Source organism: Bradyrhizobium sp., assembly GCF_047605465.1.
Lineage (GTDB): Bacteria > Pseudomonadota > Alphaproteobacteria > Rhizobiales > Xanthobacteraceae > Bradyrhizobium.
In genome coordinates this window covers 110770-159837 of record NZ_JASGFS010000009.1, presented here as the reverse complement: position 1 = coordinate 159837, position 49068 = coordinate 110770, and the positions used below count along the sequence as shown (strand labels likewise).

Here is a 49068-nt window from a genome sequence, read left to right as displayed (position 1 = left end):
GGGTCCTCGTCGCGGAAGCAGGGCGCGATCTGGAAATAGCGGTCGAAGCCCGACATCATCAGGAGCTGCTTGTACTGCTGCGGCGCCTGCGGCAGCGCGTAGAACTTGCCGGGATGAATGCGCGAGGGCACCAGGAAGTCGCGCGCGCCTTCCGGCGAGGAGGCGGTCAGGATCGGCGTGTTGAATTCGAAGAAGCCCTGCCCCTCCATGCGCCGACGCATCGACTTGATGATTTCGACGCGCGTCATGATGTTCTGGTGCAGCTTCTCGCGGCGCAGGTCGAGGAAGCGGTACTTCAGGCGGATGTCTTCCGGGTATTCCTGATCGCCGAACACCGGTAGCGGAAGGTCGCCGGCCGGGCCCAGCACCTCGATCTCGCTGACATAGATCTCGATCTTGCCGGTCGGCAGATCGTCGTTGTCGGTGCCTTCGGGGCGGCGGCGGGCCTTGCCGTCCATCCGCACCACGAATTCCGAACGCAGCTTCTCGGCCTGCGAGAACGCCGGCGAGTCCGGGTCGACCACGCACTGGGTCAGGCCGTAATGGTCGCGCAGGTCGATGAACAGCACGCCGCCATGGTCGCGAACGCGATGGACCCAGCCTGAAAGGCGGACCGTCTCGCCGATGTTGCTCTCGCGGAGCGCGCCGCATGTATGTGACCGGTAGCGATGCATGGTCGTCCCAAAATCAATGTCGGAGGATCGAATCGGACGGCCCAGACGGCCGGTCCGAAGTTGCGGCAGGGTTTACCCGACGAGGCCGGGGGCGGCAACCAAGGGAACGGCCTGTTTTGGGCCGGATGCCCCCCATTTTTGGCCGATCGGGCCTTGAGCCTTTGCCAACAGGCGTTCCCCGCCTATCTTTACGGCCATGACCGTCCATTTCCCGTTCCAGAACACCTATTCGGCGCTGCCGGACAACTTCTTTGCCCGGGTTGCGCCGACCCCCGTCACCGCTCCCCGGCTGATCAAGCTGAACCGGCCGCTGGCGATCCAGCTCGGGCTCGACCCTGACCTGCTGGAGACGCCGGAAGGCGCCGAGATCCTGGCGGGCAAGACGGTTCCGGCGGGAGCCGACCCGATCGCCATGGCGTATGCCGGCCACCAGTTCGGGCATTTCGTGCCCCAGCTTGGCGACGGCCGGGCGATCTTGCTTGGAGAGGTGATCGACAGGGACGGCATCCGCCGCGACATCCAGCTCAAGGGAAGCGGCCCCACCCCGTTCTCCCGCCGTGGCGACGGCCGCGCCGCGCTCGGGCCGGTGCTGCGCGAATACATCGTGAGCGAGGCCATGCATGCGCTGGGCATCCCGACCACCCGTTCGCTCGCCGCCGTCATCACCGGAGAGCACGTCATCCGCGAGACCGCCTTGCCCGGCGCGGTGCTGACGCGGGTCGCCTCGAGCCACATCCGTGTCGGCACCTTCCAATACTTCGCCGCCCGCCGCGACACCGATGCGATCCGCCGGCTCGCCGATCACGTCATCACCCGCCATTACCCCGATCTGCTGCAGGCGGAGCGGCCCTACCACGCCCTGCTCGCCGGCGTCGTCGCGCGCCAGGCCGGGCTCGTCGCGCGCTGGCTGCTGGTCGGCTTCATCCACGGCGTGATGAACACGGACAACAGCTCGATCTCCGGCGAGACCATCGACTACGGCCCCTGCGCCTTCATGGACGCCTACAATCCCGCACAGGTGTTTTCCTCGATCGACGAGATGGGCCGCTACGCCTATGCAAACCAGCCGCGCATCGCGCTGTGGAATCTGACCCGGCTCGCCGAATGCCTGCTGCCGCTGTTCTCGGACGACCAGGAGAAAGCGGTCGCGGAGGCGCAGGATATTCTCGGCGCCTTCCCCGAAACCTTCAGCACCGCCTACCAGGCAGGCCTGCGCCGGAAAGTCGGCCTGTTCACGGAGCGCGACGGCGACGAAGCGCTGATCCAGGATCTCCTGGATGCCATGGCCAAGAACGAGGCGGATTTCACCCTGACGTTCCGCAAGCTCGGTGATGCCGCTGCCGATGAGGCCGGCGTCGCCGACGTCCGCGCGCAGTTCATGGATCCCTCGGCCTTCGACGACTGGGCCAAGCGCTGGCGCGAGCGCCGGGCGCTGGAGCCGCAGAGCGCGGCCGATCGGCAAGCGGCGATGCACGCCGTCAACCCCGCCTTCATTCCGCGCAACCACCGCGTCGAGGCCGTGATCCAGGCCGCCATCAACGACGACGACTACGCGCCGTTCGAGGAATTGGTGAAGGTTCTGGCGAAGCCCCATGAGGATCAGCCGGAATACGCGGCCTATGCCGAGCCGCCGCTGCCGGACCAGCGGGTGCTGCGGACGTTCTGCGGGACGTAAGGCGCGCGTGTCTTCGCACGCGGTCCTTCCGCCGGGCGTCCTTGCCGGATGCCTGGCGAAGCTGTTCTGATTTTCCGATACTGGCATCATGCTGGTGTTTTGCCCGACGTGTCAACGGCTGCCGAACGACGCCCGGGCGCAGTCTGGTCAGGCGTCGGGCTACTGTGCATGGGGTTGTTTTCGATGTTTTTGGGTGCAGCCCTGCGCCTTCGCCGACGCTTCCTGTGGAATTCGGAGCGCGCGGAACCGCTGTCATCAAACTGAAACACACGCGCTCTAACCGCCTGTCAGGGCCGCCTTGCCGGAGGCGTCCATGCTCCAACGCACTGACAGGCGCGCCATGCCCTTCAAGTTCATTCATCTCACCGACACGCATCTGGCGAACCGGGGGCTGAAGCTCTACGGCCTCGACCCGCGCGCCCGGCTCGACGCCGCCGTTGCCGACATCAACAAGCACCAGTCCGACGCCGCCTTCGCGGTCGTGACCGGCGACCTCACCCATTGGGGCGAGCCAGACTCCTACGTCAATTTCGCCGAGGCGATGGCGGCGCTGAAGATCCCCTACATCGCCATGGTCGGCAATCACGATCGCCGCGTCGCCTGCCTCGACGGCCTGAAGGCCGCGCCGCGCGATCCCAACGGCTTCGTGCAGGGCACGCGCACCACCGAGCACGGCCTGTTCGTCTTCCTCGACACACTGGACGAGACTACCCATGCCGGCGAGATGTGCGCCAAGCGGCTCGACTGGCTCGCCAGCACGCTCGCCGCCGCGCCGGCCGACATGCCGTTCGTCGTCTTCATGCATCATCCGCCCTTCCCGGTCGGCGTGCACGCGATGGACGAGATCGCGCTGGCGCAGAGCGCAGAGTTTGCCGAGGTGATCGCGCCTTATCGTTCGCGCATCCGCCACCTCTTCTTCGGACATGTGCACCGGCCGATCTTCGGCAGCTACGGCAACATCCCCTTCTCCACGCTGCGCGGCACCAATCACCAGGTCTGGTTCGAACTCGACGCGAGCGCGCCGCACCTGGCGAGCCACGAGCCGCCGGCCTATGGCGTGGTGCTGATCGACGGAGAAAACCTCGTCGTGCACAGCCACGACTTCCTCGACACCAGTCTGCGCTTCCCCTTCGCCGCACCGGCGGGGATGGGCGACCGCGACTATGCGCTCAACTTCCCGGCGCGGTGAGATGAGCCTCGCCGAGCGCGCGGCTCTCCCGGTCGCGACTTCGGCGGCCCCGCGCCTGCATCTGCTGAAACGCCTTTCCACCGGCTTCAAGGCATCGCTGCCGGCTTACCTGCTCTTGTTGCCGTCGCTCGTTTTCCTCGCGCTGTTCACCTATGGCGCGATGGGGCGCGTCTTCATCGACGCGCTCTATCAGCGCGCGACGCCCAAGGCGCCGCTTCGCTTCGTCGGCCTGAACAACATCAGCGCGGTGCTGGCCGATCCCGCCTTCAGTGGCGCCGTCGTCAACAATCTCGTCTACGCCGTCGGCACGGCAGTCCCGAGCATCGGACTTGCGCTGCTGTTCGCGCTGGCGCTGGCGCGCACCAACATCGTCACCAGCGCGCTCCGCGCCGCACTGTTCCTGCCGGTGCTGATCCCGATGGTCGCGGCGTCCGCGCTGTTCCTGTTCATCTTCCTGCCCAATGTCGGGTTGCTCGACCACTACATCGGCCGCCTGCTTCCGGTGCTGCCGAACTGGCTCGGCGACCCCGACATCGCGCTCTACGCGATCATGATCATCACGATCTGGAAGAACGCCGGCTACTACATGCTGTTCTTCCTCGCCGGGCTGCAGGCGGTGCCCGAGGACGTCATGGAGGCCGCGCATCTCGACGGCGCCGGACCGTTCCACCGCCTGCGTTACATCATCCTGCCGGAGCTCAAGCCCACCTTCCTGTTCGTCACCGTCATCGCCACGCTCAACGCGGTGACGCAGGTCGACCACGTCTTCGTCATGACCAAGGGCGGGCCGTCGAACGCGACCAACCTCGTGCTGTTCTATGTCTACCAGCAGGCTGTGGAGCACTACGACATCGGCAAGGCCTCGGCGGCGACGCTGTTGACCCTGGCGGCGTTGATGGCGCTCACCGCGCTCTCCTTCCGCACGCTCGCCAACCGCGAGGGCGGCCCATGAGGCTGTTCAAGGGCCTGTTCGCGGATGCCCCGCTCGCGACCCGCAACGAGATCACGCCGAAGCTCGGCTTCGCGCTGACGGTGCTGCTCGCGGTCGTCTGGCTCATCCCGTTCCTGTGGATGGGCGTCGCCACGCTGCGCCCTGCGTCCGACGGCATCAACCTGATGGCCGAGCTGATACCGAGCCTGAAGCCGACGCTCGACAATGTCAGGGATGCCTGGGAGATCGGGGATTTCCCGCGCTACTTCCTCAACACCACCATCATCTGCGCCGGCATCCTGCTGGTGCAGTTCGTCACGATCACGCTGGCGGGCTTTGCCTTTGCGCGCCTCGCCTTCGCCGGAAAGACACTGATCTTCTACCTGTTCCTGATGCAGCTGATGCTGGTGCCGGTGCTGCTGATCGTGCCCAATCTCAGCCTGATCGCTCAGCTCGGCCTCTACGACACGCTCGCCGGCGTGATGATGCCGTTCTTCGCTTCGGCCTTCGGCACCTTCCTGATGCGGCAGGCCTTCGAGGCGATCCCGGCCGAACTCGAGGACGCCGCGCTGATCGACGGAGCCGGCCTGTTCCAGCGCATCCGTCACATCTACGTGCCGCTGTCGCTGCCGAGCTTTTCCGCCTTCGCCATCATCTCGGTGACCAGCCACTGGAACGACTTCCTGTGGCCGCTGATGGTGATCAATTCGCCGGACAAGCGGCCGCTCACGGTCGGGCTCTCGGTGTTCACCGCGACGGCCGAAGGCACGCAGGCCTGGGGCACCATCGCCGCGGGCACGCTGATGGTGATCGCGCCGCTGCTCGTCACGTTCCTCATCTTCCAGAAGCGCTTCATCAGCTCTTTCGTCACCTCAGGCATCAAATAGGAGATTATCCGATGCTGTTTTCCCGCAGGCTCGTGCTCGGCCTTGCCGTCACGGGCATCCTGGCAGGCGCCCTCGCCTTTCCGGCCAAGGCCGAAGGACCGACCGAGATCGACCTGTTCTTTCCCGTCCCGGTCGACGGCAAGCTCGCCCGCGACATGGGCACGATGATCAAGGAGTTCAACGAGGGTCACCCGAACATCAAGGCGACCGCCGTCTACACCGGCTCCTACGACGACACGCTGATCAAGACGCGCGCCGCGATCAAGGCCGGCAAGCCGCCGTCCGCCGTGATCATGTCGGCCAACTTCCTGCTCGACATGCAGATCGAGAACGAGCTCACCAATCTCGATCCCTTGATCGCCGCCGACGGCACCACCAAGGATCAGTTTCTGGGCCAGTTCTTCCCGGCGCTGCAGGGCAATGCCGTGATCAACCGCTCGGTCTACGGCGTGCCCTTCCACAATTCGACGCCGCTGCTCTACATCAACGCCGATCAGGCCAAGGAAGCCGGCCTCGATCCGGACAAGCCGCCGCAGACCTGGGCCGAGCTCACCGACTGGGCCAAGAAGCTCACCAAGCGCGAAGGCGACAAGGTGACCCGCTGGGGCATCGCGATCCCCTGCGCCTACGACTATTGCGGCTGGATGATGGAAACGCTCACCATGACCAATGGCGGGCGCTACTACAACGAGGAGTTCGGCGGCGAGGTCTATTACGACACGCCCTCGATGCTGGGCGCGCTGACCTGGTGGAACGATCTCGTCAACAAGCACAAGGTCCACGCCCCGGGCGCCACCGCCGGCCCGGCCGTCAGCACCTCCTTCATCTCCGGCAATGCCGCGATGATGATGCTGTCCACGGGCTCGCTGACCTATGTGCGCGACAACGCCAAGTTCAACTACAAGGTCGCCTTCATCCCGCGCAACGTCCGCAACGCCGTGCCGATCGGCGGCGCCTCGCTGATCGTTCCGGCGGGTGTGGACGCCGACAAGCAGAAGGCCGCCTGGACTTTGATCAAGTGGATGACCTCGCCGGAGAAGAGCGCCTGGTGGAGCCGCGCCACCGGCTACTTCGCTCCGAACATGGCCGCCTACAAGACGCCTGACATGGTCGACTTCCTGAACAAGAACCCGGACGCCAAGACCGCTGTCGAGCAGCTCGACGTCGCAAAGCCCTGGTTCGCGACCTACAAGACCGTGCCGGTGCGCAAGACGCTGGAGGACGAGGTGATGCTGGTCCTGAACGGCAAGAAGCAGCCGAAGGACGCGCTTGTTGCCGCGCAGAAGGCCGCCGACGAACTGCTCAAGCCGTACAACGCCGAGACCTCGCTGAAGCTGCCTTAAGGTCGCTTCACCGGGTGGATCAACTGGAAGCTGGTCCGCCCAGCCTATTTTTGAACGACAGCGGCGGGTGGTCCCTCACCCGCCGCTTTGCTTTTTGCAGCGCCTGCCCCCGTTAACTCGCTGTCCACCATCTCGACCTTGCCGGCCGCCGGTAACCACGAGAATTAACAGGGCGTCAATTTCACCCAGACAAGTTTCGCAATGTTTCTGGGGAGTTTTCGCCGTGGATCTGCTGGTTTTCGAGTTCCTGGGGCTGGCCTTGGTCGCCATGTGCGTAGCCGTGGTGGCGCTGCCCTGCGCGCGCAAACCCTCGCAGCGGATCCGTTACGAATAGGATTTCGGACCGGTTCAGGCGATTCCAGCCCAAATGCAAGGCTCGAATTCGCTGAGAGCCCCTTGACATCACAGCACTTTCGGCAGAACGGCTGATGTACGTGTCATGGGCTCTTCATGGATTTGATTACCACCACCGCTGACCTCGCGGCTGCCTGCAGCCGGCTGGCCAAGCATCCCGTCATAACCGTCGATACCGAGTTTCTGCGCGAGACCACCTACTACCCGCTGCTATGCGTGGTGCAGATGGCAAGCGCCGAGGAAGCCATTGTCATCGACGCCCTGGCCGAGGGCATCGACCTCAAGCCGTTCTTCGAGCTGATGGCCAACGAGGCCGTGCTGAAGGTGTTCCACGCCGCGCGCCAGGACATCGAGATCATCTGGCACCAGGCCAACATCATCCCGCATCCGGTGTTCGACACCCAGGTTGCAGCCATGGTGCTCGGCTACGGCGACAGCATCGCCTACGACCAGCTGGTCGAGAAGGTCACCGGCCATCGGCCGGACAAGACCCACCGCTTCACCGACTGGTCGCGCCGGCCGCTGACCAAGGAGCAGATGCATTACGCCGTGTCCGACGTCACGCATCTGCGCGACGTGTTCGCGGCGCTGGATGCCGACCTCAAGAAGCGGCGCCGCAGCGAATGGGTCTCCATCGAGATGGAGGTCCTGACCTCGCCCAAGACCTACGACTTCCATCCCGAACGCGCCTGGGAGCGGCTGAAGACGCGCGTGCGCAAGCCGAAGGACCTCGCAGTGCTCATGGAGGTCGCCGCATGGCGCGAGCAGGAAGCGCAGAGCCGCGACGTCCCGCGCGGCCGCGTGCTGCGCGACGAGGCCATCAGCGACATCGCGACCCACGCGCCGAACACGCTGGAGAAGCTCGCCCATCTGCGCTCGGTGCCGAAGGGCTTCGAGAAATCCAAATGGGGCGCGGACATCGTCGCCGCCGTCGAGCGCGGACTGGCGCGCGATTTCGCGACCCTGCCGAAGCTGGAAAAGCCGCGTAACAACTCCAATGGCGCGGCGATCGTCGAGCTATTGAAGGTGCTGCTGCGGATGACCGCCGAACGCCATGCGGTGGCGAGCAAGGTGATCGCGACAGTCGACGATCTCGAGGAAATCGCGGCCGACGACGAGGCCGACGTCCCCGCCCTGCGCGGCTGGCGCCGCGAGCTGTTCGGCGATGCCGCGCTGAAACTCAAGCACGGCGAACTCGCGCTCGCGATCGAGAAAGGCCGCGTGATCGGGGTGAAGCGAGCGGAATAGTTCGCGCTCACGCCCGGGGCGCCGTCCCGGCGAAGGCCGGGATTCACGCCCCCCGGGGGAGAAGTCCGGCGACGACTTTGCGCCGGGCGCTCCGACCACCACAAATCGATAGATCATGCGGTAAGAGTCCCGGCCTTGGCCGGGACGACACCGAGGTACGCGGATTGCTCCGCCTGCAATGACCTCCGCTTAGGCCGGCGTCAGCTTCGCGACGTCCGCCTTCATGTCGTCCAGCACGCCCGATATCGCGGCGAGCAGCTCGTCGATCTGGGCCTTGTTGACGATCAGCGGCGGGCAGATGGCGATGGCATCGAGCATGTTGCGCGAGATCACGCCGCGTTCCTGAAGCATGCGGCTGGCGATGCCACCGACCGCCCCGGGCGTGCTGGCCGCCGTCTTGCGCTGCTTGTCGAGCACCAGTTCGATGGCGGCGATCATGCCGACGCCGCGGACCTCGCCCACCAGCGGATGCCCCGAAAGCTCGCGCAGCTTGCCCTGCAAATAGCCGCCAAGTTCGGCGGCATGCGCAACCAGGCCGCGCTCCTCGATGATCTTGAGGTTCTCCAGCGCGACGGCCGAACCGACCGGATGTCCGCCCGCGGTGAAGCCGTGGCCGAGCACGCCGATCTTGTTGCTCTCATCGGCGATCGGCTCGAACATGCGATCATTCATGATGATTGCCGACAGCGGGAAATAGCTCGAAGTGATCTGCTTGGAGACGACGATCGCGTCCGGCTTGATGCCGTAGGTCTCGCAGCCGAACATCTTGCCGGTGCGGCCGAAGCCGCAGATCACTTCGTCGGCGATGAACAGGATGTCGTACTTGTTCAGAACCTTCTGGATCTTGTCCCAATAGGTCGCCGGCGGCACGACGACGCCGCCCGCCCCCATCACCGGCTCCCCGAAGAAGGCCGCGATGGTGTCGGGTCCCTCCTTCTGGATCAGCGCGTCGAGCTCCTCGGCCCGCCGTGTCGCGAATGCCTCCTCGCTCTCGCCCGGCGCGCCGTCCTTGTAGAAGTGCGGTGACCCCGTGTGCAGGATGTTCGGCAGCGGCAGGTCGAACGAGCGATGATTGTTCGGCAGTCCTGTGAGGCTCGCCGACGCGATCGTGACGCCGTGATAGGCGCGCAGGCGGCTGATCACCTTCTTGCGCTGCGGCTGGCCCAGCGCGTTGGAGCGATAGGCGATCAGCTTCAGGACGGTGTCGTTCGCCTCCGAGCCGGAATTGGTGAAGAAGACCTTGCTCATCGGCACCGGCGCGAGCGCGACCAGCTTCTCGGCAAGGTCGATCGAGGGGCCATGCGATTTCGCGGAGAAGGTATGGTAGAACGGCAAGGCCTGCATCTGCTTGTAGGCAGCCTCGACCAACCGCTTCTCGTTGAAGCCGAGCCCGACGCTCCACAAGCCCGCCATGGCCTCGAAATAGCGCTTGCCCGACGCATCGAAGACGTAAGGCCCATCGCCGCGCTCGATCACCAGCGGTCCCGCCTGCTGATGCGCACGCGCGTTGGTATAGGCATGAAGCTGATAGGCCACATCCCGGGCTTCTTGCGAATTCGGCAGCATGGACATTTCGGGGATCCTCAAGTCGTGACGTCGCCGGGCCAGCCAGCATCGTCAATGGGCTATTGCGGCAACGCAGAACAAGCAACGCCATTTCGTCTGCGGAAGTATCGCGGCAGCGTTGCGCATAGCGGGTACAGTACACGGATCAGGCGGCGCCGTCGCCATCCTCGCCTGCGGCGGCTTCGGCCGCCTCCCTCACCTCGACGAGCGCCATCGACAGCAGATAGACGGTCGTGGGCAGGCCGACCCGGCGCGCCTTCTCGACGGCGTGCGACAGGTCCGCCGCCAGCTGCTTCAGCTCTTCCCCCCGAGACACTGCCTGGTCCACCTATGCCGTCGGCCGCGTAAGCCTACACCGCGATGGCACCGCTGGTCTTCGCCAGTTCGGCGCTGGACTGGATCGTAGCAAAATTGCCGATGACATTCATCACCGCATATTTGTATGCGGCAGCATCGCCCGTGCCCGGTTGCCGGCAGGCGACGGCGTCGCCAATCACCTGATACCGGTGACTGCGATGAAATCCCTCGACGACCGTGGCCAGGATGGTCTCGTCCAGGGAAAAGCCCAGCAGAACGCACTGCACGTTGCGGATGTTGGACATGTAGTCGACGAACCGCGCCGAGCTGTATGCCGAGGGCAGCGGGTGCTCGAAGGTCATCTCTCCCGGCTGCGGCCTCGCCTCCGCGATCCAATCGGTCAGCCTGGATGCCGGGTTGAACCATGCCGCCTGCGCGATGCGCTTCAAATGCATCACCGGCCATTGCTTGTTACGCCAGAGCGTCAGGATCTCGAGGCAACGCAGGGTGGCGGCGTCGCCATCGAGAATGACGTGGCGACGCCCGGGGGTCAGATATTCGACCTGGAGATCCGCGCAGACCAGGATTGGCGGATCGTCATGGACAGAGACCGGCATTGTCTTGCGCGTGGCTGCACCAATTTCAGCGACCGGCGAGCGCGAGGTCCCGCAGCGGAGACGTCACCGCCCGCCCCGACGAAGCGTCGAGCACGCCCGGCCGGTCCCAGTCGCCCTCGGGACGGATGATCACATAGGGATCGCTGTCCAGCGTGATCGCGTCCGGGCCCGGCTCGATCTCCAGCACCATCTCCGTGTACGAGAAATCGGAGAAGGTGACCTTGCGGTTGTGGCCGAGCGGTTTGGCGCCGAAATGAGCCCAGAAATCGACCAGACGGTCCTGCGCCTGGCCGTAAATCTTGCGGAACCCCTTGCGCTTCACATAGTCGACACTCGCCTGCACGAGCTTGAACGACACGCGCGAGCGCCGATATTGATGACGCACCGCAAGGCGCTCCACTTTGGCGAAGTCGCCGAAGAAACGCACCCGCAGACAGCCCGCAGGCTCGTTGCCGACGTAGCCGATGAAATGGGCCGCGACCATGTCGTTGCCGTCGAACTCCTCGTCGAACGGGCAGTCCTGTTCGGCGAGATAGACCGCGGAGCGAATGGCGGTGACGAGCATGAGATCGTTCGGATCACGCGCGAGCCTGATGGTGATCGCGCGGGAGTCCGGCTTGGCGAGAGGAATTCTAGTGCCGTGCATCTACAAAACTCCTTGCTTGGATGATCGAGCCCGGCATGCGCATCGGCGTCCTATTCCAGGGCCGCTCGTAACACCAGAGATCGGGTTGGAAGCTCGGGACGGGCCTGAAGCCCGTCGCCTTCATGATGTCGCGTCCCGCCGAGGTCGACGGCTGCGCATAACAGTCGGCGCTGCGAAACCGCTGCTGGCGCAGATGCGCCGCAGCCTTGCCGAGACCGGCGATGCCGCGGCCCGTCGCCGCAATCGCCCAGATGTAGATGGCGGAAACCTCTTCGCCGGCGGATGCGAGATGGCGCGTGTCGGGCGCGGTCAGGCACAAATCGTCGAGCAGCAGCGCATCATGTCCGCGATCGTTGAGGAAGAGGAAGGCCATGCCGCCGACCAGATTGCCCTTCCGGCTGAAGGTCAGGATGCTCTGGGGATCGAAGGTGAAGTATCTTGCGAGATCCGATGCTCCGATCTGCACGCCAGGCACCAGCCGGTGCGCCATGTCGGAAAGCGCGGCAATTTGCGAAAATTGCGCACAACAGACATCGACGTCCGGACTCAACGGCAGCGCGTCGAAATCGTGCCTTGCGGCAAACGAGCCCCTTTCCATACTCATGTCGCCCCTTTATCGTCCGAGGCGTTAGTGCCCCGCTATGACGATGAGCTTAGCGGTTGGGGATCAGGAGTATGCAGCAAGTATTGCACCGGGGTGCTGCGATGATGCAGCACCGTGAAGAAGCCCTGGATGCATCCTGGGACGATTTGAAGCTCTTTTTAGCGTGCGCAAAATATAAAAGTTTCCGCAACGCCGCCGAGGAGCTCGGGCTTACGTCCACCACGCTGATGCGCCGGATCGACCGGCTTGAAGAGAGCATCGGCTGCAAGTTGTTTCTGCGCGATCAAAGCGGCCTCACGCTCAGCGATGAAGGCACCGCGATGATCGCCGATGTCGCGCACATGGAGCGTCACGCCTTCAACGTGTTCAGGCGTGCCTCGCGCTCGTCGAACGACACCGCCGGCACCGTGCGCGTCGCGGTGACGGAAGGCCCCGGCAATTTCTGGATCCTGCCGCGGCTGATCGATTTTCAGAAGACCTACCGCAAGATCACCGTCGATCTGCGCTGCGCGATGGAGCAAGCCGACGTCGCGCGGCTGGAGTCCGACATCGCGATCCAGCTCGAGCCGCCGACCAATCCCGATCTCATCGTCGCCAAGCTCGGCCGGCTGCACATCTATCCCTTCGTCTCCAAGGAGTACGAGAACCTCTACGGCGTGCCGGCGACGCTTGCCGAGTTGAAGAACCATCGCATCGTCAAGCAGACCGCGCCGCAGGTCGACGACACCGCCTATGCACGTATCCTCGGGCTCACGTCGCTCGAAGGCATCGTCGGGATCAAGACCAACTCTTCGGTCGGGGCGCTCTACGCCGTGGAGCGCGGTGCCGGCATCGGCTTCCTGCCGACGGTATCCATCGCGCTCGGTGCGCCGCTCATCGCCGTCGATCTCGGCGTGAGTCATCACGCCGATCTCTGGCTCACCTATCACAAGGAATTCCGCAGCTCCGAGCGGCACAAGATCGTCGTCGACTGGCTGAAGAAGATCTTCGATCCCAGGACCTATCCCTGCTTCCGCGACGAGTTCATCCATCCGAACGCGCTGGTGCCGATGATGACCTCCGCGCGCGAGGGGTTCGGCCTGACGGGATATGTCGCGGCCACCCCGACGTGAGCGCGGCACACCCCGCCTCTCACCATCTGTATTCGAAGCCGAGCGTGCCCTGATGAGACCGCAACTCGTTGCGGAATTTGCCGTCGTAATTGACGTAGAGCCGCGCGCTGTTGGTCAGGCTGAGTGAGGCCGAAGCGCCGGCATCCATGCCGTAGCGGCTCTCGCCGATGCCCGGCACGACGATGCTCTCGGAGCCGAGGCTGACCTGTACCGATCCCAGGTTCTGATAGAAATTGTCGACGAACTTGCCGTAGGCCGACAAGTCCAGGATCTTCTGGTCGAAGATGAAGTAGCGTCCGATCTCCGCCCCGATCAAGCCGCGCGCCCGCGCGATCGCCGTCGAGCCGACGTTCAACGGATCAAGTCCGCCGGACTCCTGGAACGACGCGCTGGTGGCGCGTACATATTCGAGTGCGCCTTTGGGCACGACCCGCATCTGATCCTTGGTCCAGTAGTAACTGATCTCGGTCAATGCGCCGTCGATGGACGCGCGATAACCGGCGGTCGCAAGGCCAAGGCCGGTGTCGCGGCTGGACCGGACGTTTCCGAAGCCGTGCACGACCGCGAAGGCCCAGGTCCATGGGCCCTTGTCGACGGAGCCGTTGAAGCCGAGCTGGGTCAGGTCGAGCTTCGCCGACTGAAGAGCAAGCGGCACGTCGATGTCGGTGTGGCTTTGGTCGACGGAGAACCCGACATTCACACCCGGCGCGAGGCGCGCTCCGAAACCGGCGACGCCCCCGTACGTCTTGCGGCTGTCCCCGGCGAAGTCGCCTTGCGCATCGGTCCGGACCGAGACGCCATAACCCTCGAACCAGGTGCGGTAGCGCGGATCCTCCGCATTCTCCGATCCACCGCCGCCGCCGGGATTGGTGCGGAATGTACGGTTGATACCCCCCGACGCCTGGTTACCGAGGCGCTCCAGAAATCCCGAGCCGAGATTGAGCGCAGTGTTGCCGGCCGACTGATCGTAATTGGTCGACGTGACTGACGGCGTTGGCGGCGTCGGTGGCGGAGCCACGGGCGGTGCGATCTGCGCGAAGCCGGGGGTTGCGAATATCGCCATCACGACACAAACAGGGGCCGTCGCGGTCATCAACCGGCGAAGCCGCTCCTGCCCGATCGTCTGCGACGTTCTCGAGAGCTGCAATGCGCAGCACATGGCGACAAATCCCCAAACGAACGGAGGCGCGCAAAAATGCAACACGCGCTGCGGCGAGTGAGACGATTTGTGCCGAACTGCAACGCAGGGTCAATCGGTTGCCCACCTCGTTCGAGGGGTATTGCGCCTCATTGTGCTTCCTCGGCCACAGGTTGGAAATTGCAGCCCGGCATGCCTCGTCCGATCTTGAAATTCGGCTGCGCCTTGCTAGCGCGCGGTTTTCATGTTGCAATATTAGGCACAATCGGAATTGGCCGTTCGCTGTGCGTTTCGCGACATTGAGACTCGAGCAGACTTCCGGAAGCCCGTTTGTGGCGTGGCACGCGAAAAGCGGCCGCGTCCTTTTTGTATCCAGTGGAGGAGACTAGCGATGCCGCAAAAGGGCACCGTCAAATGGTTCAACCCGACCAAGGGCTATGGGTTCATCAAGCCGAACGGCGGCGACAAGGACGTGTTCGTCCATATCTCGGCCGTCGAGCGGGCCGGACTCTCCACCCTCAATGAAAACCAGGTGGTTGAATACGACCTCGTGGAGAACCGCGGCAAATCATCCGCGGAAAACCTCAAGGTCTCCTGATCTTTCTCGGCCTGCCGCGCGAGAGAACATGACATTGCCCCCGGCTTTGCCGGGGGGCTGGTTTGCGCGGGGCCAAAGCAGATGCGCGGCGGCGGTTCAGTGTACCGCCGGCGAAATCAGGAAATTCTCGGACGGTCCGCTTCCGGCCGTCCTGCAGACGTCCCCCTCGATCCGGACTTTGCCGGTCGCGAGCAGGCGTAGCGCTTCCGGATAGATGCGGTGCTCGATTTCGTGAATCCGCTCCGAGAGCGTGTCACCCGTGTCGTTGTCGCTGACGGGCACTGCGCCCTGCATCACGATCGGGCCGGCATCGGTCTCGGGGATCACGAAGTGCACCGTCGCGCCGGACAGCTTGACTCCGGCGCGCAGGGCCTGGCCGTGCGGGTCGAGGCCCGGGAAGGACGGCAGGAGTGACGGATGAATGTTGAGCATCCGCCCGTACCAGGCCTTGGCGAACTCTGCGGTGAACAGGCGCATGAAGCCGCCGAGGCAGATCAGCTCGATGCCGTGCTGGTCGAGGGCCCCCTGCAGCACCGCCTCGAAACCGGCGCGGTCCTTGCCGAACGGCTTGCTCTCGATCACGAGCGTCTTCACGCCGCCCGCCTTGGCACGTTCCAGTCCGGGCGCGTCCGCCTTGTTCGAGATGACGAGTGAAATCTCGGCCGGAAAGTCCGGCGCTGACGCGGCCTTGATCAGAGCGGCCATGTTGGAGCCGCGGCCGGAGATGAGGATGGCGACGCGGCGCTTCATCACAGCGTCAGGTCGAGGTGGCCGTTATAGACGACGCGATGCTCGCCCTCGGCCGGGATCACGGTGCCGAGTTGCGCCACGGTCTCGCCGGCATCGGTGAAGACCTGCACGACCTGATCGACCTTGTCGGGCTCGACGATCGCGATCATGCCGATGCCGCAGTTGAAGGTCCGGAGCATCTCGAGCTCGGCGATGCCGGCCTGCGCCGCCAGCCATTTGAACACCGGCAATACCGGCAGGCGCGCCAGATCGATGCCGACACCAAGATGCTGCGGCAGCACACGCGGAATGTTGTCGGTGAAGCCGCCACCGGTGATGTGGGCGAGCCCCTTCACGGCACCGGTTTCGCGGATCGCGCGCAGGCAGGATTTGACGTAGAGCCGTGTCGGCGTCAGCAGCGCGCCGCCGAGCGTCATGACCGGCGCGAACGGGGCCTGCGCTTCGAAGCCAAGGCCGGATTGCTCGACGATCTTGCGCACCAGCGAGAAGCCGTTGGAGTGCACGCCCGAGGATGCAAGGCCGATCACGGCATCGCCCGCGGCGATGTCCTTGCGCGGCAGCAGCGTTCCCCGTTCGGCGGCGCCCACGGCGAAGCCGCCGAGATCGTAATCGCCGTCCTTGTAGAGGCCGGGCATCTCGGCGGTCTCTCCGCCGATCAGGGCGCAGCCGGACTCGCGGCATCCTTCGGCGACACCCGCGACGATCGCGGCCGTGGCCTCCGGGTCGAGCTTGCCGCAGGCAAAATAGTCCAGGAAGAACAGCGGCTCGGCGCCCTGCACCACGAGGTCGTTGACGCTCATGGCGACAAGGTCGATGCCGATCCCGCCATGCAGGCCGGTCTCGATCGCGATCTTGACCTTGGTTCCGACGCCATCGGTGGCGGCAACCAGGACGGGATCCTTGAATCCGGCCGCCTTGAGGTCGAACAGGCCGCCAAAGCCGCCGATCTCGGCATCGGCGCCGGGACGCGCGGTGGCGCGCACCATCGGCTTGATCAGGTCGACCAAGCGGTTGCCCGCGTCGATGTCGACGCCTGAATCGGCGTAAGTAAGGCCGTTTTTGCGGTCGGTCATGCCCGATTTCCAGTGGGTTTGCGGCTGGTTACGTCGAATTCCGGGGACGCGCAATGGCTCGCATGGCGTCCGGGCCTGTACTATGTAGATATCAACCGGTTCAGCCTCCAAAGGGCCGGATTCGAGGTCAAACCGGGGCCGGGAAGCGCCGCGTGAGTATTCCGAACATCATTACCCTGGGCCGCATCATGCTGGTCCCGATCATTGTCTGGGCCATCGTGTCGAGCCAAATGGAAGTGGCATTCGCCGTGTTCCTCATTGCCGGCATCAGCGACGCCGTCGACGGTTTCCTCGCCAAGCGCTTCAACATGACGAGCGAACTCGGCGCCCTGCTCGACCCGCTCGCCGACAAGGCGCTCCTCGTCTCGATCTACATCTCGCTGGGCATCTGGGGCGACATCCCCCGCTGGATCGTGATCCTGGTGGTGTCCCGCGACATCATGATCGTCGGCGCGGTCATCGTGTCCTGGCTGTTCGACCGGCCGGTCGAGATGAAGCCGTCGAAAGTGTCCAAGCTCAACACGGCGGCCCAGGTGTCTTACGCGGCCCTGGTGCTGGCGGCGCTTGCCTTCGGCTTCAGGCCGGCCCCCTATGATATGATCCTGATGGGCTTCGTCACGATCTTCACGCTGTCCTCGGTGTCGCTTTATCTCGTCGAGTGGCTGCGGCACATGAGCACGATCGAGGCCAAATGAGCCGGGATACGGCCCCGCAAAAGGCCAACTTCCGCTCGATACGTCCAACCTTCGTCATCAAGGCCGGCACGCCGGCATGGAGCAAAGCAAGCGTGGCAGGCCGCGTTCACCCCCGACAATTGGCGTTTTCGCTTCCGCATGCGGAGAGCCTGAGCCGGGACAATTTCCTCGAGGGCCCCGCCAACGCCGCCGGCCTCGCCTTGATCGACAGCTGGCCGGAATGGCCGAACCGGATCATGTGGCTCGCCGGCCCCGAAGGCTCCGGCAAGAGCCACCTCGCCGCCATCTGGGCCGACGAAGCCGGAGCCCGGTCGACCACCGCCAATGCGCTGACGGCAGCTGCCGTTCCCGGCGCGCTCGCCACCGGCGCGCTGGTGGTCGAGGATCTCAAGGCGAAGGAGTTCGACGAACGCGCGCTCTTTCACCTGATGAATCTCGCCCGCGAAGACGAGGGCTACATCCTCTTCACCGGACGCGAGGTCCCGGCCGCGCTGGATATCGAGCTTCGCGACCTGCGCTCGCGCCTGCGCGCCGTGCCGGTGGTCAGCCTGCTGCCGCCCGACGACCAGCTCTTCCGTGGTCTGATCGTCAAGTTCTGCACCGACCGTCAGCTCAACATCGACGAGAGCGTGGTCAGCTACCTCGCCACCCGCCTGGAACGATCCTCGGCCGCCGCCCGGCACGCCGTCGACCTGCTCGACAGCGAAGCCCTGCGGCTCGGCCGGCCCGTGACCCGGGCCCTGGCCGCCGAGTTGTTACGCGACACCTGACCTGCCCGGCCCCCTCAAGGCCGCTTGACGCGACGCGGCGGCGGAACATCAATGTCATCGAAACGTCATCGCACTAACACATGCTCTCGCCGGTTTTGCGCATAAGTCGCAAGGTGAGGCGAACTGGATGGATCGACTTCTGATGGAATCAGCGCAAGCCGTTGAAACTAAAGATAAAGACTCGGAAGCTGAAGGTCTGCCGGCGATCGCCTCCAGCCCCGAGCGATTCATCAACCGCGAGCTCTCCTGGCTGCATTTCAACCGCCGCGTCCTGGAGGAGTCGGTCAATCCCAACCACCCCGTGCTGGAGCGGGTGCGATTCCTGTCGATTTCGGCAAATAACCTTGATGAGTTCTTCATGGTCCGCGTGGCCGGCATCAAGGCCCAGGTACGCGAGGGGATTGCCGAACGCAGCCCCGATGGCCTGACGCCGTCGGAACAGCTGGCGCTCATCAACCGCACCGTCTCCCAGCTGGCGTCCGACCAGCAAGCGATCTGGGGCGAACTGCGCGGCACGCTGGCCGACGTCGGCATCGTGCTGGTCGACGGCAAGGACGTCACCAAGGCGGAACGGACCTGGATCGAGGATTACTTCCTCAACAACGTCTTCCCGCTGCTGACGCCGCTCGCGATCGACCCGGCGCACCCGTTCCCGTTCATCCCGAGCCTCGGCTTCACGATCGCGCTGCAGCTCACGCGCGCCGCCGACGGCAAGCAGATGAACGCGCTGATCCGCATGCCCGGCAAGATCGATCGCTTCATCCGTCTGCCGAACGAAGGCAAGGTGCGGCTGATCTCGCTTGAGCAGGCGACCGGGCTGTTCATCAACCGCCTGTTCCCCGGCTACAATCTCCACGGCCAGGGCGCCTTCCGCATCATCCGCGACTCCGAGCTCGAAATCGAGGAAGAGGCCGAAGACCTCGTCCGCCTGTTCGAGACCGCGCTGAAGCGCCGGCGCCGCGGCTCCGTGATCCGCCTCGAGATCGATGCCAAGATGCCCGAAGAGCTGCGCAGCTTCGTGCAGCACGCGCTGTCGGCCGCCGACGACGAGGTGTTCCTGGTCGACGGCGTGCTCGCCATGAACGAGCTGTCGCAGCTGACCCGGCTCGACCGGCCCGACCTCGAATTCACGCCTTACGTGCCGCGGCACCCCGAGCGCGTGCGCGAGCATGGCGGCGACATCTTCGCCGCGATCCGGCAGAAGGATCTCGTCGTCCATCACCCCTACGAGTCCTTCGACGTCGTGGTGCAGTTCCTGCAGCAGGCCACGCGCGATCCCGACGTCGTCGCGATCAAGCAGACGCTCTACCGCACCTCCAACAACTCGCCGATCGTGCGCGCACTCGCGGAAGCCGCCGAAGCCGGCAAGTCCGTCACCGCGCTGATCGAGCTGAAGGCGCGCTTCGACGAGGAAGCCAACATCCGCTGGGCGCGCGACCTCGAGCGCGCCGGCGTGCAGGTCGTCTACGGCTTCCTCGAATTGAAGACGCACGCGAAGCTGTCGATGGTGGTGCGCCGCGAGGGCGGCAGTCTCACCACCTATGTCCACACCGGCACCGGCAACTATCACCCGGTCACAGCGCGCATCTACACCGACCTCTCCTACTTCACCTCGGACCCGACCATCGGCCGCGACGCCGCGCGCGTGTTCAACTTCATCACCGGTTATGCGGCACCGAGCGATTTGGAGAAGATGGCGGTTTCGCCGCTGACCCTGCGCAAGCGCATCATCGAGCACATCCAGGGCGAAACCGCGCATGCGCGGCACGGCCGCCCCGGCGCGGTCTGGATGAAGATGAACGCGCTGGTCGATCCCGACATCATCGATGCGCTCTACGAGGCCTCGCAGGCCGGCGTCCAGGTCGAGCTCGTGGTGCGCGGCATCTGCTGCCTGCGGCCGGGCATTCCGGGCCTGTCGGAGAACATCCGCGTCAAGTCGATCATCGGGCGCTTCCTGGAACACGGCCGAATCTACTGCTTCGGCATGGGTCAGGGACTGCCGAGCACCAAAGCGGCTGTGTATATCTCGTCCGCCGACATGATGCCGCGCAATCTCGACCGCCGCGTCGAGGTGCTGTGCCCGCTGCAAAATCCCACGGTGCATCAGCAGGTTCTCGAACAGATCATGGTCGCGAACCTGAAGGACAACGAGCAGAGCTGGCAATTGTTGCCGGACGGGTCCTCAACGCGTATGAAGGCCGCGAAGGGCGAGGAGCCTTTCAACGTCCACAACTACTTCATGACAAATCCGAGTCTGTCTGGCCGTGGAAAGTCGCTCAAGGAATCCTCACCGCGCCGTCTCACGCGCCGGAATGAACGTCATCAATCCTGATCGGGGATCGCCGAGGTGACGCGTCCGCGCAAGCGCGGCGCGAGCGTCGCTGTCATCGACATCGGTTCCAACTCGGTCCGTCTCGTCGTCTACGAGGGGCTGGCGCGCAGCCTCATTCCGATCTTCAACGAGAAGACGCTGTGCGGCCTGGGGCGCGAGGTGCAGAGCACCGGCCTGCTCGCGCCCGACGCCGTCGACAAGGCGCTGACCTCGCTGAAGCGGTTCCGCGCGCTGTGCCGCGTGATGCAGGTCGGACGCGTCTTCGCGATCGCGACCGCCGCGTGCCGCGACGCCTCCAACGGTCCCGACTTCATCGCGAAGGCCGAGCGCATCTGCGCCGTGAAGATCGAGATTCTGTCGGGACAGCGCGAGGCGCGGCTGTCCGCGCTCGGCGTGATCTCGGGCATCCATCATCCGGACGGGATCGTCGGCGACCTCGGCGGCGGCTCGCTCGAACTGATCGACGTGCGCAAGAACAGCGTGCGCAGCGGCGTGACGCTGCCGCTCGGTGGCCTGGCGCTGCAGGACCTCGCGCACAAATCGCTCAAGCGCGCCGACCGCATCGTGCGCGAAGAGCTCGACGGGGTGCCGCAGCTCACCGCAGGTCCCGGCCGCACCTTCTACGCGGTCGGCGGCACCTGGCGCGCGCTCGCGCGCATCCACATCATCCAGAGCGGCTATCCGCTGCAGGTGATGCATGGCTATTCGATTCCGGCCGCCGAGGCTCTCGACTTCGTGCGCCGCCTGCGCCGGCTCGCGGCGACCGACATGCTGGCCGACATCGAGGTCGTCGCCGACGCGCGCCGCCCTCTCCTCACCTATGCCGCGCTCGTGCTCGAGCATATCATCCGCGTAGCGCGGCCGAAGACCATCGTGTTCTCGACCTTCGGCGTGCGCGAAGGCCTGCTGCATGAGAAGCTTCCGGAGTCCGAACGCGCCAAGGATGGACTGATCTGCGCCGCCGAGGAGCTCAACCAGCTCTTGTCGCGCTCGGCACGGCACGCCCGCGAGCTGATCGCATGGACCGACCGCCTCGCCCGCGTGGTCAAGCTGCGCGAGACCGAGGAGGATCGTCGCCTGCGCCACACCGCCTGCCTGCTGTCCGATATCGGCTGGCGCGTGCATCCCGACCATCGCGGCGAGCAGACGCTGAGCCTCGTCGTCAACGGCAATTTCGGCGCGATCACCCACACCGAACGCGCCTTCGTCGGCCTGTCCGTATTCTATCGCTATGCCGGCCTCAGCGAGGAAAACCAGCCGCCGGTGACCATGCAGGAGCTGCTGACGCCGGCGCAGCTCGAACGAGCCCGCCTGCTCGGCGCGGCGTTCCGCGTCGCGCATCTGATCTCGGCGGCCCGGCCGGGCGTGCTGCCCGCTACGCATTTCCGCAGCCAGGGACGAAAGCTGATGCTGGTGTTCGAGCATCGGCTCGTCGATCTCGTCGCCGACCGCGTCGGCAGCCGGTTCCGCCAGCTCGCACGCCTGATCGGCCGCTCCGGTTCGATCGTGAGGCGCTGACCTGCCCCGCGCCACAGTGCGCGGAGCTCCGCCCGGTGCGAGCAGCCGAAGCGTATTCTCGATTCTGACGAGAGCTTATTCCGCCGAGGCCTTGGCGTGATGCTCGGACGCCTCGAGCGCGGCCTGGCTGAGGCTGCGCCGGCGCCAGATCGAGCCGACGACCAACACGACGATGACACCGAGCGCGGCGCAGAGATACTCGCCGCCTCCGCCGCCATGGGCGAATTGCGGAGGAATGCGCAAATTCGCGAGCATCGAATCCAGTGAGGCGCCGAAGGGGCCGTCGAACAGCGCGTGCAGCTTCGGCTCGACGCCGGGATCGGTCGCGATCACCTCGCCGGCGATCCAGCCGAGCAACGCCGCGCCCGCCCAGACCAGGATCGGCAAGCGCGAGAGCAGCGCCATGATCAGCGCCGCACCGGCGACGATCAGGGGAACGCTGATGGCAAGGCCGAGCACCAGAAGCGGCACGCTGCCATTGGCAGCCGCAGCCACCGCGATGACGTTGTCGAGGCTCATCACGATGTCCGCGACGACGACGATCTGAACCGCCTGCCACAGGTGGGAAGCCGACGCGACGCCGTCCTCGTCTTCCTGCTCCGGCACCAGCAGCTTGGCCGCGATCACGATCAGCGCGAGACCGCCGACCAGCTTGAGGTACGGCAGCTCCATCAGGCTGGCGACGATGCCGGTGAAGATGATCCGCAGCAGCACGGCCGCGCCGGCGCCGAGAATCATACCCCACAGCCGGTGCCGCGGCTTCAGGCCACGACAGGCGAGCGCGATCACCAGCGCGTTGTCGCCGGAGAGCAGGATATTGATCCAGATGATCTTGCCGACTGCGATCCAGAACGTGGGCTCGGCCATTTCATTGCGGAACTGGGTGAAGAACGATCCGATCGTGGCCGGATCGAAGATCTGCCAGAGCCAGTTCACAATGAGTCCTTTCGCCCCGTCGTCTCAAAGCATGGTCCCGAAAGCACGCAGCTGCTCTCCGGACGGATCATGCTCAAACAATAAACCAAAGCGCGGTGAGATTCACCGCGCCCTGGTCCGGCTGAAGGATCAGCCGACGATCTCGTTGCCCGAGAAGAACTGCGCGATTTCGATCGCGGCGGTCTCGGGAGCGTCCGAACCATGCGCCGAGTTCTCGCCGATCGACTTGGCGTAGAGCTTGCGGATGGTGCCGTCGGCGGCCTTCGACGGATCGGTCGCGCCCATCGCCTCGCGATACTTGGCGACCGCGCCCTCGGCTTCGAGGACCTGCACGACCACCGGGCCCGAGGTCATGAATTCGACGAGTTCGCCGAAGAACGGGCGGGCCTTGTGAACGGCGTAGAACGTTTCGGCCTGCTCCTTGGTCATGCGGATGCGCTTCTGGGCGACGATGCGCAGGCCGGCCTTCTCGATCACGGCGTTGACCGCACCGGTCAGGTTACGCGCGGTCGCGTCGGGCTTGATGATCGAGAAAGTGCGTTCGATGGCCATGATCTTGTCCTTGAGGAAAAAGCGGGTGGTTTGGAGTTGCGGGGCTTATATCGGCGCCGTTGCGGAACGGCAAGCGACCGCCCGAGCGCCCCAACAGACGCTTCGCCGCAGGACCGACGGTCCTCTCGATTTCGGCATGGATTACAGCAATTTCACCCAGATGAACCCATTCTGAAGCCCCTGTCAGGGTTTGGTTCAGCCTCACGGAGATAGGGTGCGAGCCATCGAAACGAAAGCCTGCTCATGAGGCCCACCGTTTCGGCGGCCTTTCCATCGACGCGCAGGCCCGCGCCGGCAGTTTTGAGGAGATCACCATGTTGAGGAAACTTTCGCTTGCCGCAGTCGCCGCGGTCGCGCTGGGTGCCGCGCTGGCACCGACCTCCGCCTCCGCTCACTGGCATGGCGGCTGGGGCTGGCACGGCGGTGGCTGGGGCCACGGCTACGGCTGGGGCGCGCCTCGCTTCTATGTCGGTGGCCCCGTCTCCTACGGTTATGGCGGCTGCTACGTGCGCCGGCTGGTCCCGACCCCCTGGGGACCCCGTTGGCGGCTGATCAACCGCTGCTACTGAGCCCGACAGCACCTTCCTGCGGTACCTTCCCCAAGGTACCTTCCAAGCAAAGCCCCGGCCTTCCCCCCGCCGGGGCTTTGTATTTGAGCGAATATCGCGGCTTTCATACAATTTTTACTAGAATGCCACCCATTCCCCATTGGGGGCGAAACCATTTTGGGGGCCAAGGACTTGGTACCGTGTCGTCACCTTGAAAACACGGAACCTCGTCATGACCGGCCTCTTCGCCAATGACAGCAACCAAATCGACCGGCACACCAGCCGATCGATTTGCGATGCCGTAGGCGAGCGGCTTCAGCAGAGCCTCCGGCCCGAGCCCCGGCTCTCGTCGCAGCTCGAGCATCTCCTGAACGAGCTCAAGAAGCGCGAAGGCAACCCGCCCCGCTGACCGGCCCGGAAAAACGGGTTGCGTTTGGACCCGGCTGCGGTGACAAGGCCGCATGCTTTCCATCACCGACCTCACGATCCGCCTCGCCGGACGCCTTTTGATCGACCAGAGCTCCGCGCAGATCACGCCCGGTTCGCGGGTCGGTCTGGTCGGACGCAACGGAACCGGCAAGTCGACGCTTTTCAAGGTGATCCGTGGTGAATTGGCGGCCGAGCATGGCTCGGTCACGGTGCCGCCGCGCTGGCGCGTCGGCAGTCTCGCGCAGGAAGCCCCGAATGGTCCGGAGAGCCTGATCGAGGTCGTGCTCAGGGCCGATCTCGAGCGTGATGCGCTGCTCCGCGAAGCCGAGAGCGCAGCCGACCCGCACCGCATCGCCGAGATCCAGACCCGCCTCGTCGACATCGACGCGCATTCGGCGCCGGCCCGCGCGGCCGCCATCCTCTCCGGCCTCGGTTTCTCCGCCGCCGACCAGGCGCGCCCCTGCGCAGAGTTTTCCGGCGGCTGGCGCATGCGGGTGGCGCTCGCGGCGACGCTGTTCGCGGCCCCCGACCTCCTGCTGCTCGACGAACCCACCAACTATCTCGACCTCGAAGGCACGCTGTGGCTCGAGGATCACCTCGCCCATTATCCGCGTACGGTGATCGTGATCAGCCACGACCGCGATCTCCTGGAAAGCTCGGTCGACCAGATCCTTCACCTGGAGCGCGGCAAGCTCACGCTCTATCGCGGCACCTACTCCTCGTTCGAGGAGCAGCGCGCCGCGCGCGAACTGCTCGACGCCAAGCAGGTCAAGCGCCAGGAGGCCGAGCGGGCGCGCCTGCAAGCCTTCGTCGACCGTTTCAAGGCCAAGGCCTCGAAGGCGCGCCAGGCGCAGTCGCGCGTCAAGATGCTGGAGCGGCTGAAGCCGATCACGGCCTTGGTGACCGAGGACGTACGCGAGATCAGCTTTCCCGCGCCGGAGAAGATCCTGTCGCCGCCGATCATCGCCGCCGACAACGTGTCGGTGGGCTACGATCCGGCGACACCGGTGCTGGGTCGCGTCACGCTGCGCATCGACAATGACGACCGCATCGCGCTGCTGGGCGCCAACGGCAACGGCAAATCGACGCTGGTGAAGCTGCTCGCCGGCCGGCTGGCGCCATTCTCCGGCAGGGTCACCCGCGCCGACAAGCTGTCGATCGCCTATTTCGCGCAGCACCAGCTCGACGAGCTCAACGAGGACGCTTCCGCCTACGACCACGTCCGCAAGCTGATGGGCGATGCGCCCGAGGCCAAGGTGCGCGCGCGCGCAGGCGCTATCGGCTTTTCCGGCAAGGCGGCCGACACCAAGGCGGGCAAGCTGTCGGGCGGCGAGAAGGCGCGCCTCCTGCTGGGACTTGCGACCTTCTACGGCCCGAACATGATCATCCTGGACGAGCCGACCAACCATCTCGATATCGACAGCCGCGCCGCGCTCGCCGAGGCGATCAACGAATTTCCCGGCGCCGTCATCATGGTCTCGCACGACCGCTACCTGATCGAGGCCTGCGCAGACCGGCTCTGGATCGTCGCCGACCGCACCGTGACCAACTACGAGGGCGATCTCGACGAGTACCGCCGCCTCGTGCTGTCGTCACGCAACGCGGACGCCACTCCGCGCGAGCGCGGTGCAGGGAACGAGAAACCGCAGCGCGCGCGATCGGACAATCGCGGCTCGCTGAGGAAGCGCATCGTGGAAGCGGAAGCCGAGATCGCCCGCGTCAGCGAGATCATCGCGAAGATCGACACGGCGCTCGCCCTGCCCGACATCTTCACCCGCGATCCGAAGCAGGCCGCGCAACTTTCGAAAGCACGCGCCAACGCCGCGGATGCGCTGACGCGCGCCGAAGAGCAATGGCTGGAGGCCAGCACGGAATTCGATGAGGCGGCGAGCTAGCGCGTGCTGCGCCGCATCCCCGGCACGTGAATGACTAGGCCGCCGACTTCTTCTTCGCCTTGGGCTTGGCCGGCTTCGGCACGACCTGAGGTTCCGGCGAGGCTTCGATCGAGGACAGGCGGCCGGCCGTGAACGTGTAGATGCCGGCGCGCGGGCCGGTCGTCCAGGTGATCACGGCGACGCGCCTGCCGGCCGCATCATTGGATAGGTTGACATTCGACGGCGCGCCGATGCCGCGCACCACGTCGCATTCGGCATGGCCGAGCGCGACCGTGCCGCCGACCGGCGCAGGCGCCGTCGTCGACGCATTGGCATCGGCAGGTCCGGGGGGCGGCGCCATGCCGGGGCAAGCGCCGTCGGCGCTGACCAGATCCTCCGGCGCCACCGGCTTGTCGGGGGTCAGCGGCGGAGATTCGATCGAAATGTTCTTGATGAAGAGGCGGCCGGGCCTCTGGAACCAGTCGGCATCCTTCGACAGCAGATCGGAGCCGCCCGAGCAGCCCGCCATCAGGGGCGCTACGGCAGCCAACGCAACTAGGAGCGACCTGGGAAGCTTTTGATGTCGCACGATAAACTAATTTCCCCGCGTGAAGGACGAGCCCTAAGCGATTGTCCCAACATCACTTTGCGGCACGAAGGTGGCCAAAGCCAGCATCGCGCGAAAAGTGCAAATTATCATTAATTGCGAACGATCGCTAATTTCGCCGTTGCCAGCGGCCTCGTTCATCGGCCTGCCAATAGGTGACCTCAAATCCCCTCGCCTTGCAATCCGTCCAGGCGCTGCGGGCCTGGGCCAGCGCGTCCGGGTCGTCGCCATTGAACAGCAACACCATGCGCTCGTAGCTCGGGGAGTCCTGCGGCAGCGCCGCGTTGTCGACCAGGAAACGCACATGGGCACCGTTCGGATTGTCCTCCTCAATCGCCAGCACGATCGGCTGCTCGGCTGCATCGTTCACGCGCCAGGTCGCGTGCGGCAGGAACGAATCGTCGCGATAGGTCCACAGATGCGCATCGAGCGCGTCCGCTCGCTCCGGCGACGTCGACTGCACGACGACGCGCCAGCCGCGCTCCAGCGATTTCTCGAGAAGCGGCGGCAACACGTTCTCCACCGTCATGTTTTGCAGATGGTAGAACAGGACCTCAGTCATTTGCGCTCGTAATGGTCCGCGACCAGCCGATCGAGCAGGCGGACGCCATAGCCGGATCCCCAGCTCTGGTTGATGTCGGTCTTCGGCGCTCCCATGGCGGTACCGGCGATGTCGAGATGCGCCCAGGGCGTGCCGTCGACGAAGCGCTGGAGGAACTGAGCCGCGGTGATCGAGCCGCCATGACGGCCGCCGGTGTTCTTCATGTCGGCGAACTGGGAATCGATCAGCTTGTCGTATTCGGGGCCGAGCGGCATGCGCCAGACCTTCTCGCCGCTCTCGAGCCCGGCCGTCAGCAGCCGGTCCGCGAGCTCGTCATTGTTGGAGAACATGCCGGCGTGCTCGGTCCCGAGCGCGACCATGATCGCACCGGTCAGCGTCGCCAGATCCACCATGAACTTCGGCTTGGTCTTCTTCGCGACGTACCAGAGCACGTCGGCCAGCACGAGGCGGCCTTCCGCGTCGGTGTTGATGATCTCGATGGTCTGGCCCGACATCGAGGTGACGATGTCGCCCGGCCGCTGCGCGTTGCCGTCCGGCATATTCTCGACGAGGCCGATGGCTCCGACCACATTGGCCTTGGCCTTGCGCGCGGCGAGCGCATGCATCAGGCCGACGACGCAGGCGGCTCCCCCCATGTCGCCCTTCATGTCCTCCATGCTGCCGGCCGGCTTGATCGAAATGCCGCCGGTGTCGAAACAGACGCCCTTGCCGACGAAGGCGACCGGTGCCTCGCCCTTCTTGCCGCCGTCCCAGCGCATGATCACCGTGCGGCTCGGCCGCGCCGAGCCCTGGCCCACGCCGAGCAGAGCGCCCATGCCGAGCTTCTGCATCGCCTTGACGTCGAGCACCTCGACCTTGACGCCGAGCTTACGGAGCAGGCTCGCGCGGCGCGCGAACTCCTCGGGGAAAAGCACGTTCGGCGGCTCGTTGACGAGGTCGCGCGCGATGATCACGCCGTCGACGACGTGACCGGCCGACGCGAAAGCCCGTTTGGCCGAAGCGACATCGCCCACCGCGAGCGCGACGTCGGCGTTCAGGCTGCCCTCCTCGCCGTCCTTCTTCTTCGTCTTGTAGCGGTCGAACTTGTAGACACGCAGCCGCAGGCCGGAAGCGATCGCGACCGCCTGCTCGCTCGTCATGGCACCGTCGGGCAGTTCCGCCATGACGCTCATGGCACCGGATCCGGGCCGCAGCCTGCTCGCCGCGATGCCGCCGAACTTGAGGAAATCGTTCGCCTTCAGGCCAGCGGCCTTGCCGGCGCCGATGACAATCAGGCGAGTCGCCTTCAGACCCTCCGGCGCCAGGATGTCGAGCACGGCGCCGGTCTTGCCCTTGAAGGCGGCGGCGGAGGCCGCCCGTTTCACGATATCGGCAGATCCGCCCAGGGCCTTCGCCGTTGCCGGACCGAGCTTCAAACCGTCGTCGCAGAACACGACCAGGATGCCACGGGGGGCGGCGGCAAGCGGGACAAAGCCGACCTTGATGGCATCGGACATGAGTAACTCCTTCAAAAGATAGGGCTTTCTTCCAATCCAAGGTCCCCGCCGGGGATCTCGACTGAACGGCGATTCATCGAACTTCGCACACTATGGGCCAGAGGCCCGGCGGATGCCAAGCACCCCAAGTGGCCCGAACGCCACAACAAGCGAAATATTAACCTTATATTGAGGGTGCCACGGACCGGCCATTTTGTTGACGGATCAAAGGGATGGTAGTGAGAGACTAAGCCGCTGGAAGAGGTGGCTGGACGATCCTTGGGGATCCCCGTTCGGGGATGGGTCGGACGGTCAAATTCCGGATCTACGTTGGGGTCGAGTGGGGATTCGTGCGGTAGCGCATGGGGTCGATCGATAGGTATATCTTCCGCACGACGCTCGCGTCGTTTGCGCTGGTCTTGGTCAGCCTCACCGGCGTGATCTGGATTACGCAGGCGTTGCGCGGCATCGACCTGATGACCAGCCAGGGTCAGACCATCCTCACCTTCCTCGGCATCACCAGCCTCGTCATTCCGGCGCTCGTCCTGATCATCTCGCCGATCGCGCTGATGATCGCGATCTCGCACACGCTGAACAAGCTCGCGACCGATTCCGAGATCATCGTGATGAATGCCGCCGGCTTCTCGCCGTTCCGGCTGTTCTATCCGTTCTTCTACGCCACTTGCGTGGTGGCGCTGCTGGTGGCCTTCATCGCGGCCTATCTCGCGCCCGACGGCATGCGCCGGATCAAGCAGTGGGATGCCGAGATCACCGCCGACGTGCTCACCAACATCCTCCAGCCCGGCCGCTTCGCCCAGCTCGACAAGAACCTCACGATCCGGATTCGCGAGCGTCAGCCGGGCGGCATTCTCGCCGGCATCTTCATCGACGACCGCCGCGACCCGAACGAGCGCGTCTCGATCGTCGCCGAGCATGGCGAAGTCGTGAAGAACGACAACGGATCGTTCCTGGTGCTGAAGGACGGAAACCTGCAGCGCTTCGAGGCCGGCAAGCGCGATCCCGCGCTGGTCGCGTTCGGCCGCTATGGCTTCGACATGTCGAAGTTCTCCAACCAGGGCCACGACGTCACCCTGGGCATCCGCGAGCGTTATCTCTGGGAGCTTTTCTCGCCGTCCGAAGACGACCCGGTCTACAAGGCGGTCCCCGGGCAGTTCCGCTCCGAGCTGCATGACCGCATCATGGCGCCGATCTATCCGTTCGCCTTCGCGGCCCTGACCTTCGCTTTCCTCGGCGCGCCGCGCACGACGCGCCAGAGCCGCAACTTCTCGATCGGCGGCTCGGTGCTCGCGGTGTTCGGCCTGCGCATGGCGGGCTTCGCCTGCTCGGTGATGGCGGTGAAGTCGCCGGCTGCCGCCGCCATTCAGTATGCGATGCTGGCAGTCGCGATCGGTGCCGGCATCTGGATGATCGTCGGCGGCATCGTGGTCGAGCCGCCTCCCCGCCTCATGGAGGCCATCAACAAATCGAACGCGCGCATCGCGCGGCTGTTCGGACGGCCGGCCACCGCATGAGCATGCTCACCAACACACTCGGGCGCTATTTCGCCGGCCGCTTCGTCGTCGCCGCGCTCGGCGTGTTCGCGAGCATCTTCCTGCTGCTCGTGCTGGTCGACTACATCGAGATGGTGCGCAAGACCTCGGGCCTGGCGTCCGCCTCCGCGATCATGGTGGCCGAGACCTCGCTGTTCCGTGTGCCGCAACTGCTCGAGAAGCTGACGCCGTTCTGCATGCTGATCGGCGCCATGACCTGCTATCTCGCCCTCTCCCGCCGCCTCGAACTCGTGGTCGCCCGCGCCGCCGGGATCTCCGCGTGGCAGTTCATCTCGCCGGCGCTCGGCAGCGCGCTCCTGATCGGGGTGATCGCCACGGTCGCCTACAATCCGATGTCGGCGAATCTGCGCGAGCTCTCCAAGCGCATGGAAGCCGAGCTGTTCGGCTCCGCGCCGGGCGGCGGCATCCAGGACGCCGCGGGCTTCTGGCTCAATCAGGTCACCAATGACGGCCAGGTCATCATCAATGCGGCCCGCAGCGAACAGCAGGGCATCCGGCTGACCGGACTGACGCTGTTCCGCTTTGACACAGACTGGCATTTCAAGGAGCGGATCGAGGCGCGCGAGGCGACGCTGGAGAACGGCCACTGGCTGTTCAAGACCGTGCGGCGGTTCTCGCTGGACGCGCCGCCCGTCGATCAGGCGCAGCTCACGATTCCCACGACGCTGACCGAGGCGCAGGTCCGCAACAGCTTTTCCACACCCGAGACTGTGTCATTTTGGCAACTACCGAGCTACATCCGCTCTTCGGAGAGCTCGGGCTTCGCGACAGCCGGATATCGACTCCAGTATCACAAGCTGCTGGCACAGCCGTTTTTGCTCGCCGCCATGGTGATGCTAGCGGCGTCCGTGTCGTTGCGCTTCTTCCGGATGGGCGGCGTACAGAAGATGGTTTTGAGTGGCGTGGGCGCAGGCTTTCTGCTCTACGTTCTGTCGAAAGTGACTGAAGACTTGAGCAAGGCTGAGTTGATGCATCCGATCGCTGCGGCGTGGTTGCCCGTGGTGGTGGGCGGCCTCACCGGCTTTTTAGCCTTGCTGTATCAGGAGGACGGATAGTGACGGCCGTCCGCCGAGGACCCGTGTCTCGTCTGGCGCGGCGCACAATGGTGCGCGCGAACGGGATCGGTTTGCCCGTACGCAGGCTGCTGCTCGCCGTCGCCGCCGCGGTATCGCTTGCCGGCCTGATCGACGTTGCCGCCGTGATGCCGGCCGGCGCGCAGAGCTTCACCTACAATCCCCTGCCGCCGCGTCCGAAGCCGCCGAAGGTGGCCAACGACAACCAGATGCTCGTGCAGGCGACCGAGGTCGACTACGACTACAACAACTCGCGCGTCTCGGCGGTCGGCAACGTCCAGCTCTTCTACAACGGCACCAGTGTCGAGGCCGATCGGGTCATCTACGACCAGAAGACCAAGCGCCTCCATGCCGAGGGCAACATCCGGATGACGGATGCCGACGGCAAGATCACCTATGCCGAGATCATGGATCTGTCCGACGATTACCGCGACGGATTCGTCGATTCGCTGCGCGTCGACACCGCGGACCAGACCCGCATGGCCGCAAGCCGCGCCGACCGCTCCAGCGGCAACTACACGGTGTTCGAGAACGGCGTCTACACGGCTTGCGCGCCGTGTAAGGACGATCCGAAGAAGCCGCCGCTCTGGCAGGTCAAGGGTGCCCGCATCATCCACGACCAGCAGGAGAAGATGCTGTATTTCGAGACCGCGCAGCTCGAATTCTTCGGCGTCCCGCTGGCCTACATCCCCTATTTCTCGACGCCCGACCCGACCGTGAAGCGCAAGACCGGCTTCCTGATGCCGGGCTTCACGTCGAACACGACCTTTGGCTACGGCGTCGAGGTTCCGTTCTACTGGGCGATCGCGCCCGACATGGACATGACCTTCAACCCGCGCATCACGTCCAAGCAGGGCGTGCTGATGCAGGCCGAATTCCGCCAGCGCCTGATGGACGGCGCCTACCAGATCCGTGTCTACGGCATCGACCAGCTCGACCCCGGCCAGTTCGCCGGCCAGCCGGGCGACCGCCAATTCCGCGGCGCCGTCGACACCAAGGGCCAGTTCGCCCTGAACGACAAGTGGGTCTGGGGTTGGGACGGCGTCCTGATGTCCGACTACTATTTCTTCTCGGACTATCGCCTGGCGCAGTATCGCGACCCGCTCGGGTCGTTCCTGAACCTGCCGACCGACGCGCTGTCGCAGCTCTATCTGACCGGCGTCGGCAATCGCAGCTTCTTCGACGCGCGCACCATGTACTGGCTGAGCTACTCGGGTAACCAGAACCAGGTGCCGATCGTCTATCCGGTGATCGACTACTCGAACGTGCTCAACTATCCGGTCTTCGGCGGCGAGTTCAGCTACAAGACCAACTTCGTGAACCTGTCGCGCGACACCGCGGCGTTCGACCCGATCACGACGATCGCCAACACCAACAGCCTGTGCACGACGACGTCGGCCGACCCGCTGGCGCGCACGCCGGCGCAGTGCCTGATGCGCGGCTTCCCCGGCACCTACACCCGCCTCACGGCCGAGGCGCAATGGCGCAAGTCCTTCACCGATCCGTTCGGCGAGATCTGGACTCCGTTCGCCATTCTCCGCGCCGACGCCGTCAATTCGTCGGTCTCCAACCAGCCCGGCGTCTCCAACTACCTGCCCGTCGGCGACACCCAGGCGCTGCGCCTGATGCCGACCGTCGGTCTGGAGTATCGCTATCCCTTCATCAACGTTCAGCCGTGGGGTTCGACCACCATCGAGCCGATCGCGCAGGTCATCATCCGGCCGAACGAAACCTATGCCGGCAAGTTCCCGAACGAGGACGCGCAGAGCATGGTGTTCGACACGTCGAACCTGTTCAGCGTCGACAAATTCTCCGGGTACGACCGCGTCGAAGGCGGCGGCCGCGCCAATGTCGGCGTGCAGGCCACCACGCAGTTCGACAGGGGCGGCGCCGTCAAGGTGCTGTTCGGCCAGTCCTACCAGCTGTTCGGCATGAACTCCTACGCGGTCCAGGACTCCATCAATACGGGTCTGGATTCCGGCCTCGACAAGCCGCGGTCCGACTACGTCGCGAGCGCGAGCTATTCGCCCAACAGCACCTATACGTTCAGCGTCCGCTCCCGCATGGATGAGCAGACCTGGAACGTTCAGCGTTTCGAGGCCGAAGGCCGCGCCAACTTCAATCGCTGGTCGATCAGCATGATGTACGGCAACTACGCGCCGCAGCCCGAGCTTGGCTATCTGACGCGCCGCGAGGGCATCCTGACCTCCGGCTCGCTGAAGGTCGCCGCCAACTGGGTGGTGACGGGTTCGGCGCGCTGGGACCTCGAGGCCAACAAGATCAACCAGTATGTGCTCGGCGCCGGCTATGTGGACGATTGCTTCGTGCTGGCGGCGAACTATGTAACTTCCTATAGCTACTCCGCGGGCTCAACGCCCCCCGTGCTGAGCCACGCGTTCATGTTCCAAATCGGCCTGCGCACGCTGGCGACCTCGACGGGGTCCAGCAATTCCGCCGGCCTCCAGTGAACCGTCTGAAGTGCCGGTCGCGTTGGCCCGATCGCAGGGTTCAACTCGGCTGACTTGCGAGCGACAATCATGACGACCTCTTTGCCTGTCTTCCGCCTCCTCTCCGTCGCCCTCGGCGCCGGATTGCTCCTGATCGGCGCGCCGACGCCGTCCCGGGCGCAGAACATCGTCGTCATGGTCAACGGCGATCCGATCACCGATTTCGACATCGAGCAGCGCTCCAGGCTCGACCAGCTGACGTCGCAGAAGGCGCCGGCCCGGCAGCAGGTCATCGACGAGCTGATCGACGACAAGCTCAAGCTCAAGGAAGGCAAGAAGTTCGGCGTGGACCCCGGTGTCTCCGACATCGACCAGTCCTACGCGGGCATGGCGCAGCGCATGCGCGTCTCCCCGGACCAGCTCACCAAGTCGCTCGAGGTCAAGGGCGTCCGCCCGGAGACGCTGAAGAACCGCATGAAGGCCGAGATGGTCTGGACCAGCCTCGTCCGCGGCCGCTACAAGGAACGCCTGCAGGTCGGCGAGCGCGACGTGGCCGCCGCCGTGCAGGCCCAGGGCGGCGAGAAGCTCCAGATCGAAGGCACCGAGTACAAGATGCAGCCGATCGTCCTGATCGTGCCGCGCGGCTCGTCGCAGGCCTTCATGGAGACGCGGCACAAGGAAGCGGAGACCTACCGATCGCGCGTCACGAGCTGCGACGAGGCCAATTCGCTGTTCCGCTCGACGCCGAACGCCACCATCCGGGAGACCGTCACCAAAACCACCGCGGACCTGCCCGAGGCGCTGCGCAAGGTGCTCGACGACACGCCGATCGGCCATCTGACCGCGCCCGAGGTGACCAAGCAGGGCATCGAGATGGTCGTGTTGTGCGCGCGCAAGCCGACTATGATCGACACGCCGAAGAAGCGCGAGATCCGCGAGAAGATGTACTCCGAGAAGTACGAGAAGACCCAGAAGACCTATCTCGAAGAGATCCGCAAAGCGGCGATGATCGAATACCGCAACCGCTGATGGCCAGGTCCGTCACACAGCCTTCGACAAGGCCCCTCGCCCTCACCCTGGGAGAGGCCGCCGGCATCGGCCCCGACATCACGATCGCGGCCTGGCTCAGGCGTCGTGAACTGGACCTGCCCGCCTTCTATCTGCTCGGCGACGAGGCCCTGGTCACCCGCCGGGCCAAGGCACTCGGCGCCGACGTGAAGATCGCCGGTGTGAGCGCGGACGACGCCGAAGCCGCTTTCGCCGATGCGCTCCCCGTGGTCGCGACCGGCGAGCGCGCGACGGCGGGGCCCGGCAAGCCCGACGGAACCAGCGCTCCGGCCGCGCTCGCCTCGATCCGCCAGGCTGTCGCCGACGTCCGCGCGGGGCGCGCCGGCGCCGTCGTCACCAATCCGATCGCCAAGAGCGTGCTCTATCGCGCCGGCTTCCGCCATCCCGGCCACACCGAATTCCTCGCCGAGCTCGCCGCGCAGGACGGCCACGTGCCGCAGCCCGTGATGATGCTGTGGTCGCCGCGGCTCGCCGTGGTGCCGGTGACGATCCACGTGTCACTGCGCGATGCGCTCGCCGAGCTCAGCGGCGAGCTCATCATCTCGACCGTTCGCATCGTCGCTGCCGAGTTGAAATCCCGCTTCGGCATCGCCGCGCCGCGGATCGCGATCTCCGGCCTCAATCCGCACGCGGGCGAAGAAGGCTCGCTCGGGCACGAGGAGCAGACCATCATTTCGCCCGCCATCAAGGTGCTGCGCAACGAAGGCATCGACATCAAGGGCCCGCTGCCGGCCGACACCATGTTTCACGAGGCCGCGCGCGCCGCCTACGACTGCGCGGTGTGCATGTATCACGACCAGGCGCTGATCCCGATCAAGACAGTTGCGTTCGACGACGCGGTCAACGTCACGCTCGGGCTGCCCTTCGTCCGCACCTCGCCCGATCACGGCACCGCGTTCGACATCGCCGGCACCGGCAAGGCCAATCCGGCAAGCCTGATTGCGGCGCTCAAGCTCGCGAGCCGCATGGCGGCCGCAAGAAGCTGATGAGCGCGATCGACGACCTCCCGCCGCTTCGCGAGGTCATTCGCCAGCATGGCCTGTCGGCCCGCAAATCGCTCGGCCAGAACTTCCTGCTCGACCTCAACCTGACCGCGCGCATCGCGCGCGCGGCCGCGCCGCTGGACGATTGCACCATCGTCGAGATCGGGCCGGGTCCGGGCGGCCTGACACGCGCCCTGCTCGCACTCGGCGCCAGGCGTGTCATCGCGATCGAGCATGACGAGCGCGCCATTCCTGCCCTGCAGGATATTTCCGCGCGCTATCCCGGCAGGCTCGACATCGTGCATGGCGACGCCATGACCTTCGATCCCCGGCCGCGGCTCGAAGGCCAGAAGGCCAAGATCGTCGCCAACCTGCCCTACAACATCGCGACGCAGCTCCTGATCAACTGGCTCACGATCGAACCCTGGCCGCCCTGGTATGCGATGATGGTGCTGATGTTCCAGCGCGAGGTCGGCGAACGCATCGTGGCGCGCGAGGACGAGGAGGCTTACGGCCGTCTCGGCGTGCTCGCCAACTGGCGCGCGGAGACCAAGATCCTGTTCGACATCGCGCCGGCCGCTTTTGTGCCGCCGCCGAAGGTCACCTCGTCGGTCGTGCGCCTGGTGCCGCGCGCGGATCCCCTGCCCTGCGATCGCCGGATACTCGAACAGGTCGCGGCGGCCGCCTTCGGGCAGCGTCGCAAGATGCTGCGCCAGAGCCTGAAATCCCTCGGTGTCGATCCGGCGCGGCTTGCGCAGGCGGCGGGCGTCGATGCGACGCGGCGCGCGGAGACCATTCCGATCGCGGGCTTTGTTGCCATGGCGCGTGAATTGGCCGATATACGAGACGAGACCTGATAATGGAAATTTCGGAGGAAAGAATATGGCGCTGATGCGCAGGCAATCCCTGGTCAAGTTCGATGCGCCGCTATGCGAGACCATCGTCGACACGCCCAAGCCGCAGGGCCGCGAAGTGCTGGTGCGCATCGAGCGCTGCGGCCTTTGCCATTCGGATCTGCACATCCAGGACGGCTATGCCGATCTCGGCGGCGGCAAGAAGCTCGACACCACGCGCGGCATGACATTGCCCTTCACGCTCGGACACGAGATCGCGGGCGTGGTCGAGGAAGTCGGCTCCGAGGTGCCCGCCGGACTCGTCGGCGCGAAGAAGGCCGTGTTTCCCTGGATCGGCTGCGGCCAGTGCCGCGACTGCAAGAACGGCGACGAGAACCTCTGCGTCAAGCAGCGCTTCCTCGGCGTCTCCATCGACGGCGGCTTTGCCACCCACGTGCTGGTGCCGGATGCGAAGTACCTGCTCGATTACGATCCGCTGCCCGTCAACCAGGCCGCGACCCTGATGTGCTCGGGCGTGACGGCCTACGGCGCGCTCAAGCGCCTCGTCGACCGTCCGCGCCAGCGCAATCTCCTGCTGATCGGTCTCGGCGGCGTCGGCATGATGGGCCTGTCGTTCGCGCAGGCGATGTTCAAGCAGCCGATCACGGTCGCCGATCTCAGCCCGGCGGCGCGCGAGACCGCGCTGAAGAACGGCGCATCGGCCGCCTATGACCCGTCCGAGCCCGACGTGATCAAGCGCATCCTGAAGGAGACCGACGGCGGTTTCGACGAGGTCGTCGATTTCGCCGGCAACGAGAAGTCGATGGCGTTCGCGGTGGCGGTTGCCGCACGCGGCGGCAAGGTCGTGGTCTCCGGCCTGATGGGCGGCCAGTTCACGCTGCCGATGGTGCAATGGGTCTACAAGCGCCTCACCGTCGAGGGCTTCATGGTCGGCACGCTCGCCGAAGCCCAGGAGCTGATGGCGCTGGCGCGTGCCGGCAAGATCAAGCCGACGCCGATGCGCGAAGAGCCGATGGGCGACGTCCAGAAGTGGATCGACGAACTGCGTGCCGGCAAGGTGGTCGGGCGCATCGTGCTGAAGAACTGAGCTATTGAACTTCCGCGCGGCGGCGTGACGAACACGCCGCCGCGCATCTGCTCTCGAACGGTCGATGCGCGCAGCGCGCTCGACCCGCAATCAGGCGAACCGCGCCGAGACGGTGCCAAGCCCCGCGATATTCGCCTCGAACGCGTCACCGGGATTGACCGCGACCATCGGGCCGAGCGCCCCGGACAGCACGACCTCTCCCGCGCGCAAGGGGCGCCCCCTCCGCGCCAGTTCACCCGCGAGCCACGCCATCGCGTTCAGCGGATTGCCGAGACAGGCCGCTCCGGTCCCTCGCGAGACGATCTCCTCCCGCCTCGTCATCTGCATCTGGAGCGCGCGCAGGTCGAGACCATCGAGGCGACGGACGGGACCGCCCAGCACGAACAGCCCGGACGAGGCGTTGTCGGCAACGGTGTCGACGATGCCGATGTCCCAATTGCTGATCCGGCTGCCGACGATCTCGAGGGCGGGCATCGCATAGGCGACGGCGCGCATCACGTCGGCGACCGTCGGCGCCTCGACGTCGATGTCGCGATCGAGCAGGAACGCCACCTCGGCCTCGATCTTCGGCTGCAGCACGCGCTGCGCGCCGACAGGTTCGTCTTCCGCGACCGCCATGTCGGCGAACAGGACGCCGAAGTCGGGCCGGTCGACACCAAGCTGCTTCTGCACGGCGCGGGACGTCAACCCGATCTTGCTGCCGACCACGCGACGGCCCTCCGCCTCCCAATGCGCCGTGTTCTCCTGCTGGATGGCGTAGGCGGCATCGACGTCGAGCTCCGCCAATTGCGAGCGGATGGGCGCGATCGGCGTGCCGCCATAGGCCGCGCGGATCCGTGCGGCGAGCTCGCCGTGTCTGGTCTGCTGGGTCATCCGGAGATTCCTATGTGCCGGTTCGAAGGAAAGCGATGTGGAGCCGGTTGAACTGCTCGGCGTCCTCGAACTGGGGCCAGTGGCCGCAGCGGTTCATGACGACGAACTTCGAACCCGGGATCATGTCCGCGATCTGCTTGCCTTCCTCGGGCGTCGCGGTCGGATCGTGCGACGTCCAGACCACCATCGTCGGCGCCCTGATCGATCAGTATTGTTCGGCGGTAATCATGTTGGGTTGCCGGATCTCCATCTCCTGCAGGCACATGATCCGCTTCATCGTCTCGCCGAAGCCGGGCTGGGCGTAGATCGCCCTCCGCGTCTCGATCAGGTCGTTGGAGACCATGGATTTGTCGCACATCAGGAATTCGAGCCGCGCCTTGATCCGTTCCCAGGAAGGATCGGATGCGGCCTCGTTCGACAGGCTCTTCAGCCTCGCCATGACCTGGGGATGGGCCGTCCAGCCGCCCGCGGTATTGAGGACGAGCTTCTCGACCACGGCGGGATGATGCACGGCGAGATAGGTCGCGACCCAGCCGCCCAGCGATTCACCGCTGATCATCGCCCTGTCCCTGCCGAGGGTCTTGAGGACCGCGAGCACATGCTGCGCATAGTCTTTCACCTGGTAATCGATCGCGGGCTTGTCGGTCCAACCATGCCCGAGCATGTCGATGGCGACGAACCAGAAGTGATCGGCGTGCGATCCGAAGTTTCGGGAATAGGCCTCGGCATGGCCGCCGACACCGTGCAGCGCCAGGACGAGCGGCTTGGACGGATCGCCGGACTCGATGCAGCGGGTACGGATTCCGCCCGCATCGATGTAGTGCTGCCTGAAGGAAACGCCCCTCAGATCGGCCCAGACGCTCGAAGAGTTTTCAGGTCTCGTCTCACTCATGACGGAGTCTCGCTTGCTTGTTGTCAGGCGAACAGCGGCGTATCGCCGGACGTCGCCGGCGCGCGTCGTGTCTCTCGCGGAATCGCGGACAGGTTCGGCAGGTCGAGAACGGCGCGGATCGCAGCGCTCAGCCGCTTCTCGGCCTCCGCGGAATCGGATGTCCCCGCCTTGTCGCGCCAGGCCACCACGCCGTCGGGCCGCACCAGCAGCGCGCCGGCCTCCTCGATCTCGCGCACACGCTGCCACTCGCAGTACAGGTCCTGCGCGTCGGGCGAACCGGTCACGACGATCCGCAGGAACGGCAGGTCGATACGGCGCACCGCCTCCGTCCAGGCGGTCCCGGCGAGGCCGGTCACCACCGTGAAGAGGCCCTTGCCGGTCACGTCCAGCGTCGACATGCGCTTGCCGTCCGGGCCGACGAGCCATGCGTGCGGAATCTTGGCACCGGGGCGCGTCGTCGGCTGGTTGTAGAGGTCGCGGTCGCGCCGCCATTCCTCCGGCCCGTCCCCTTCGTCCGGAACAACGGCCGAGGATTCGTAGCGCTGATTCATCTCGACGCCCTGGGCATTGAACTCGGTCTGCTTGAGGTCGAGCGCGGCCTGGGCCGCCTTGCGCGCGGCGACGCCCTCCGGCCCCGGATCCCTGAAGCGAACGATCCCCGCAGCGACCGGGTTCTCCGCTCCCGGCACGCGGAAACAGGCGTTCAGCGGTGCGTAGTCGAGCCGTGATTGATTGGCACGCAGCACGACCTGCTTGCCGACGGGCGCCCGCTCCTGCGAATAGCTCTCCAGAAGCTTCGGGCCGGCCCAGCCTTTGACAACATAGGCGAGCTTCCAGCCGAGATTGTGCCCGTCCTGCACGCAGGTGTTGTTGCCCAGCCCGCTCGACGGCGGATGCCGGTGCACGGCATCGCCGCCGCACAGCACGCGTTCCTTCGAATATTGCGTCGCGTAGGCCTGGTTGATGTACCAGACCGACGTCCGCACGATGTCGGGCTCGATCGCGGGATCGCCGATCAATATCCGGATCTTCTCGCGCACATTGCTCTCGGAGAGATCGGGATCACCCTTGTTGATGTCGAAGCCCCAGCCGGCGATCCATTGCGTCCATGGCCGCACGGCGCGGAGAAGGCCCATGCCGATCTCGCCGAAGCTCGCATCCGGCGTGACGATCCAGTTCAGGATGCTGGGACGATGCTTGCTGTACCTGGAGAGATCCGCATTGAAGATCGTGTAGACGGTGCCCGCGCGTGCCATGCGGCCTTCGATGGGAAGTCCGAGATGCTCGACCACGGACGATCGCGCTCCATCGGCGCCGACCATGTATCGCGCGCGCACCGCGAACTCCCGTCCGTCCAGCCGGTCGCGCAGTGTGGCGGTGACGCCGTCCGCATCCTGCTCATGACCGACATATTCGGTGTTGAACGCGAAGGTCGCGCCCTTCTCGGCCGCCTTCTGGAACAGGATCGGTTCGAGCAAGGGCTGGATGATATCCACCATGCCGCACGGGCTTGCGCGCAGATAGTCGCCGCGGCGGTCATCCCCGGTCCCCCATGTCCGCATCCGGATGAGCTCGGGCCCGGCTAGGCTCGTGGTGAATGTCGTATCGCCCATCAACTCCCAGGGGCTGGCGTAGCGGGCCACGTCGTCCGACACGCCGAGATCCCGGAACACCTCGTTCGCGCGCTGGTTGGTGATATGCGCCCGCGGGCTGTCGGCCATCCAGTTGCCGCGCGACACGATGTGACAGCGCACGCCCGAATTCGCCAGCGCGAGCGCCGTTGTCGAGCCGGTCGGACCGGCTCCGATGATGAGCACGTCTGTTTGGTACATTGGTGTCTGCTCCGCGAGGCCCGCTTGCGCGCGGGACGGATCGGTCAATGAGCGGCGCCGTCCTGTCGGGCCGCCATCATCGCCATGCCGGCGATCCAGCCGGGGATCGCTTCGTAGAATTCCTGCTCCATGGTGAAGCGGCCCGCGGTCGAGAAGGCGCCGAACGCCGCCACCCATGCCAGGACCTCGTTGGCGCCGCGCCCGGCCGCCTCGCGCACCTTGCCGGTGTCGAGTGCATCGGCACGCCAGATCTGGCCGCTGCGCAGGATCTCCATGAACGCCTCGTCCCATTCGGGATTGAGCGGCATGCAGGGCCCCTTGCCGGCCTCAGCGAGAGCGCCCGCCTCGAGCACGCGCTTCTCGCGCGCCTGCCTGGCATCCGCGCTGGGATTGCGTCCGTCGATCAGACGCTCGCGGAGTTCCGGCGTCGCGTCCGCCATCGACGGCAACGGCGGATCGTGCGACAGCCCTCCCGACGCGGCGATCAGCACCCGCTTGCCCGACCGCATCGCGAAGCGGCCGACGGATTCGCCGAGCAGCCTGGCACGGCGGTAGGTCGGAATGGGCGGCGCTGCGGCGTTCACGAAGATCGGGAGGATGGGAACGGACCTGAAATCGCCAAGGATCGCCTCCCACATCTGGACGAAGCCGTGATCGACCGGCATGCGGTACGACAGCGCGACATCGAAATCCTCCGATCGCACATGGTCCAGGAGTTCGAGTGCCGTCTTTTCGGGAACATCCAGCGGGCCCGTTGCGCCGCCCCAGTCGCCGAGCGAAACCGCGCCCGCCCCCACGCAGAAGGACGGCATGAGATCGTAGAAGAAGCCGTTGAAGTGATCCGGCGCGAACTGGATCACGTAGTCCGGCGCGAACGCCTTCACGAAGGAGCCGAGGCGTTCGAACGCCGTTCGAACGCGTTGCTCGGTCTCGTTGCTGGCCGGTCCGCGGTACATGAGAGGCGTGTGGGATGCACAGACGATGGCGACTGACATGGCCGGTTTCCTTTCGAATGCCGGATGTGAGGATCGATCGGTTGCTCGCGTCTACTTCTTCACCAGAGGGCACGGACTCTCGGACAGCGGGCGATTGACGGTCTCGCCCGGCAGGGTCTGCACCACGTTGTAGAGGTCCCAGTCACCCTTGTTCTCGCCGGGCTTCTTGACCCGGAGCATGTACATGTCGTGGATCATCTTGCGGTCGGCGCGGATGTATCCGTCGGCCGCGAAGAAGTCGTGCACGCGCTCCTGTTCCATCTGCTTCATCACCGTCGGGGCGTCGTCCGTGCGCACCGCCCTGACCGCCTTGAGATAGTGCGCGACGGACGAGTAGACGCCCGCGTGGAATCCGGTCGGCATGATCTTGGCCTTCGCGTAGAACCGCTCGGCCCAGGCCCGTGTCTCGGGCGTACGGTCCCAGTAGAACGGCGACACTTCATAGGCGTCGTGCGCGATCTTGAGCCCGACGGCATGCACGTCCGTCAGCACGGACTGGAGCGGAACGATCTTGGCTTTCGCGCTCAGCCCGAACTCGTCCGCCTGCTTGAGCGCGGTCACCGTGTCGCCGCTCGATGCCGCGATCGCGATGACGTTGGCTCCGGCATTGGATGCGGTCAGCAGGAACGACGCGAAGTCGGACGTGTTCGGCGGAAATACGGAATTGCCGACCACCTGTCCGCCGTTGAGTTTCACCTGCTCCGACGTATCCCGCGAGAGGGCGTGACCATAGGCCTGGTCGACAGTCAGGAAATACCATTTGGAGCCGCCGGCCTCGGTCACGGCCTTCGCCGCGCCCTTCGCGAGATTGTAGGTGTCGACGGTCCACTGCACCGTCAGAGGCGAGCAGGCCTTGCCGTTGAAGTCCGACGAGGTCGACCCCGACAGCAGCATGATCCTGCTCTTCTGCGCAGCCATGTTCTGCACCGCTAAGCCGATCGGCGACCCCTGCATGTCGGCGATCGCATCGACACCCTCGACGTCGAACCACCGCGCGGCGATTTGCGATCCGACATCGGGCTTGCCCTGATGGTCAGCCGAGATCACCTCGACGTTGAGGTCCTTGCCGAAATCCTCGGCGGCCATCTCGGCCGCGATCACCGAGCCCCTGCCGTTCGCCATCGCGGTCGGGCCGGCGATATCGGTGAGCACACCGATCTTCACTTTGCCGTCGCTGATACTCTGCGCCATGGCCGGCGCCGCCAGGGCCGCAAGCCCGAGATACACGGCCGCCGACATGCCAAAACCCGAATGAGCCATCGTCTCCTCCCCCGTCGCTGTCCTGTTCGGACGTTGGGCGATGGATTGCCGCTCCTCGGGGTTGGATTCCATTGGAGTCTGTGAAATGTTCGCAGTGCGAACACACCAGGAAACCCATGCATCGCAACGTCAGGTCGCTGTCCCGTGGTTTGACCCTGATCGGCGAGCTCAGCGCGGGCGGGCCGTCGAGCGTCGTGCAACTCGCGAAGCGTACCGGTCTCAACCGGACGACGTGCTATCGCCTGCTCGAGACGTTGCAGGCCGACGGCTACGTCACGCTGGACGAGACCAACGCCCTGTTCAGCCTGACGCCGCTCGTCCGCACGCTGAGCGAAGGCGTGTCGACGCGTGACCTGTCGAGCCAGGCAGCCGTGCCCGCGATGTTCAGCCTTCTCAATGAGGTCTCCTGGCCGAGCGACTTCGGCGTCTTTGAACTCGGCGCCATGCTGATCCGGGAAAGCACCCACCCGTTCAGTCCGTTCTCGGTCCATCGATCCATGGTGGGCCATCGCCGGTCATTGTTGCGAAGCGCGCTCGGACGCGCGGTGCTTGCCGCCTCGCCGCCCGCGCTTCGGCGCGAGATGCTCGAGATGACCGCCGCGCTGGTCGAGGAGGACGCGGCGATGGCGCGCGACCGCCGCTACGTCGCCGACATCATTTCGCAGACGAGGAAGGACGGCTACGCATCGTCGGTTGGCGGCTCCGAGACCGGCATCAGCGCCATCGCACTGCCGATCCAGGCGGGCGGCCCCGTGCTCGGCAGCCTCAACCTGATCTTCTTCTCGTCGTCGATGACACCCGAGACCGCCGCACGGCGCTACCTGTCCAGCATGAAGCAGGCCGTCAAGGAGATCGAACGTCGTTGGTCGGCCGCGAACAAGGCGCGCGGTAAACTCGCGTGATCGATCGAGGATGACACGGCGGGCCGGTGCGGCGCGCATCGTCGGGCAAAACACCCTGTCAAGCGACCGCGCAAGATATATTCTTCTTTTCAGAATTTCGGATTTATAGTATCACCATCACGTTCGGCCCGTCAGAGGGGCGTTTCGCGATCGTCACGATACGCGGGCCGAATGCGGTGGACGCGGCAGCGTCGGCGCGAGGCGTGACGGCAGGGCGCAAAACGTGAGCTCGTCACCCGCGCGGCACGACACGGCGCCGTAACAGCGGCCTGGTCTGACGTCGGGAGCGGGCACGCGGCAGTTCCTGAAAGTCCGGCGAGGACGTCCGCGGACGGAGAAGTCGTGTGGTCCTGACGCCCGAATCCGGCGTCAAGTCCTGTGGTGGTGCGGGCCGTCCAACCGGGCATCCGCGCCAGCAATCGGCAGGATGACGGGGGCAATAGGGTTCGACTCCCCGGGGAGAGCACGAAGGACACCGTTAAAACCATCCGCGCAGGAAAGGCCGGGATGTACCGGCGAGACCTGTGATCACCCCCGTGTGCATTTCTCTCGCGCACGGTCGCGGGTGCCAGCCGGCACCCGGCCTTTCCTGCGCCCTTTGGTCTCCAGGGGCAAAAGAAAGCCACAGCAGAACTCGGGCCAACGGTCGCGAGAACGCGGGACCGTGTTCCCCACGCATCGATGAGCGCAGGCAGATCCGCCGGCGCGGAAACTCGGGAACCAGGACCGGGTGCAAGCAGGCGCGAGGCGAAAAAGCGGGATCTGGTGGCAGGGTGCCGCCGCGCAGGCCCGATTTAAGCCTCATCCTTTCCGGATTTGCGGCTCATTGCCACCTAACTCTTTGACAAGAAAGAGAGGGTATTGAGCTGCGTAATGCGTAACCGGGAGACCAGGATGGGCAACCGAACGGCGAGATTCATATCCACACTTGTCGCCAGCATCGTCGCGGGCGCACCCTTGGCAGCCGTGTCGCAGAACGCGCCGACCGCAGCGACCGCGCCAACCGCAGCAAATTCCACCGGTGACTGCCTTGCCTCGCCGAAGGGCATCGCTCCGCAGGGGCAGCATTGGTATTACCGTCTTGAACGCTCGACCAAGCGGCAATGCTGGTACCTGCGCGCCGAAGGCGCCAAGGCGACACAGAGCACACAGGCCACGGCCGCCGCACCGGACACGGATTCGACAGCACCGCAGACGGTGCAGAACGCGCACGCCGAATACATCGCGCCGCAAACCGGCGCCGCAGCGAGCAGGCCCAATATGGCCACGCCTGCGCCGGCGGCCGCTCCGGCCACCGCTCAGCAGCCGCCCGGCACCAGCGACGGCAAGGCCCAGCAGACCGACCTCGGCGCGCGCTGGCCGGATACCTCGACGACCGCTGCTTTGCCCGCACCGCAGCCGGCCCCTGCTCCGGCTCCGGCGGCCACCGACGCCCAGCCGAGCGCTCAACAGGCCCCGGCCGTCCCTGCTCCGCCGGCTCAGGCCGCCGCCGATGCGCCGGTCGACAAACCCACGGGATCGCTGCAGATGCTGCTGCTGGTGGTCGTCGGCGCGCTGGCGATCGCCGGCCTCATCGCCAGCATCATCTACCGCTTCGCGGGCTCCCGCGTTCAGGTCCAGGCCAACGACGGCCCGCGGCGCGTGAACTGGGACAATCGGGAACCGCAGAACTCGGACAACAATCGCGCACCCTGGCTCGACGGCGCCCTTGCCTCCGCGTCGCGCCCGCAAACGCGGCGTCCGGTCGATTTCGACATCGCGCGGCTGTCCTCCACGCGTCTCACCTCGACGCGTCTCACCGCGGTCAAGGCTGATCTCGATGCGCAGCCGGCTCGCGACGACGCGGCACCGGACCATCTCGACGAGGACATGATCGAAGCGATCGAGGTCGAAGCACCGGTGTCCCGGCTCGCAGCGGTCGATACCAGCGCCGAAGACGCTGAAGAACCGGCCGACGCCGACACGGTCGACGTCGATGCCATCACGGCGATACTGGAACGGCTGGCGAAGGAAGGGCCGCGATTGGCGCAGCCTAAGCCTGAAGCTGGCCTTGCAGACTCCGCACGAACCCAACGAGGCCAATCCGCCGCTCGCGCTTGAGGCGCTCGGCCTTCAGGATCGACTGCACCTCGGCGAAGGCTTCATCGACGTTGTGGTTGATGACGATGTAGTCGTACTCGGCCCAGTGGCTCATCTCGTGGCTGGCACGGCTCATGCGCTTGCGGATCACCTCGTCCGAATCCTGCGCGCGCGAGTGCAGTCGCTTCTCGAGATCGGCGGCCGACGGCGGCAGGATGAAGACACGAACCACGTCGACGCTGGCTTTCTGGTGCAGCTGCTGCGTGCCCTGCCAGTCGATGTCGAACAGTACGTCCTGACCGGCCGACAGCGCCGCCTCCACCGGAGCACGCGGCGTCCCGTAGAGATTGTCGAACACGGTGGCCCATTCGAGCAGTTCGCCCTGCTCTACCATCGTCTCGAACCTGGGCTTGCCGACGAAGAAATAGTCACGCCCCTCGACCTCTCCGGGGCGCATCTGACGCGTGGTCGCAGACACGGACATCTTCAGTCCGGGCTCCCGCTCGAGCAGCATCCGCGACAACGTCGTCTTGCCCGCGCCCGATGGCGAGGACAGCACGAACATCAATCCGCGCCGTTCGACACCGTCAGTTCCGTGACCGGCAGTCGTCATCGATCACTCCAGATTCTGGACCTGCTCGCGGAATTGCTCGACCACGTTCTTCATGGCGAGCCCGGTATTGGTCAGTTCGATGTCGTTCGACTTCGAGCAGCAGGTGTTGACCTCGCGGTGAAATTCCTGCGCCAGGAAGTCGAGCTTGCGCCCGATCGGGCCGCCCTTCCCGATCAGCTCGCGCGCCTGCGCGACGTGGGAGGCGATGCGGTCCAGTTCCTCGCGGATGTCGGCCCGCGTCGCGATCAGAATGGCCTCCTGCATAAGGCGATCGGCATCGAAGCGGTCGGAGGTGTCGAGCAGCGCGGCGATCTGCTCGGCGAGCCTCGCCTTGATCGCCTCGGGCTTGCGGCCCGGCGCGGCCTCCGCCTTGCCCGCCAGCACCTCGATCTCGTCTACCCGCTGGGTCAGGATCTGGCCGAGCGAGCTGCCCTCGCGCCTGCGCATCTCGACGAGATCGGCGAGCGCCTTGTCGAAGGCAGCGGCCGCCGCGGCACGCGCCGCCTTGTCCTCCTCCTCGTCGCCCTCGGGCTCGGCGACCTCGACGACGCCCTTGATCGCGAGCAGGCCGTCCACGCTCGGGGCCACCGCATCGACCTTGCCGGCGATCAAGGTGGCCGCCTTCAGCACGGCGGCGAGCACATCCTCGTTGATCCGCACGGAGGCGGCGGCGTTGGTGCGCTTGACGTTGAGATTGGCATAGACGGTGCCGCGCGACAGGACCTCGCCGGCACGCTTCTTGGCATAGGCCTCAAGCTCGTCGAACCCCTGCGGCAGCCGCACGCGCAGGTCAAAACCCTTGGCGTTGACCGACTTCAATTCCCATTCGAACGTATATGGCCCGCTAGCGCCGTGGCTGCGGGCAAAGCCGGTCATGGACGACAACGCCATCGGATAAGCTTCTCCGGACAAATGAGATTCGCGAGGCCATCAAGGCACGCGAATCTTAAGACTTTTTTGCATGAAAGTGGAAGCCGCAAAGTCCCGCAGGCAGACCTGCACGGGGCCTAGCGCTGAACCACCGGCGGCGACGGCTGCACCGCGCCCTGACGTGCCGGCGCCGGATTTGCGGGCCGAGCGGGCGGCTTCTTCTGCTGGGTCGGGCGCGCCGGCGTGGTCGCGGTCGGCGTGTCCGCGGCGGCGGGCGCAGCCGCGGCCGGCGGCGGCGCATCCTCGGCCGGCTCGACCGTGTCGTTCTGGATCTGCTTCTCCATCGCGCGCAGCTTGGCGACGTTCTTCTGATGCGCGTCGTAGGTTTCGGTGAAGGCGTGCCCGCCGGTGCCGTCGGCGACGAAATAGAGATCGCGGGTGCGGGCGGGATTGGCGGCGGCTTCGAGCGAAGCGCGGCCCGGATTGGAAATCGGTCCCGGCGGCAGACCGTCGATCACATAGGTGTTGTAGGGCGACGGCTGCGTGATTTCGCTGCGCTTGATCGGGCGGCCCAGCGTGCCCTTGCCGCCGACGAGGCCGTAGATGATCGTGGGATCGGACTGAAGCTTGATCTTCTGCTTCAGGCGATTGACGAAAACGGCCGCGACC

Annotated in this window: 47 protein-coding genes (1 of these 47 only partly in view); 24 read left to right on the top strand and 23 right to left on the bottom strand. The window is 65.5% G+C overall.

Annotated features, from left to right (window positions below; all coding sequences use genetic code 11):
• Window positions 1–674, bottom strand: a 674-nt coding sequence (locus tag QM712_RS11545; RefSeq protein ID WP_415023221.1) for an amino acid--tRNA ligase-related protein, incomplete at its 3' end; no start/stop codon positions are given.
• A gap of 196 nt (window positions 675–870) precedes the next feature.
• On the opposite strand from QM712_RS11545, the gene QM712_RS11540 reads away from it, so the two are divergent.
• The 6 genes from QM712_RS11540 to rnd all read left to right on the top strand — a co-directional run bounded on the left by QM712_RS11540 (window position 871) and on the right by rnd (window position 8301).
• Window positions 871–2349 carry a protein adenylyltransferase SelO gene (locus QM712_RS11540; RefSeq protein ID WP_415023220.1) on the top strand — a complete coding sequence of 493 codons (1479 nt, stop codon included), beginning with the start codon at window positions 871–873 and terminating at the stop codon, window positions 2347–2349.
• 340 nt (window positions 2350–2689) lie between these two features.
• Complete coding sequence (locus QM712_RS11535) at window positions 2690–3538, top strand: phosphodiesterase (RefSeq protein ID WP_415023228.1); 849 nt, start codon at window positions 2690–2692, stop codon at window positions 3536–3538.
• A gap of 1 nt (window position 3539) precedes the next feature.
• Window positions 3540–4490, top strand: coding sequence for a carbohydrate ABC transporter permease (locus tag QM712_RS11530; protein ID WP_415023219.1), 951 nt, complete (start codon window positions 3540–3542; stop codon window positions 4488–4490).
• The gene (locus tag QM712_RS11525; RefSeq protein ID WP_415023218.1) at window positions 4487–5356 is read left to right on the top strand and encodes a carbohydrate ABC transporter permease; all 870 of its coding nucleotides are present in this window, start codon (window positions 4487–4489) and stop codon (window positions 5354–5356) included. Before QM712_RS11530 ends, QM712_RS11525 begins: the two co-directional genes overlap by 4 nt.
• 11 nt (window positions 5357–5367) lie before the next feature.
• Window positions 5368–6699, top strand: coding sequence for an ABC transporter substrate-binding protein (locus tag QM712_RS11520; protein ID WP_415023217.1), 1332 nt, complete (start codon window positions 5368–5370; stop codon window positions 6697–6699).
• Between the two features lie 450 nt (window positions 6700–7149).
• On the top strand, window positions 7150–8301 hold the full coding sequence (gene rnd, locus QM712_RS11515) for a ribonuclease D (protein ID WP_415023216.1): 1152 nt from the start codon (window positions 7150–7152) through the stop codon (window positions 8299–8301).
• A 189-nt stretch (window positions 8302–8490) separates the two neighbouring features.
• On the opposite strand, the gene QM712_RS11510 is transcribed toward rnd, so the two are convergent.
• The 5 genes from QM712_RS11510 to QM712_RS11490 all read right to left on the bottom strand — a co-directional run bounded on the left by QM712_RS11510 (window position 8491) and on the right by QM712_RS11490 (window position 12031).
• Window positions 8491–9873 (bottom strand): aspartate aminotransferase family protein, encoded by a 1383-nt coding sequence (locus QM712_RS11510; protein WP_415023215.1) that lies wholly within the window; start codon window positions 9871–9873, stop codon window positions 8491–8493.
• Window positions 9874–10012: 139 nt separating this feature from the next.
• Window positions 10013–10183, bottom strand: a complete 171-nt coding sequence (locus QM712_RS11505) for a hypothetical protein (protein ID WP_415023214.1) — start codon at window positions 10181–10183, stop codon at window positions 10013–10015.
• A 34-nt stretch (window positions 10184–10217) separates the two neighbouring features.
• Complete coding sequence (locus QM712_RS11500; protein ID WP_415023213.1) at window positions 10218–10781, bottom strand: isochorismatase family protein; 564 nt, start codon at window positions 10779–10781, stop codon at window positions 10218–10220.
• Window positions 10782–10806: 25 nt separating this feature from the next.
• Complete coding sequence (locus QM712_RS11495) at window positions 10807–11427, bottom strand: GNAT family N-acetyltransferase (RefSeq protein WP_415023212.1); 621 nt, start codon at window positions 11425–11427, stop codon at window positions 10807–10809.
• The gene (locus QM712_RS11490; RefSeq protein WP_415023211.1) at window positions 11414–12031 is read right to left on the bottom strand and encodes a hypothetical protein; all 618 of its coding nucleotides are present in this window, start codon (window positions 12029–12031) and stop codon (window positions 11414–11416) included. The genes QM712_RS11495 and QM712_RS11490 overlap by 14 nt, the downstream gene beginning before the upstream one ends.
• Window positions 12032–12102: 71 nt before the next feature.
• Here QM712_RS11490 and QM712_RS11485 point away from each other — a divergent pair, with 71 nt between their 5' ends.
• Window positions 12103–13143, top strand: coding sequence for a LysR family transcriptional regulator (locus QM712_RS11485; RefSeq protein ID WP_415023210.1), 1041 nt, complete (start codon window positions 12103–12105; stop codon window positions 13141–13143).
• Between the two features lie 19 nt (window positions 13144–13162).
• On the opposite strand, the gene QM712_RS11480 is transcribed toward QM712_RS11485, so the two are convergent.
• Window positions 13163–14302: an autotransporter outer membrane beta-barrel domain-containing protein gene (locus QM712_RS11480; RefSeq protein WP_415023209.1), complete on the bottom strand. Its 1140-nt coding sequence runs from the start codon at window positions 14300–14302 to the stop codon at window positions 13163–13165.
• A 370-nt stretch (window positions 14303–14672) separates the two neighbouring features.
• On the opposite strand from QM712_RS11480, the gene QM712_RS11475 reads away from it, so the two are divergent.
• Window positions 14673–14879, top strand: coding sequence for a cold-shock protein (locus QM712_RS11475; protein ID WP_008551638.1), 207 nt, complete (start codon window positions 14673–14675; stop codon window positions 14877–14879).
• 96 nt (window positions 14880–14975) lie between these two features.
• On the opposite strand, the gene purN is transcribed toward QM712_RS11475, so the two are convergent.
• Together purN and purM are read right to left on the bottom strand one after the other, a co-directional pair.
• Window positions 14976–15629 carry a phosphoribosylglycinamide formyltransferase gene (gene purN / locus QM712_RS11470; RefSeq protein ID WP_415023208.1) on the bottom strand — a complete coding sequence of 218 codons (654 nt, stop codon included), beginning with the start codon at window positions 15627–15629 and terminating at the stop codon, window positions 14976–14978.
• The gene (gene purM / locus QM712_RS11465) at window positions 15629–16702 is read right to left on the bottom strand and encodes a phosphoribosylformylglycinamidine cyclo-ligase (protein WP_415023207.1); all 1074 of its coding nucleotides are present in this window, start codon (window positions 16700–16702) and stop codon (window positions 15629–15631) included. Before purM ends, purN begins: the two co-directional genes overlap by 1 nt.
• A 152-nt stretch (window positions 16703–16854) precedes the next feature.
• On the opposite strand from purM, the gene QM712_RS11460 reads away from it, so the two are divergent.
• The 4 genes from QM712_RS11460 (at window position 16855) to ppx (ending at window position 22017) form a co-directional block, all read left to right on the top strand.
• The gene (locus QM712_RS11460; RefSeq protein ID WP_415023206.1) at window positions 16855–17397 is read left to right on the top strand and encodes a CDP-alcohol phosphatidyltransferase family protein; all 543 of its coding nucleotides are present in this window, start codon (window positions 16855–16857) and stop codon (window positions 17395–17397) included.
• A 92-nt stretch (window positions 17398–17489) separates the two neighbouring features.
• A complete protein-coding gene (locus QM712_RS11455; protein ID WP_415023227.1) occupies window positions 17490–18167 on the top strand; it encodes a chromosomal replication initiator DnaA in 678 nt (225 codons plus the stop codon).
• A 142-nt stretch (window positions 18168–18309) separates the two neighbouring features.
• The gene (locus QM712_RS11450; protein WP_415023205.1) at window positions 18310–20499 is read left to right on the top strand and encodes an RNA degradosome polyphosphate kinase; all 2190 of its coding nucleotides are present in this window, start codon (window positions 18310–18312) and stop codon (window positions 20497–20499) included.
• A gap of 15 nt (window positions 20500–20514) precedes the next feature.
• Complete coding sequence (gene ppx, locus QM712_RS11445; RefSeq protein ID WP_415023204.1) at window positions 20515–22017, top strand: exopolyphosphatase; 1503 nt, start codon at window positions 20515–20517, stop codon at window positions 22015–22017.
• Between the two features lie 75 nt (window positions 22018–22092).
• Here the strand turns inward: ppx and QM712_RS11440 are convergent, their stop codons facing one another.
• Together QM712_RS11440 and ndk are read right to left on the bottom strand one after the other, a co-directional pair.
• Complete coding sequence (locus tag QM712_RS11440) at window positions 22093–22953, bottom strand: TerC family protein (RefSeq protein WP_415023203.1); 861 nt, start codon at window positions 22951–22953, stop codon at window positions 22093–22095.
• Between the two features lie 129 nt (window positions 22954–23082).
• Window positions 23083–23505, bottom strand: coding sequence for a nucleoside-diphosphate kinase (ndk, locus tag QM712_RS11435; RefSeq protein ID WP_415023202.1), 423 nt, complete (start codon window positions 23503–23505; stop codon window positions 23083–23085).
• Window positions 23506–23819: 314 nt separating this feature from the next.
• Here ndk and QM712_RS11430 point away from each other — a divergent pair, with 314 nt between their 5' ends.
• From QM712_RS11430 to QM712_RS11420, 3 genes are all read left to right on the top strand, one after another.
• Complete coding sequence (locus tag QM712_RS11430; RefSeq protein WP_415023201.1) at window positions 23820–24074, top strand: sulfur globule protein precursor; 255 nt, start codon at window positions 23820–23822, stop codon at window positions 24072–24074.
• Between the two features lie 211 nt (window positions 24075–24285).
• Window positions 24286–24462: a hypothetical protein gene (locus QM712_RS11425; RefSeq protein ID WP_415023200.1), complete on the top strand. Its 177-nt coding sequence runs from the start codon at window positions 24286–24288 to the stop codon at window positions 24460–24462.
• Between the two features lie 52 nt (window positions 24463–24514).
• Window positions 24515–26377 (top strand): ABC-F family ATP-binding cassette domain-containing protein, encoded by a 1863-nt coding sequence (locus QM712_RS11420; RefSeq protein ID WP_415023199.1) that lies wholly within the window; start codon window positions 24515–24517, stop codon window positions 26375–26377.
• 34 nt (window positions 26378–26411) lie between these two features.
• Here the strand turns inward: QM712_RS11420 and QM712_RS11415 are convergent, their stop codons facing one another.
• The 3 genes from QM712_RS11415 to QM712_RS11405 form a co-directional block, all read right to left on the bottom strand.
• The gene (locus QM712_RS11415; RefSeq protein ID WP_415023198.1) at window positions 26412–26906 is read right to left on the bottom strand and encodes a hypothetical protein; all 495 of its coding nucleotides are present in this window, start codon (window positions 26904–26906) and stop codon (window positions 26412–26414) included.
• A gap of 166 nt (window positions 26907–27072) precedes the next feature.
• Window positions 27073–27525: a DNA polymerase III subunit chi gene (locus QM712_RS11410; protein ID WP_415023197.1), complete on the bottom strand. Its 453-nt coding sequence runs from the start codon at window positions 27523–27525 to the stop codon at window positions 27073–27075.
• Window positions 27522–29021: a leucyl aminopeptidase gene (locus tag QM712_RS11405; protein ID WP_415023196.1), complete on the bottom strand. Its 1500-nt coding sequence runs from the start codon at window positions 29019–29021 to the stop codon at window positions 27522–27524. Before QM712_RS11405 ends, QM712_RS11410 begins: the two co-directional genes overlap by 4 nt.
• Window positions 29022–29362: 341 nt before the next feature.
• On the opposite strand from QM712_RS11405, the gene lptF reads away from it, so the two are divergent.
• From lptF to QM712_RS11370, 7 genes are all read left to right on the top strand, one after another.
• Window positions 29363–30532, top strand: a complete 1170-nt coding sequence (gene lptF / locus QM712_RS11400; protein WP_415023195.1) for an LPS export ABC transporter permease LptF — start codon at window positions 29363–29365, stop codon at window positions 30530–30532.
• On the top strand, window positions 30529–31626 hold the full coding sequence (gene lptG, locus QM712_RS11395) for an LPS export ABC transporter permease LptG (protein WP_415023194.1): 1098 nt from the start codon (window positions 30529–30531) through the stop codon (window positions 31624–31626). Before lptF ends, lptG begins: the two co-directional genes overlap by 4 nt.
• A complete protein-coding gene (locus QM712_RS11390; protein WP_415023193.1) occupies window positions 31626–34112 on the top strand; it encodes an LPS-assembly protein LptD in 2487 nt (828 codons plus the stop codon). The genes lptG and QM712_RS11390 overlap by 1 nt, the downstream gene beginning before the upstream one ends.
• 69 nt (window positions 34113–34181) lie before the next feature.
• Entirely contained in the window at window positions 34182–35120 is a 939-nt protein-coding gene (locus QM712_RS11385) for a SurA N-terminal domain-containing protein (protein ID WP_415023192.1), read from the top strand.
• Window positions 35120–36145 (top strand): 4-hydroxythreonine-4-phosphate dehydrogenase PdxA, encoded by a 1026-nt coding sequence (gene pdxA / locus QM712_RS11380; RefSeq protein ID WP_415023191.1) that lies wholly within the window; start codon window positions 35120–35122, stop codon window positions 36143–36145. Before QM712_RS11385 ends, pdxA begins: the two co-directional genes overlap by 1 nt.
• Window positions 36145–36999 (top strand): 16S rRNA (adenine(1518)-N(6)/adenine(1519)-N(6))-dimethyltransferase RsmA, encoded by an 855-nt coding sequence (rsmA, locus tag QM712_RS11375; protein ID WP_415023190.1) that lies wholly within the window; start codon window positions 36145–36147, stop codon window positions 36997–36999. Before pdxA ends, rsmA begins: the two co-directional genes overlap by 1 nt.
• 25 nt (window positions 37000–37024) lie before the next feature.
• On the top strand, window positions 37025–38083 hold the full coding sequence (locus QM712_RS11370) for an alcohol dehydrogenase (RefSeq protein WP_415023189.1): 1059 nt from the start codon (window positions 37025–37027) through the stop codon (window positions 38081–38083).
• A gap of 90 nt (window positions 38084–38173) precedes the next feature.
• Here QM712_RS11370 and mhpD read toward each other — a convergent pair whose 3' ends face one another.
• The 6 genes from mhpD to QM712_RS11340 are packed head-to-tail and all read right to left on the bottom strand — an operon-like array spanning window position 38174 to window position 43935.
• Window positions 38174–38956, bottom strand: coding sequence for a 2-keto-4-pentenoate hydratase (gene mhpD, locus QM712_RS11365; RefSeq protein ID WP_415023188.1), 783 nt, complete (start codon window positions 38954–38956; stop codon window positions 38174–38176).
• A gap of 10 nt (window positions 38957–38966) precedes the next feature.
• The gene (locus tag QM712_RS11360) at window positions 38967–39158 is read right to left on the bottom strand and encodes an alpha/beta fold hydrolase (RefSeq protein WP_415023226.1); all 192 of its coding nucleotides are present in this window, start codon (window positions 39156–39158) and stop codon (window positions 38967–38969) included.
• Between the two features lie 3 nt (window positions 39159–39161).
• Window positions 39162–39848 (bottom strand): alpha/beta fold hydrolase, encoded by a 687-nt coding sequence (locus QM712_RS11355; RefSeq protein WP_415023187.1) that lies wholly within the window; start codon window positions 39846–39848, stop codon window positions 39162–39164.
• 23 nt (window positions 39849–39871) lie between these two features.
• Window positions 39872–41680 (bottom strand): FAD-dependent monooxygenase, encoded by a 1809-nt coding sequence (locus QM712_RS11350; protein WP_415023186.1) that lies wholly within the window; start codon window positions 41678–41680, stop codon window positions 39872–39874.
• 44 nt (window positions 41681–41724) lie between these two features.
• Complete coding sequence (locus tag QM712_RS11345) at window positions 41725–42675, bottom strand: 3-carboxyethylcatechol 2,3-dioxygenase (protein ID WP_415023185.1); 951 nt, start codon at window positions 42673–42675, stop codon at window positions 41725–41727.
• Between the two features lie 51 nt (window positions 42676–42726).
• The gene (locus QM712_RS11340; protein WP_415023184.1) at window positions 42727–43935 is read right to left on the bottom strand and encodes an ABC transporter substrate-binding protein; all 1209 of its coding nucleotides are present in this window, start codon (window positions 43933–43935) and stop codon (window positions 42727–42729) included.
• 116 nt (window positions 43936–44051) lie between these two features.
• On the opposite strand from QM712_RS11340, the gene QM712_RS11335 reads away from it, so the two are divergent.
• Both QM712_RS11335 and QM712_RS11330 read left to right on the top strand, forming a co-directional pair.
• A complete protein-coding gene (locus tag QM712_RS11335; protein WP_415023183.1) occupies window positions 44052–44837 on the top strand; it encodes an IclR family transcriptional regulator C-terminal domain-containing protein in 786 nt (261 codons plus the stop codon).
• 894 nt (window positions 44838–45731) lie between these two features.
• Window positions 45732–46937 carry a hypothetical protein gene (locus QM712_RS11330; protein WP_415023182.1) on the top strand — a complete coding sequence of 402 codons (1206 nt, stop codon included), beginning with the start codon at window positions 45732–45734 and terminating at the stop codon, window positions 46935–46937.
• Here QM712_RS11330 and gmk read toward each other — a convergent pair.
• From gmk to mltG, 3 genes are all read right to left on the bottom strand, one after another.
• Window positions 46870–47529, bottom strand: coding sequence for a guanylate kinase (gmk, locus tag QM712_RS11325; RefSeq protein ID WP_415023181.1), 660 nt, complete (start codon window positions 47527–47529; stop codon window positions 46870–46872). The genes QM712_RS11330 and gmk overlap by 68 nt on opposite strands.
• Window positions 47530–47532: 3 nt before the next feature.
• Entirely contained in the window at window positions 47533–48420 is an 888-nt protein-coding gene (locus QM712_RS11320; RefSeq protein ID WP_415023180.1) for a YicC/YloC family endoribonuclease, read from the bottom strand.
• Window positions 48421–48536: 116 nt separating this feature from the next.
• Window positions 48537–49068: the final stretch of an endolytic transglycosylase MltG gene (gene mltG / locus QM712_RS11315; RefSeq protein WP_415023179.1), read on the bottom strand. 740 nt of this gene lie beyond the right edge of the window; 532 of the gene's 1272 nt are visible here — the last part of the coding sequence; the start codon falls outside the window, past its right edge; the stop codon is at window positions 48537–48539.

What these genes read in the sequence shown, in the direction of transcription:
- QM712_RS11535 (WP_415023228.1), top strand. Translation starts at nt 2,690, where the DNA reads ATGCCCTTCAAGTTCATTCATCTCACCGACACGCATCTGGCGAACCGG.
- rsmA (WP_415023190.1), top strand. Translation starts at nt 36,145, where the DNA reads ATGAGCGCGATCGACGACCTCCCGCCGCTTCGCGAGGTCATTCGCCAG.
- QM712_RS11480 (WP_415023209.1), bottom strand. Translation starts at nt 14,302, where the DNA reads ATGTGCTGCGCATTGCAGCTCTCGAGAACGTCGCAGACGATCGGGCAG.
- QM712_RS11335 (WP_415023183.1), top strand. Translation starts at nt 44,052, where the DNA reads ATGCATCGCAACGTCAGGTCGCTGTCCCGTGGTTTGACCCTGATCGGC.
- QM712_RS11540 (WP_415023220.1), top strand. Translation starts at nt 871, where the DNA reads ATGACCGTCCATTTCCCGTTCCAGAACACCTATTCGGCGCTGCCGGAC.
- QM712_RS11500 (WP_415023213.1), bottom strand. Translation starts at nt 10,781, where the DNA reads ATGCCGGTCTCTGTCCATGACGATCCGCCAATCCTGGTCTGCGCGGAT.
- rnd (WP_415023216.1), top strand. Translation starts at nt 7,150, where the DNA reads ATGGATTTGATTACCACCACCGCTGACCTCGCGGCTGCCTGCAGCCGG.
- QM712_RS11430 (WP_415023201.1), top strand. Translation starts at nt 23,820, where the DNA reads ATGTTGAGGAAACTTTCGCTTGCCGCAGTCGCCGCGGTCGCGCTGGGT.
- purN (WP_415023208.1), bottom strand. Translation starts at nt 15,629, where the DNA reads ATGAAGCGCCGCGTCGCCATCCTCATCTCCGGCCGCGGCTCCAACATG.
- QM712_RS11495 (WP_415023212.1), bottom strand. Translation starts at nt 11,427, where the DNA reads ATGCACGGCACTAGAATTCCTCTCGCCAAGCCGGACTCCCGCGCGATC.
- QM712_RS11490 (WP_415023211.1), bottom strand. Translation starts at nt 12,031, where the DNA reads ATGAGTATGGAAAGGGGCTCGTTTGCCGCAAGGCACGATTTCGACGCG.
- QM712_RS11425 (WP_415023200.1), top strand. Translation starts at nt 24,286, where the DNA reads ATGACCGGCCTCTTCGCCAATGACAGCAACCAAATCGACCGGCACACC.
- QM712_RS11520 (WP_415023217.1), top strand. Translation starts at nt 5,368, where the DNA reads ATGCTGTTTTCCCGCAGGCTCGTGCTCGGCCTTGCCGTCACGGGCATC.
- QM712_RS11330 (WP_415023182.1), top strand. Translation starts at nt 45,732, where the DNA reads ATGGGCAACCGAACGGCGAGATTCATATCCACACTTGTCGCCAGCATC.
- QM712_RS11370 (WP_415023189.1), top strand. Translation starts at nt 37,025, where the DNA reads ATGGCGCTGATGCGCAGGCAATCCCTGGTCAAGTTCGATGCGCCGCTA.
- lptF (WP_415023195.1), top strand. Translation starts at nt 29,363, where the DNA reads ATGGGGTCGATCGATAGGTATATCTTCCGCACGACGCTCGCGTCGTTT.
- ndk (WP_415023202.1), bottom strand. Translation starts at nt 23,505, where the DNA reads ATGGCCATCGAACGCACTTTCTCGATCATCAAGCCCGACGCGACCGCG.
- purM (WP_415023207.1), bottom strand. Translation starts at nt 16,702, where the DNA reads ATGACCGACCGCAAAAACGGCCTTACTTACGCCGATTCAGGCGTCGAC.
- QM712_RS11320 (WP_415023180.1), bottom strand. Translation starts at nt 48,420, where the DNA reads ATGGCGTTGTCGTCCATGACCGGCTTTGCCCGCAGCCACGGCGCTAGC.
- QM712_RS11385 (WP_415023192.1), top strand. Translation starts at nt 34,182, where the DNA reads ATGACGACCTCTTTGCCTGTCTTCCGCCTCCTCTCCGTCGCCCTCGGC.
- QM712_RS11405 (WP_415023196.1), bottom strand. Translation starts at nt 29,021, where the DNA reads ATGTCCGATGCCATCAAGGTCGGCTTTGTCCCGCTTGCCGCCGCCCCC.
- QM712_RS11355 (WP_415023187.1), bottom strand. Translation starts at nt 39,848, where the DNA reads ATGAGTGAGACGAGACCTGAAAACTCTTCGAGCGTCTGGGCCGATCTG.
- gmk (WP_415023181.1), bottom strand. Translation starts at nt 47,529, where the DNA reads ATGACGACTGCCGGTCACGGAACTGACGGTGTCGAACGGCGCGGATTG.
- pdxA (WP_415023191.1), top strand. Translation starts at nt 35,120, where the DNA reads ATGGCCAGGTCCGTCACACAGCCTTCGACAAGGCCCCTCGCCCTCACC.
- QM712_RS11525 (WP_415023218.1), top strand. Translation starts at nt 4,487, where the DNA reads ATGAGGCTGTTCAAGGGCCTGTTCGCGGATGCCCCGCTCGCGACCCGC.
- QM712_RS11410 (WP_415023197.1), bottom strand. Translation starts at nt 27,525, where the DNA reads ATGACTGAGGTCCTGTTCTACCATCTGCAAAACATGACGGTGGAGAAC.
- lptG (WP_415023194.1), top strand. Translation starts at nt 30,529, where the DNA reads ATGAGCATGCTCACCAACACACTCGGGCGCTATTTCGCCGGCCGCTTC.
- QM712_RS11340 (WP_415023184.1), bottom strand. Translation starts at nt 43,935, where the DNA reads ATGGCTCATTCGGGTTTTGGCATGTCGGCGGCCGTGTATCTCGGGCTT.
- QM712_RS11530 (WP_415023219.1), top strand. Translation starts at nt 3,540, where the DNA reads ATGAGCCTCGCCGAGCGCGCGGCTCTCCCGGTCGCGACTTCGGCGGCC.
- QM712_RS11350 (WP_415023186.1), bottom strand. Translation starts at nt 41,680, where the DNA reads ATGTACCAAACAGACGTGCTCATCATCGGAGCCGGTCCGACCGGCTCG.
- mhpD (WP_415023188.1), bottom strand. Translation starts at nt 38,956, where the DNA reads ATGACCCAGCAGACCAGACACGGCGAGCTCGCCGCACGGATCCGCGCG.
- QM712_RS11485 (WP_415023210.1), top strand. Translation starts at nt 12,103, where the DNA reads ATGCAGCAAGTATTGCACCGGGGTGCTGCGATGATGCAGCACCGTGAA.
- QM712_RS11510 (WP_415023215.1), bottom strand. Translation starts at nt 9,873, where the DNA reads ATGTCCATGCTGCCGAATTCGCAAGAAGCCCGGGATGTGGCCTATCAG.
- QM712_RS11345 (WP_415023185.1), bottom strand. Translation starts at nt 42,675, where the DNA reads ATGTCAGTCGCCATCGTCTGTGCATCCCACACGCCTCTCATGTACCGC.
- QM712_RS11420 (WP_415023199.1), top strand. Translation starts at nt 24,515, where the DNA reads ATGCTTTCCATCACCGACCTCACGATCCGCCTCGCCGGACGCCTTTTG.
- QM712_RS11475 (WP_008551638.1), top strand. Translation starts at nt 14,673, where the DNA reads ATGCCGCAAAAGGGCACCGTCAAATGGTTCAACCCGACCAAGGGCTAT.
- QM712_RS11450 (WP_415023205.1), top strand. Translation starts at nt 18,310, where the DNA reads ATGGAATCAGCGCAAGCCGTTGAAACTAAAGATAAAGACTCGGAAGCT.